At 68.1% G+C, this 55430-nt stretch carries 54 protein-coding genes, 1 tRNA gene and 2 pseudogenes (1 of these 57 running past the window's edge); 32 read left to right on the plus strand and 25 right to left on the minus strand.

Annotated features, from left to right (window positions below):
- Window positions 1-24: 24 nt before the first annotated feature.
- The 4 genes and pseudogenes from DI526_RS06490 to DI526_RS06505 form a co-directional block, all read right to left on the minus strand.
- Window positions 25-91: pseudogene (locus tag DI526_RS06490) on the minus strand (hypothetical protein); the annotation flags it as partial.
- Window positions 91-159 (minus strand): annotated as a pseudogene (locus DI526_RS06495) (hypothetical protein); the annotation flags it as partial. The pseudogenes DI526_RS06495 and DI526_RS06490, both read right to left, overlap by 1 nt.
- Before the next feature lie 95 nt (window positions 160-254).
- A complete protein-coding gene (locus tag DI526_RS06500; protein WP_304275616.1) occupies window positions 255-680 on the minus strand; it encodes an HIT domain-containing protein in 426 nt (141 codons plus the stop codon).
- Complete coding sequence (locus tag DI526_RS06505; RefSeq protein ID WP_304275619.1) at window positions 673-1731, minus strand: MaoC family dehydratase; 1059 nt, start codon at window positions 1729-1731, stop codon at window positions 673-675. The genes DI526_RS06500 and DI526_RS06505 overlap by 8 nt, the downstream gene beginning before the upstream one ends.
- Window positions 1732-1866: 135 nt before the next feature.
- On the opposite strand from DI526_RS06505, the gene mdh reads away from it, so the two are divergent.
- Window positions 1867-2829, plus strand: a complete 963-nt coding sequence (gene mdh / locus DI526_RS06510; protein WP_304275621.1) for a malate dehydrogenase — start codon at window positions 1867-1869, stop codon at window positions 2827-2829.
- 61 nt (window positions 2830-2890) lie between these two features.
- On the opposite strand, the gene DI526_RS06515 is transcribed toward mdh, so the two are convergent.
- Window positions 2891-3322: a CBS domain-containing protein gene (locus DI526_RS06515; protein WP_304275624.1), complete on the minus strand. Its 432-nt coding sequence runs from the start codon at window positions 3320-3322 to the stop codon at window positions 2891-2893.
- A 105-nt stretch (window positions 3323-3427) separates the two neighbouring features.
- Between DI526_RS06515 and DI526_RS06520 the strand changes: the two genes are divergently transcribed.
- From DI526_RS06520 to DI526_RS06540, 5 genes are all read left to right on the plus strand, one after another.
- Window positions 3428-3934 (plus strand): DUF1993 family protein, encoded by a 507-nt coding sequence (locus DI526_RS06520; protein WP_304275627.1) that lies wholly within the window; start codon window positions 3428-3430, stop codon window positions 3932-3934.
- Window positions 3935-4274: 340 nt separating this feature from the next.
- A complete protein-coding gene (ffh, locus tag DI526_RS06525; protein ID WP_304275628.1) occupies window positions 4275-5801 on the plus strand; it encodes a signal recognition particle protein in 1527 nt (508 codons plus the stop codon).
- A 25-nt stretch (window positions 5802-5826) separates the two neighbouring features.
- On the plus strand, window positions 5827-6285 hold the full coding sequence (rpsP, locus tag DI526_RS06530) for a 30S ribosomal protein S16 (RefSeq protein WP_304275631.1): 459 nt from the start codon (window positions 5827-5829) through the stop codon (window positions 6283-6285).
- Between the two features lie 65 nt (window positions 6286-6350).
- On the plus strand, window positions 6351-6899 hold the full coding sequence (rimM, locus tag DI526_RS06535; protein ID WP_304275634.1) for a ribosome maturation factor RimM: 549 nt from the start codon (window positions 6351-6353) through the stop codon (window positions 6897-6899).
- Between the two features lie 12 nt (window positions 6900-6911).
- Entirely contained in the window at window positions 6912-7478 is a 567-nt protein-coding gene (locus tag DI526_RS06540) for an NUDIX hydrolase (protein WP_304275636.1), read from the plus strand.
- A gap of 3 nt (window positions 7479-7481) precedes the next feature.
- Here DI526_RS06540 and DI526_RS06545 read toward each other — a convergent pair whose 3' ends face one another.
- On the minus strand, window positions 7482-8336 hold the full coding sequence (locus tag DI526_RS06545; protein ID WP_304275638.1) for an acyl-CoA thioesterase II: 855 nt from the start codon (window positions 8334-8336) through the stop codon (window positions 7482-7484).
- Between the two features lie 81 nt (window positions 8337-8417).
- Here DI526_RS06545 and DI526_RS06550 point away from each other — a divergent pair, with 81 nt between their 5' ends.
- Window positions 8418-9332, plus strand: coding sequence for a histone deacetylase (locus DI526_RS06550; RefSeq protein ID WP_304275640.1), 915 nt, complete (start codon window positions 8418-8420; stop codon window positions 9330-9332).
- 80 nt (window positions 9333-9412) lie between these two features.
- Here the strand turns inward: DI526_RS06550 and DI526_RS06555 are convergent, their stop codons facing one another.
- From DI526_RS06555 to DI526_RS06570, 4 genes are all read right to left on the minus strand, one after another.
- Window positions 9413-9511, minus strand: a complete 99-nt coding sequence (locus DI526_RS06555) for a hypothetical protein (protein WP_304275642.1) — start codon at window positions 9509-9511, stop codon at window positions 9413-9415.
- 135 nt (window positions 9512-9646) lie between these two features.
- Entirely contained in the window at window positions 9647-9817 is a 171-nt protein-coding gene (locus DI526_RS06560) for a DUF2256 domain-containing protein (protein ID WP_304275644.1), read from the minus strand.
- Window positions 9814-10239 (minus strand): PaaI family thioesterase, encoded by a 426-nt coding sequence (locus tag DI526_RS06565; RefSeq protein ID WP_299014977.1) that lies wholly within the window; start codon window positions 10237-10239, stop codon window positions 9814-9816. The genes DI526_RS06560 and DI526_RS06565 overlap by 4 nt, the downstream gene beginning before the upstream one ends.
- Complete coding sequence (locus DI526_RS06570; RefSeq protein ID WP_304275653.1) at window positions 10239-10736, minus strand: PaaI family thioesterase; 498 nt, start codon at window positions 10734-10736, stop codon at window positions 10239-10241. Before DI526_RS06570 ends, DI526_RS06565 begins: the two co-directional genes overlap by 1 nt.
- A 39-nt stretch (window positions 10737-10775) precedes the next feature.
- Here DI526_RS06570 and DI526_RS06575 point away from each other — a divergent pair, with 39 nt between their 5' ends.
- Window positions 10776-11804, plus strand: coding sequence for a ligase-associated DNA damage response exonuclease (locus tag DI526_RS06575; RefSeq protein WP_304275656.1), 1029 nt, complete (start codon window positions 10776-10778; stop codon window positions 11802-11804).
- Here DI526_RS06575 and DI526_RS06580 read toward each other — a convergent pair.
- On the minus strand, window positions 11780-12952 hold the full coding sequence (locus tag DI526_RS06580; RefSeq protein ID WP_304275658.1) for a citrate/2-methylcitrate synthase: 1173 nt from the start codon (window positions 12950-12952) through the stop codon (window positions 11780-11782). The genes DI526_RS06575 and DI526_RS06580 overlap by 25 nt on opposite strands.
- Before the next feature lie 75 nt (window positions 12953-13027).
- Here DI526_RS06580 and DI526_RS06585 point away from each other — a divergent pair, with 75 nt between their 5' ends.
- The 5 genes from DI526_RS06585 to queG all read left to right on the plus strand — a co-directional run bounded on the left by DI526_RS06585 (window position 13028) and on the right by queG (window position 18485).
- Complete coding sequence (locus DI526_RS06585; RefSeq protein ID WP_304275661.1) at window positions 13028-14113, plus strand: citrate synthase/methylcitrate synthase; 1086 nt, start codon at window positions 13028-13030, stop codon at window positions 14111-14113.
- A 56-nt stretch (window positions 14114-14169) separates the two neighbouring features.
- A complete protein-coding gene (locus tag DI526_RS06590) occupies window positions 14170-15099 on the plus strand; it encodes a cation diffusion facilitator family transporter (protein WP_304275663.1) in 930 nt (309 codons plus the stop codon).
- A gap of 31 nt (window positions 15100-15130) precedes the next feature.
- Window positions 15131-16588: a D-glycero-beta-D-manno-heptose-7-phosphate kinase gene (gene rfaE1, locus DI526_RS06595; protein WP_304275666.1), complete on the plus strand. Its 1458-nt coding sequence runs from the start codon at window positions 15131-15133 to the stop codon at window positions 16586-16588.
- A 111-nt stretch (window positions 16589-16699) separates the two neighbouring features.
- The gene (gene fzlA / locus DI526_RS06600; protein WP_304275668.1) at window positions 16700-17386 is read left to right on the plus strand and encodes an FtsZ-binding protein FzlA; all 687 of its coding nucleotides are present in this window, start codon (window positions 16700-16702) and stop codon (window positions 17384-17386) included.
- Window positions 17367-18485: a tRNA epoxyqueuosine(34) reductase QueG gene (gene queG, locus DI526_RS06605; RefSeq protein ID WP_304275671.1), complete on the plus strand. Its 1119-nt coding sequence runs from the start codon at window positions 17367-17369 to the stop codon at window positions 18483-18485. The genes fzlA and queG overlap by 20 nt, the downstream gene beginning before the upstream one ends.
- Here the strand turns inward: queG and DI526_RS06610 are convergent.
- The gene (locus DI526_RS06610; protein ID WP_304275673.1) at window positions 18482-19357 is read right to left on the minus strand and encodes a UTP--glucose-1-phosphate uridylyltransferase; all 876 of its coding nucleotides are present in this window, start codon (window positions 19355-19357) and stop codon (window positions 18482-18484) included. The genes queG and DI526_RS06610 overlap by 4 nt on opposite strands.
- Window positions 19358-19491: 134 nt before the next feature.
- On the opposite strand from DI526_RS06610, the gene DI526_RS06615 reads away from it, so the two are divergent.
- Entirely contained in the window at window positions 19492-20004 is a 513-nt protein-coding gene (locus DI526_RS06615; protein WP_304275676.1) for an FKBP-type peptidyl-prolyl cis-trans isomerase, read from the plus strand.
- 3 nt (window positions 20005-20007) lie between these two features.
- Here DI526_RS06615 and DI526_RS06620 read toward each other — a convergent pair whose 3' ends face one another.
- The 3 genes from DI526_RS06620 to rfbC all read right to left on the minus strand — a co-directional run bounded on the left by DI526_RS06620 (window position 20008) and on the right by rfbC (window position 22756).
- Entirely contained in the window at window positions 20008-21210 is a 1203-nt protein-coding gene (locus tag DI526_RS06620) for a threonine ammonia-lyase (protein WP_304275679.1), read from the minus strand.
- 77 nt (window positions 21211-21287) lie between these two features.
- Window positions 21288-22190: an alpha/beta fold hydrolase gene (locus DI526_RS06625; RefSeq protein WP_304275682.1), complete on the minus strand. Its 903-nt coding sequence runs from the start codon at window positions 22188-22190 to the stop codon at window positions 21288-21290.
- 2 nt (window positions 22191-22192) lie between these two features.
- Window positions 22193-22756 (minus strand): dTDP-4-dehydrorhamnose 3,5-epimerase, encoded by a 564-nt coding sequence (gene rfbC / locus DI526_RS06630; RefSeq protein ID WP_304275684.1) that lies wholly within the window; start codon window positions 22754-22756, stop codon window positions 22193-22195.
- 36 nt (window positions 22757-22792) lie between these two features.
- Here rfbC and DI526_RS06635 point away from each other — a divergent pair, with 36 nt between their 5' ends.
- Complete coding sequence (locus DI526_RS06635) at window positions 22793-23818, plus strand: glycosyltransferase family 2 protein (RefSeq protein WP_304275687.1); 1026 nt, start codon at window positions 22793-22795, stop codon at window positions 23816-23818.
- Here DI526_RS06635 and argE read toward each other — a convergent pair.
- Window positions 23815-24990 carry an acetylornithine deacetylase gene (gene argE / locus DI526_RS06640; protein ID WP_304275688.1) on the minus strand — a complete coding sequence of 392 codons (1176 nt, stop codon included), beginning with the start codon at window positions 24988-24990 and terminating at the stop codon, window positions 23815-23817. The genes DI526_RS06635 and argE overlap by 4 nt on opposite strands.
- 189 nt (window positions 24991-25179) lie before the next feature.
- On the opposite strand from argE, the gene purU reads away from it, so the two are divergent.
- The 8 genes from purU (at window position 25180) to DI526_RS06680 (ending at window position 33063) form a co-directional block, all read left to right on the plus strand.
- Entirely contained in the window at window positions 25180-26022 is an 843-nt protein-coding gene (gene purU / locus DI526_RS06645) for a formyltetrahydrofolate deformylase (protein WP_304275692.1), read from the plus strand.
- A gap of 84 nt (window positions 26023-26106) precedes the next feature.
- On the plus strand, window positions 26107-27174 hold the full coding sequence (gene rfbB, locus DI526_RS06650; RefSeq protein WP_304275694.1) for a dTDP-glucose 4,6-dehydratase: 1068 nt from the start codon (window positions 26107-26109) through the stop codon (window positions 27172-27174).
- On the plus strand, window positions 27174-28043 hold the full coding sequence (gene rfbD / locus DI526_RS06655) for a dTDP-4-dehydrorhamnose reductase (protein WP_304275697.1): 870 nt from the start codon (window positions 27174-27176) through the stop codon (window positions 28041-28043). Before rfbB ends, rfbD (DI526_RS06655) begins: the two co-directional genes overlap by 1 nt.
- A gap of 118 nt (window positions 28044-28161) precedes the next feature.
- Window positions 28162-29034, plus strand: a complete 873-nt coding sequence (rfbA, locus tag DI526_RS06660; protein ID WP_304275700.1) for a glucose-1-phosphate thymidylyltransferase RfbA — start codon at window positions 28162-28164, stop codon at window positions 29032-29034.
- 79 nt (window positions 29035-29113) lie between these two features.
- A complete protein-coding gene (locus DI526_RS06665) occupies window positions 29114-30391 on the plus strand; it encodes a serine hydrolase (RefSeq protein ID WP_304275704.1) in 1278 nt (425 codons plus the stop codon).
- Between the two features lie 56 nt (window positions 30392-30447).
- The gene (locus DI526_RS06670; protein WP_304275705.1) at window positions 30448-31569 is read left to right on the plus strand and encodes a DNA cytosine methyltransferase; all 1122 of its coding nucleotides are present in this window, start codon (window positions 30448-30450) and stop codon (window positions 31567-31569) included.
- 65 nt (window positions 31570-31634) lie between these two features.
- Window positions 31635-32621, plus strand: coding sequence for a cysteine synthase A (cysK, locus tag DI526_RS06675; RefSeq protein WP_304275708.1), 987 nt, complete (start codon window positions 31635-31637; stop codon window positions 32619-32621).
- Between the two features lie 13 nt (window positions 32622-32634).
- Window positions 32635-33063, plus strand: a complete 429-nt coding sequence (locus DI526_RS06680) for a very short patch repair endonuclease (RefSeq protein WP_304275711.1) — start codon at window positions 32635-32637, stop codon at window positions 33061-33063.
- Here the strand turns inward: DI526_RS06680 and DI526_RS06685 are convergent.
- From DI526_RS06685 to DI526_RS06695, 3 genes are all read right to left on the minus strand, one after another.
- Entirely contained in the window at window positions 33060-34763 is a 1704-nt protein-coding gene (locus tag DI526_RS06685; RefSeq protein ID WP_304275713.1) for an ATP-binding protein, read from the minus strand. The two genes, DI526_RS06680 and DI526_RS06685, sit on opposite strands and share 4 nt — an antisense overlap.
- A gap of 198 nt (window positions 34764-34961) precedes the next feature.
- Complete coding sequence (locus DI526_RS06690; RefSeq protein ID WP_304275716.1) at window positions 34962-35261, minus strand: DUF167 domain-containing protein; 300 nt, start codon at window positions 35259-35261, stop codon at window positions 34962-34964.
- Window positions 35254-35568, minus strand: coding sequence for a YggT family protein (locus DI526_RS06695; RefSeq protein WP_304275721.1), 315 nt, complete (start codon window positions 35566-35568; stop codon window positions 35254-35256). The genes DI526_RS06690 and DI526_RS06695 overlap by 8 nt, the downstream gene beginning before the upstream one ends.
- Before the next feature lie 112 nt (window positions 35569-35680).
- On the opposite strand from DI526_RS06695, the gene DI526_RS06700 reads away from it, so the two are divergent.
- Together DI526_RS06700 and DI526_RS06705 are read left to right on the plus strand one after the other, a co-directional pair.
- Window positions 35681-35756, plus strand: a tRNA-Ala gene (locus tag DI526_RS06700).
- A 178-nt stretch (window positions 35757-35934) separates the two neighbouring features.
- Window positions 35935-37125, plus strand: coding sequence for a carbohydrate porin (locus DI526_RS06705; protein ID WP_304275723.1), 1191 nt, complete (start codon window positions 35935-35937; stop codon window positions 37123-37125).
- An 18-nt stretch (window positions 37126-37143) separates the two neighbouring features.
- Here the strand turns inward: DI526_RS06705 and tkt are convergent, their stop codons facing one another.
- Window positions 37144-39105 (minus strand): transketolase, encoded by a 1962-nt coding sequence (tkt, locus tag DI526_RS06710; RefSeq protein WP_304275725.1) that lies wholly within the window; start codon window positions 39103-39105, stop codon window positions 37144-37146.
- Window positions 39106-39316: 211 nt separating this feature from the next.
- On the opposite strand from tkt, the gene DI526_RS06715 reads away from it, so the two are divergent.
- Both DI526_RS06715 and DI526_RS06720 read left to right on the plus strand, forming a co-directional pair.
- A complete protein-coding gene (locus DI526_RS06715; RefSeq protein WP_304275726.1) occupies window positions 39317-41353 on the plus strand; it encodes an NAD(+) synthase in 2037 nt (678 codons plus the stop codon).
- A 92-nt stretch (window positions 41354-41445) separates the two neighbouring features.
- Window positions 41446-42756 carry a mannose-1-phosphate guanylyltransferase/mannose-6-phosphate isomerase gene (locus DI526_RS06720; RefSeq protein ID WP_304275728.1) on the plus strand — a complete coding sequence of 437 codons (1311 nt, stop codon included), beginning with the start codon at window positions 41446-41448 and terminating at the stop codon, window positions 42754-42756.
- 48 nt (window positions 42757-42804) lie between these two features.
- On the opposite strand, the gene DI526_RS06725 is transcribed toward DI526_RS06720, so the two are convergent.
- Window positions 42805-43968, minus strand: coding sequence for an AGE family epimerase/isomerase (locus DI526_RS06725; RefSeq protein ID WP_304275730.1), 1164 nt, complete (start codon window positions 43966-43968; stop codon window positions 42805-42807).
- A 103-nt stretch (window positions 43969-44071) separates the two neighbouring features.
- Between DI526_RS06725 and DI526_RS06730 the strand changes: the two genes are divergently transcribed.
- From DI526_RS06730 to DI526_RS06745, 4 genes are all read left to right on the plus strand, one after another.
- Window positions 44072-44617 (plus strand): HAD family hydrolase, encoded by a 546-nt coding sequence (locus tag DI526_RS06730; RefSeq protein ID WP_304275733.1) that lies wholly within the window; start codon window positions 44072-44074, stop codon window positions 44615-44617.
- A complete protein-coding gene (gene rfbD, locus DI526_RS06735; protein ID WP_304275736.1) occupies window positions 44614-45495 on the plus strand; it encodes a dTDP-4-dehydrorhamnose reductase in 882 nt (293 codons plus the stop codon). The genes DI526_RS06730 and rfbD (DI526_RS06735) overlap by 4 nt, the downstream gene beginning before the upstream one ends.
- Before the next feature lie 168 nt (window positions 45496-45663).
- Window positions 45664-46317: a fructose-6-phosphate aldolase gene (fsa, locus tag DI526_RS06740; RefSeq protein WP_304275740.1), complete on the plus strand. Its 654-nt coding sequence runs from the start codon at window positions 45664-45666 to the stop codon at window positions 46315-46317.
- A gap of 139 nt (window positions 46318-46456) precedes the next feature.
- Window positions 46457-46681, plus strand: a complete 225-nt coding sequence (locus tag DI526_RS06745; RefSeq protein ID WP_304275741.1) for a hypothetical protein — start codon at window positions 46457-46459, stop codon at window positions 46679-46681.
- Between the two features lie 2 nt (window positions 46682-46683).
- Here DI526_RS06745 and DI526_RS06750 read toward each other — a convergent pair whose 3' ends face one another.
- A complete protein-coding gene (locus DI526_RS06750) occupies window positions 46684-47658 on the minus strand; it encodes a mechanosensitive ion channel family protein (RefSeq protein ID WP_304275743.1) in 975 nt (324 codons plus the stop codon).
- 148 nt (window positions 47659-47806) lie between these two features.
- Between DI526_RS06750 and DI526_RS06755 the strand changes: the two genes are divergently transcribed.
- Window positions 47807-48967 (plus strand): DegT/DnrJ/EryC1/StrS aminotransferase family protein, encoded by a 1161-nt coding sequence (locus DI526_RS06755; protein WP_304275746.1) that lies wholly within the window; start codon window positions 47807-47809, stop codon window positions 48965-48967.
- Here the strand turns inward: DI526_RS06755 and DI526_RS06760 are convergent.
- The 3 genes from DI526_RS06760 to gltB all read right to left on the minus strand — a co-directional run.
- The gene (locus DI526_RS06760; protein WP_304275749.1) at window positions 48964-50139 is read right to left on the minus strand and encodes an MFS transporter; all 1176 of its coding nucleotides are present in this window, start codon (window positions 50137-50139) and stop codon (window positions 48964-48966) included. The two genes, DI526_RS06755 and DI526_RS06760, sit on opposite strands and share 4 nt — an antisense overlap.
- Before the next feature lie 89 nt (window positions 50140-50228).
- A complete protein-coding gene (locus tag DI526_RS06765; protein ID WP_304275751.1) occupies window positions 50229-51839 on the minus strand; it encodes a cisplatin damage response ATP-dependent DNA ligase in 1611 nt (536 codons plus the stop codon).
- Window positions 51840-51993: 154 nt separating this feature from the next.
- Window positions 51994-55430: the 3' portion of a glutamate synthase large subunit gene (gene gltB, locus DI526_RS06770; protein WP_304275754.1), read on the minus strand. 1087 nt of this gene lie beyond the right edge of the window; the window shows 3437 of its 4524 coding nt (coding positions 1088-4524); the start codon falls outside the window, past its right edge; its stop codon occupies window positions 51994-51996.

Genomic DNA, 55430 nt, shown 5'->3' on the forward strand with positions numbered 1-55430 from the left:
GGAAGCGGGTTAAAACCCCGCGCGTCGAGGGCTCACCGGATAACGATCACGCGGAGCGTCTGGCTTCGTCGAAACGGTATTCACTACTCACACTCCGGACGGATGTCCGGCGCTCCGCGTCCCTTTCCATCCCTTCAGCGGCCCGCCGCGTGAAGCCGGCGGAGCGCGCCTTTATACGGGAGGGCGGGCGGCCCATGACCTCGTCTTCGCGTCGTCTCCGCCGAGGGCCAACTTTCGGCCCGCCGCGCGCGGTCCTAGTTTTCCAGCACTTCCTCGGCGGCGGTGATCGCCGCGTCCAGGGCGTCCTGGCCATAGGGGACGGCCGGGCTGTGGCCCCAGACGGGGCCCGGCCAGGCCGGGTCGTCGCGCCGGCGGCCAACGACATGGACGTGCAGCTGGGCGGTGACATTGCCCAGAGCCCCGACATTGAGCTTATCGACGGCCAGGCCCAGGGCCGCGCCGATCGCCCGGACCGCGGCGCCGGCCAGGACGATCTCCTCCATCAGCTGCAAGCGGTGGCCGACATCCAGCTGCTCGATCTCGGTCAGGCCGGGCTGGCGCGGAATCAGCACCAGCCACGGATAGCGGACGTCGTCCTGCAGGCGGACCTCGCACAGGGGCAGATCGGCGACCAGGTGCGAGGTCGCCACGAAGGCCGGGTCGAGAATGAAGTCAGCCACGCTTGGGAACCGCCGCCCAGTAGTCGAAGTCGAGGATCACGCCGGAGTGGTAGACGCCTTCGCCGTTCTTGTCCGGGAATTCCGCGCACGGCGCGTCCATGGTCGCCACCAGCCGCAGGCGCAGGGCGCCGACCGCGCCGAGGTCGGCCTTGTCCAGCACTTGGCTCCAGGCGAACACCGTGCCGCCGGCGAAGAAGGGCGCGACATGCCGGCCGCCGTTGATCGCCAGGATCAGGCCGGCGTTCTGCAGCCCGTTGAACGACAGCGCCTTGGCGGTCGAGATCACCACCCCGCCATAGACCAGGCGGCGGCCGGAGGGGTCCTTGGCGCGCTCGAACTGGTTGAAATGGACCTTGGCGGTGTTCTGCCACAGGCGCGTGGCCATCTGGTGCTCGGCTTCCTCGACCGCCATACCGTCGACATGGTCGATCTTCTCGCCGATCTCGTAGTCCTCGAAGGCGTGCGGCGCGCCGGCCAGGGCCCAGTCGTAGCGCGAAAAGTCGAGGCCGGGCGGAACGATCAGCCGCTCGGCGGGCACGACGGCGGCCAGCTCCGGCACATGCTGCTCGCCGACCTCGGCGTCGGGATCGCGCTTTCGCACCATGACCCAGCGGACGTAGCTCAGGACCGTCTCGCCGAACTCGTCCATCCCGGTGGTGCGCACATAGACCACGCCGGTCTTGCGATTGGAGTTCTCCTTCAGGCCGATCACCTCGGACTCGGCGCTGAGGGTCATGCCGTCGGTGATCAGCTTGTGGAACCGACCCTCCGCGTAGCCAAGATTGGCGACGGCGTTCAGGCTGATGTCGGGCACGGTCTTGCCGAACACGATGTGGAAGGCGATCAGCGGGTCGACCGCGGCGTGTCGAAAGCCGCAGGCCTTGGCGAAGGCCTCGGACGAAAACAACGCAAAACGGGTTCCGTAGAGCGCCGTATAGAGCGCCACGTCCCCGGCCGTGACCGTGCGAGGCGTGGCGTGGACCAGCTTCTGGCCCAGCTTGAAGTCCTCGAAGAAATTGCCCGGATCGGTCTTGCTGGCCACGGCTTTCATCCCCTGCGCTGCTTATCGTTGTTTCCTCATCTTTGCCGCAGTGCAGCGAAACGGGAAAGGGGGCTTGAGGCCGGGCTCCGACAGGTCTAGACCGCGCCCCGAGATTTCACTGTCCACAGCCTTGATGGAGACCCCATGGCTCGCGCGAAGATCGCCCTTATCGGCGCCGGCATGATCGGCGGCACCCTGGCCCACATCGCCGCTCGCGAAGAGCTGGGCGACGTGATCCTGTTCGACATCGCCGAAGGCACCCCGCAGGGTAAGGCGCTGGACATCGCCGAAGCCTCGGCCGTGTTCGGCAAGGACGTCGCCCTGAAGGGCGCCAACGACTACGCCGACATCGCCGGCGCCGACGTCTGCATCGTGACCGCCGGCGTGCCGCGCAAGCCGGGCATGAGCCGCGACGACCTGCTGGGCATCAACCTGAAGGTCATGAAGGCCGTCGGCGAAGGCATCAAGGCCCACGCCCCGAACGCCTTCGTCATCTGCATCACCAACCCGCTCGACGCGATGGTCTGGGCGCTGCAGCAGTTCTCGGGCCTGCCGAAGGAAAAGGTCATCGGCATGGCCGGCGTCCTCGACTCGGCGCGCTTCGCCTACTTCCTGGCCGAAGCCACCGGCGTCTCGGTCGAAGACATCCACGCCTGGACCCTGGGCGGCCACGGCGACGACATGGTCCCGATGGTCCGTCACTCGACCGTCGGCGGCCTGCCGCTGCCCGAACTGGTCAAGCAAGGCTGGCTGACCCAGGAAAAGCTGGACGCCATCGTCGAGCGCACCCGCAAGGGCGGCGGCGAGATCGTCGCTCTGCTGAAGACCGGCTCGGCCTTCTACGCCCCCGCCGAGAGCGCCATCGCCATGGCCACCTCGTACCTGAAGGACAAGAAGCGCGTCCTGCCCTGCGCCACCTACCTGACCGGCCAGTACGGCCTGAACGACCTCTATGTGGGCGTTCCGGTGGTGATCGGCGCCGGCGGCGCCGAGAAGATCGTCGAGTTCGAAACCAACGACGACGAGAAGGCGATGTTCGCCAAGTCCGTCGAGTCGGTGAAGGGCCTGATGGAAGCCTGCAAGGTCATCGACGGCTCGCTGAAGTAAGCGACTTTCGATCCAAGACTGACGAAGGGCGGCTCCTTGAGGGGCCGCCCTTTTTCTTTCCCTAGTGCGCCGCGTCGCCCGGCTCCTGGGAGATCTCCTCCAGCGTCTTGCCGACCTGCTTGGCGCCGTAGTCCTTGGCCACGTCGCCCAGCGAGAGGATGCCGCTCAGATCGCCGGCGTCGTTCAGGACGACCAGACGGCGGACCTGATGGTTGGCCATCTTGGCCGTGGCGTCGGCCAGGATGTCGTCCTCCTTCACGCTCAGCACCTCGCCGTCGGACATCACGTCCGAGACGGCGCTGTCGAAGCTGCGGCCCTCGGCGACCACGCGCAGGACGATGTCGCGGTCGGTGACCAGGCCGACGACCTTGCCGTCCTCGACCACCGGCACGACGCCGCTGTCGACCTTGGCCATGGTCTCGGCGACCTGGCGGATCGTGTCGGTGGGGCGGGCGATCGAGACCTGGCTGGTCATGGCGTCGCTGACTTTCATGGGAGACCTCGTCGGTTGAAATTCGAGGGCTAAAACCCGCCTGCACTGTCTCCCGTTCCCCTGAGAAGCGCCCTATCTAGGCGCATCGTCCAAGCGGAGCTTTCGATGTCGATCTCGATCCACCAGGCCAGCGTTCCCGTGTTCACCCAGGGGCTGAAGGGCCTGAAAGGCGTGCTGACCAAAGCCGCCGCCCACGTCGAGGCCAAGGGCTGGGATCCGGACGCGCTGCTTAAGGCGCGGCTCTATCCCGACATGTTCCCGCTGATCCGCCAGGTGCAGATCGCCACCGACTTCGCCAAGGGCTGCTGCGCGCGCCTGGCCGGCGAAGAGGTTCCAGCCTGGGACGACGTCGAAACCAGCTTCGCCGAACTGATCGCCCGCATCGACCGCGCCATCGCCTATGTCGACGGGCTGGATCCTGCGGCGTTCGAGGGCGCCGAGGATCGCGACATCACCCTAACCCGCCGCGGCGAGACCAGCGTGGTCAAGGGCCTGGCCTATGTCCAGGGGCAGGCCCAGCCGAACTTCTTCTTCCACCTCACGACCGCCTACGCGATCCTGCGCCACAACGGCGTCGAGGTCGGCAAGCGCGACTTCCTGGGGATGGCCTGATCCTTCCTCCAGCCCGACCTCCCCGGCGAATGCCGGGGTCCAGATGGAGGAGTGCTGGGGCGGGTTCCTAGGACTCAGCATTCTTCCAATCAGCCCAAGCGCCTTGGGATCTGGGTCCCGGCATTCGCCGGGAAAGTCGGATGGAGGGACGCTTTGACTCCGTGACCTTTTTCAGCCATAAGCCCCGGCTTCCGGCGCTTTATCAGCAGCGCCTCCACCGTCACGACCCCGGCCTGGTAGCCCAGGATCCATCCGGACGAGGACGGCGAGGACCCCCGTCGACGTGATCGTCCACGGGGGCTGATGGCGTTTGGAGCTTTGAGTTTCAACAGGGTTCGACATGTTCGACGGCCTTACAGAGCGACTTTCCGGCGTCTTCGAACGCCTCGGCGGTCGCGGCGTGCTGTCCGAAAAGGACATCGACGAGGCGCTGCGCGAGGTGCGCGTCGCCCTGCTCGAGGCCGACGTCGCCCTGCCGGTCGTCAAGGACTTCATCAGCAAGGCCAAGGAACTGGCGTCGGGCGAGGCGGTCATCCGCTCGGTCAAGCCGGCCGACCAGGTGGTCAAGATCGTCTATGACGGCCTCGTGGACATGCTGGGCGGCGACGTTCCGACCGGCCTGAACCTGGCGCTGAACCCGCCCAGCATCATCCTGATGGCCGGCCTGCAGGGCTCGGGCAAGACGACGACGACCGGCAAGCTGGCCCTGCGCCTGTCCAAGACCGAGCGCAAGAAGGTGCTGGTCGCCTCGCTCGACACCCGCCGCCCGGCCGCCATGGAGCAGCTCGCTTTGCTGGCTCAGCAGGTCGGGGTCGAGAGCCTGCCGATCGTCGCCGGCCAGAGCGCCGTCGACATCGCCAAGCGCGCCGTCTCGGCGGCCAAGCTGGGCGGCTACGACGTCCTGATCCTCGACACCGCCGGCCGCACCACGCTGGACGAGGCGATGATGAACGAGGCGGCGGAAGTCGCCCGCATCGCCAATCCGTCGGAAACGATCCTTGTCGCCGACAGCTTGACCGGTCAGGACGCCGTGCGCACGGCCAAGGCGTTCCACGAGCGCCTGCCGCTGACCGGCCTGATCCTCACGCGCGCCGACGGCGACGGCCGGGGCGGCGCTGCGCTATCGATGCGCCATGTCACCGGCCTGCCGATCAAGTTCCTCGGCGCCGGCGAGAAGATCGACCAGCTGGACGTGTTCGACGCCCGCCGCGTCGCCGGCCGGATCCTGGGCCAGGGCGACGTCGTGGCCCTGGTCGAGAAGGCCGCGGCCGACCTCGACCACGCCGAGGCCGAGCGCATGGCCAAGAAGCTGGCCAAGGGCAAGTTCGACCTCGACGACCTGTCGGCGCAGCTGAAGCAGATGCAGAAGCTGGGCGGCATGGAGGGCATCATGGGCCTGCTGCCCGGCGTCCAGAAGGTCAAGAAGCAGATCTCGGAGAGCGGGATCGACGACAGCATCTTCCGTCGCCAGCAGGCGATCATCAGCTCGATGACCAAGGAAGAGCGCAAGAAGCCCGACATCCTGGCCGCCTCACGCAAGCGCCGCATCGCGGCCGGCGCCGGGGTCGACGTGGCCGAGGTCAATCGCCTGCTCAAGCAGCACCGCCAGATGGCCGACATGTTCAAGGCCATGTCCAAGGACGGCGGCAAGGGCCTGGCCCGCATGGCCCAGATGATGGGCGGCGGCGACATGGCGCGCCTCAAGAACCTGGGCGGCGGCAAGATGCCGGCGTCCGATCCCAATGCAGCGGGGGGCCAAGGCCTCTCGGGGCTGCCCGGCCTGCCGGGTCTCGGGGGCGGCGGCGACGCCAAGCCCAATCCTCTCTCCGGCCTGGGCCTGCCCGGCTTCAACCCGTTCAAGAAATAGAACTTTAGACCAAGGACTACCTCAAATGCTGAAGATCCGTCTCGCCCGTGGCGGCGCCAAGAAGCGTCCGTACTACTCGATCGTCGTCGCTGACAGCCACTCGCCGCGCGATGGCCGCTTCATCGAGAAGGTCGGCACCTACAACCCGCTCCTCAAGAAGGACGACGCCAACCGCGTCACCCTGAAGGTCGAGTCGATCCAGGAATGGCTCAAGAAGGGCGCCCAACCGACTGACCGCGTCGCGCGCTTCCTGGCCGCCCAAGGTCTGACCACCTGGACCGCCGGTAACAACCCGCAAAAGGGCGCCCCGGGCAAGAAGGCGCAAGAGCGTCTGGCCGAACGCGCTCAGCGTGAAGAAGAGCGCAAGCAAGCCGAAGCCGACGCCAAGGCCGCCGCTGAAGCCGCCGCCGCCGAAGCCGCCGCGGCTCCGGCCGAGGAAGCCCCGGCCGCCGAAGCTCCGGCTGAAGAAGCCGCCGAAGGCTAAGGGTTCCAGCGCCGCCGATCCTTGCGGGTCGGCGGCGCGACTCTGTCCGGACCATGGCCGCCCAAATGGCTGAGAAGCCCGACGATCCGCTGATCCTGGTCGGCCGCGTGGCCGGCGGCTTTGGCGTGCGCGGCGAGGTGCGGATCTCGACCTACACCGAAGACCCGATGAGCATCGCGGCCTTCAAGAGCCTGAAGCGCCAGGACGGCTCGCCCGCCCTGACCATCGCTTCGGCCCGCAAGACCAAGGACGGCGTGGTTTGCCGCTGTCCGGGTGTCGAGACCAAGGAAGCCGCCGACGCCCTGCGCGGTCTCCGCCTCTACGTCCCGCGGTCGGCCTTGCCCGAGCCGGACGAGGACGAGTTCTACCTGACCGATCTCGTGGGCCTGGCCGTCCGCCATATCCAGACCGACGTCCTCTTGGGCCGCGTGAAGAGCGTCCAGAACTTTGGCGCCGGTGATATTCTCGAGATCGCGCCGGACCTGGGCGGTCCGACCTGGTATCTGCCGTTCACGCGGGCGGCGGTCCCCGAGGTCAAGATCGGCGAAGGTCTGATCCTGGCCGATCCCCCCGCCTTGGTGGGCGAGCAGGAAGGTCCTTCCGAAGAGGACTAGAAGGAGCGCGTGGTGACCTCTGACGGAAAGTGGCGGGTCACCGCCTCGCGACACATCCACAAGGATCGCTGGATCAGCGTCCGCGCCGATGACTGCGTCACCGACGAAGGCGCGGTGGTCGCGCCCTACTACGTGCTGGAATATCGCGACTGGGTTGAGGTCGTGGCGCTCGACGCCGAGAACAACGTGCTGCTGGTCAGGCAGTACCGCCACGGCATGGGCGACTTCTCCGTCGAACTGCCGGCCGGCAACATGGACCCTGGCGAGACCGATCCCGTCGAGGCCGCACGCCGCGAGCTGCTGGAAGAAGCCGGCTGCGCGGGCGTCCTGACCTTGGTGGGCGAGAGCCGGGCCAACGCCGCCAGTCACGCCAACCGCACCCACATCATCCTGGCGCGCGATGTCGTCCGGGTCGCCGACCCCCAGGATGATCCTGGGGAGCGTATCGAGAGCTTCTGGGTCTCGCTCGCCGAGGCCGTTCGCATGATGCTGGCCGGCGACCTCACCAACGGCATGCAGGCCGCGGCGCTGATCCGCGGCCTCGCCGCCGCCGGCGTGGCGCGTGTCGAGGCGCTCTGAGACTTACTTCCGCACCCGCATCAGGCACTCTTGCGCCACCGAGGCCAGCAGCTTGCCGTCCTTGCTGAACATCTGGCCGCGCACCAAGCCGCGGCCTTGCGAGGCGCTGGGGCTGTCCTGGGCGAACAGGGTCCAGTCGTTGAAGTCGAACGGGTGGTGGAACCACATCGCGTGATCGAGGCTGGCGCCTTGCAGGCCCGGCGTGGTCCAGATCAGACCGTGCGGACGCAGGGCGCTTTCCATGAACGCCATGTCCGAGGCATAGGCGAGGGCGGCCTGCTGCATCTTGATGTCGTCGCCCAGCGGGGCCTTGGCGCGCATCCAGACGTTCTTGGTCCCGGACTTTTGAACGGGGGTGACCGGGTTCTGGGGATCTTCCCAGCGCACGTCGACGGGACGAGGCTTCCTGGCGTGAGCCAGCATCTTGGGATGGATCTGGTCGCCCAGGCTTTCAAGGAACTCGACCTCGGTCATAAGGGTCTCAGGATCGGGCGCGTTCGGCATTTCCGACTGATGCTCGAAGCCCTCTTCCGGCGTCTGGAACGAGGCGGCCAGGTTGAAGATCTGCTCGCCGTGCTGGATGGCGGCGACGCGGCGGGTCGTGAAGGTGCCCCCGTCACGAGCCCGCTCGACGTCGTAGAGCACGGGCGCGTTCACATCGCCTGGGCGGATGAAATAGGCGTGCAGCGAGTGGCACACGCGCTCCGGCACGGTGCGGTAGGCGGCCAGCAGCGCCTGGGCGATGACCAGGCCGCCGAAGATGCGCGGGAACCCGTCGTTGGGGCTGGTCCCTCGGAACAGGTTCACCTCGATCGGTTCGAGGTCGAGGATGTCGGCGAGGGTCTCGGTCGTCTGCATGGCGCAGTGCGATAGGCGCAGGCGGGCGCCGCCGCAAGTCGTCTCCTTGCGTCAGGCCGTCGCGGCGCCCATCGTGAGGCGATGTCCCGTTCCCCGCCCGTCGTCCATCACCCCGCCTTCCGCGCCGAAATGCCAGCGGGGCACCGGTTTCCGATGGACAAATTCTCACGGCTGGCCAGCGTGCTGGACGCGGAGGGCGTTCCGGGTCCCGAAGGCTTCGCGCGGCCAGAGCCGATCGACGCCGAGACCCTCCGGCTGGCGCATACCGAGGCCTATGTCCGGGGCGTGATCGAACTTTCCTTGCCGGCCGACGTCGCGCGCCGGATCGGCCTGCCGAACACCGAGAGCGTCGCCACCCGGGCGCGGGCCGCGACCGGCGGCACCTTGCTGGCCGCGCGCCTGGCGCTGGAGCATGGCATCGCCTGCAACACCGCCGGCGGCAGCCATCACGCCTCGGCCGAAAGCGGCGCGGGCTTCTGCGTGTTCAACGACGTGGCGGTGGCGGCGCGGCGGTTGCAGGCGGAAGGCGCGGTCAGCCAGGTGCTGGTTGTCGATCTGGACGTCCACCAGGGCGATGGCACGGCGCGGATCTTCGAGGGCGACGCCAGCGTCTTCACCTTCTCGATGCACGCCGAGAAAAACTTCCCGCATCGCAAGGCCGCGAGCGATCTCGACATCGAGCTCGCCGACGGGACGGGCGACGAAGCCTATCTGGGAAAGCTGGGAGAGATCCTGCCGGCGCTGCTGTCCAGCGTCCGGCCGGATATCGTCTTCTTCAACGCCGGGGTTGATCCCCACGCGGACGACAAGCTGGGCCGACTGTCGCTGACCGACGAGGGCCTGGCGCGACGGGAGGCCCTTGTCCTGGGCGCTTGTCTTGGTCTTGAGATCCCCGTGGTCGGGGTCATCGGCGGCGGCTACGACGCGGATATCGGTCGTCTGGCGGCCCGCCACGCCATCCTGCATCGGACGGCCAAGTCTCTGTATTCTCGGTAGTCTCTAGTCTTGTCTCCGCTCGCCATCTCCGTCGGGGCGGCTCGGATTGCGCGGCCCGACGGAGGTTAAGCGGCGATCACTTACAGGCTCGAAGCGAGCGAGCCGGCGATGATGACGAGCGGCAGAGCCGCCAGGATGAGCGAAGCGAGGCCGGACACGGCAGTGGTCTTCATGGTCATGGTCTTGATCCCTTTTTTGATCCGGCCGCCCCTTCGGCGTCCGGTGATCAGGGATATAGGCGCGGACCTTGGTTACTGCACGTTACCTTTGCTTCATTACGTCGATTTTAAGGACGTTATCGCGATCAAATCGCATTAACTGGGTGTAATTTTACGTGATCGGCAGGCATCAGAACAAAATCTCACCGATTCCCAGTCCTTCGCCCACTTCTTCCGCCACGCGAAGGGCCGGCCGCACGCCGCGCAGATCTTGGAGGGCAGGTCGCCTTTGGCGACGGCCTTCCCGCCCCTGCGCGAAGGCTTCACGCGCCGTCCTCGCTGGGGGCGACCAGGAAGAGGCCACGCAAGGTGGCGATCGGTGCGGAGCGGGTTTCCTGCCAGGCCTCGACATGGACGTTGGCGATCCGGCGGCCCAGCTTCTTGATGCTGGCGCGGGCGTAGGTCGTGAGCGGGCGCCCCGAGCGCAGGTACTCGATCGACACATCGATCGTGCGCGGCTGGCGCTTCATCGGCGCGGCGGCCGACAGCTGCGCCAGGGCGGTCATCTCCATGAAGGCCCCCAGAACGCCGCCATGGATGGCCGGCAGCATCGGATTGCCGACGATGTGCTGGGCGAAGGGCAGGATCGCCGTCATCTCGTCCCCGGCCAGTTCGGCGCGTACGCCCAGGAAGCGGGCGTAGGGGATCGACTCCAGCATGGAGACCAGGCGGCTGTCGGCGTCGCTCATCAGTCCACCGCTCCGGTCTTGGCGCGCGGTTCGCGCGACGGCTTGAGGTTGGCGCCCGGCTTCTTGCCCGCGCTGGAGTCGAGCATGAAAGTGGCCTGGGCGGTGGCCACGGGGTCCTCCGGATCGCGGTCGTAGGCGACGGCGCGCACGAAGGCGACCGAACGGGTCAGCTTGTAGCAATGGGCGCGGGCCAGGATGTCCAGGCCGGGCTCGGCCGGCCGCATGTAGTCGATGCGCAGGTCCAGGGTCGCGATCGAGGTCCAGGCCTCCAGCGCGGCATGCACCGCCTGGCCGCTGGCGTGGTCCAGCAGGGTGGTGACCACCCCGCCCGCGATCACCCCGGTCTCCGGGTCGCCGACGATCTCCGGGCGATAGGGGACCTTGAGGATCGCCGTGGCGTCGCCAATCTCCAAGGTGGAGAAGCCTAGGGCCCGCGCCTGTGGGCTGCCCTCGTTCATCGCCGTGGCGATCAAGCGGCTCTGTTCATTATCGCTCATGCCGTCTCCCTCGATGGGATAGGCTTAGCCCCTTAGGCGTTGTCATATCCAGCCGTGATCAAGCCCGAAGATCTTCTCTGTCCCCGGCCTGGAGGCCTCTACTGCCCGCCGGGGGACTTCTATATCGATCCGGTCCGTCCCGTGGACCGGGCGGTGATCACCCATGGCCACTCCGACCACGCCCGCGCAGGCCATGGCGTCGCCGTCGCCACGCCAGAGACCCTGGCGATCATGGCCGCCCGCTATGGCGAGGACTTCGCCGGGCAGCGCGAAGCGCTGGCCTACGGCCAGACCTATGCCCGAGATGGCGTCGAGGTGACCCTGGTTCCGGCCGGCCATGTCCTCGGTTCGGCCCAGGCGGTTGTGCGCTGGAGGGGCCTGACCATGGTGGTCTCAGGCGACTACAAACGCCGCCGCGACCCGACGTGCGCCCGCTTCGAGCCGGTTCCGTGCGACGTCTTCATCACAGAGGCGACGTTCGGCCTGCCGGTCTTCCGCCATCCTGACGACGCCGGCGAGATCCGCAGTCTCCTGGCTTCAGTCGAGCAGTTTCCCCAGCGCTGTCACATCGTCGGCGCCTATGCGCTGGGCAAGGCGCAGCGGGTGATCCGACTGCTGCGCGAGGGCGGGTGGGACAGGACGATCTACGTGCATGGCGCCCTGGAGCGGCTGAACGCGCTCTACGAGGCGCATGGCGTCGCGCTGGGACCGCTCGCGCCCGCCACGGCGTCGGGACCCAAGGAGGCGTTCGCGGGCCAGATCGTCATCGCCCCGCCCAGCGCGGTCGCCGACCGCTGGTCGCGCCGCTTCCCCGACCCGGTCGACTGCTTCGCCTCGGGCTGGATGCGGGTGCGGGCCCGCGCCCGCCAGCGTGGCGTCGAGCTGCCGCTGATCCTGTCCGACCACGCCGACTGGGACGAACTGACCGGCACGCTGTCGGAGCTGCGACCCGGCGAGGTCTGGATCACCCACGGCCGCGAGGAGGCGCTAGAGCGCTGGTGCGAGCTGGAAGGCCTGCCGGCCCGCGCCCTGCGGCTGGTCGGCTACGACGAGGAAGAGGGCGAATAGCCCTCGGGCGGCGCGCCGATGTAACGCGCCCTTGGCCGGATCAGGCGGCCGCTCTGAAGTTGCTCGATGGCGTGGGCGGTCCAGCCGGCGCTTCGCGCGGTGGCGAACAGGATGAAGGACGCGTCGGCCGGCAGCTTCAGCTTGCGCGCCAGGCTGACCAGGGCGAAGTCGATATTGGGCGAGAGACCCGTGGCCGCCTCGGTCGCCGCGCGCAGCTCGGCCAGCAGCGGGGGCGGATCGAACGCCGCCAGCAGCGCCGCCGCGCGCGGATCGCCGTCGGGATAGAGCGGGTGATCGAAGCCGGGCATGGAGGCGCCCCGCGAAAGGCGCGCGGCGACGGCGTGGGCGGGATCGCGGCGCTCGGCCTCCTCGACGAAGGCCTCGACCCGCGCGGCCATGCCCCCGTGCAAGGGCCCGGACAGCGCCGACAATCCGGCTAGGCACGCCGCCGACAACGAAGCGCCCGTCGAAGCCGCCACGCGCGCGGCGAAGGTCGAGGCGTTCAGTTCGTGATCGGCCAGCAGCACCAGGGCGCGCCGGACGAGGTCGGCGCCGCTGGCGTCCAGATTCCAGGCGGTGGCGAACCGGACATGGGCCGCGCCTTCGCCGGTCTGGCCGGCCGCTGCGTCCACGACCGCCTCCAGGAGGTCGGCGGCCTCCATCGCCAGCGCCAGCGGCGCGCGGCCTCGCGCCGGCGGCTCCTGCCCCGCCCGAGCGGCCAGGGTCAGGAACAGGCGCTGGCGCGCGGTCTCCGCCTCGGGCGGCGGCGCCCGGCGCGAGGCTTTGAGGGCCGCGCCATGACCGCCGCGCAGGAGCCGGCCGACATTCTCCAACGTCAGGCCCTGATCGGCGAGCTGGACGGCGTCGCGGCCGCGATACCAGAGCTTTCCGCCGGCGACGGTGGTGATCGCGGACGGCAGGACAGGCTCGCCCCAGGCGATGGCCTCGGCGGCGACGTCGGCCGCCCGTCGACCGCGCGCCTTCTTCTGGGCCAGGGCGGCGACGTCCGAGGCGCGATAGAGGCTGCGGCGAGGATCGCTCGGATGGGCGGTCGCTTCGATCCGGCCCCGGCTGACATAGGCGTAGAGAGTCTGCGGGCGGATCCCCAGTCGCTCGAGTACCGTCTCCGCATCCATCCAATCGGCCATATAGATTGATTATATTGATCAAGATTGACGATCAAGTCTTGAGGGCGCTCCTTTCGCCGCGAAAGGAGACCGCACATGTCCGATGGTCTTGAGGGCGTTGTCGCCGCCCACACTGTCCTGTCCGATGTCGACGGCGCTCGTGGGCGCCTGGTGATCCGTGGCTACGCGGTCGAGGATCTGTCGGGCCGCACGCGCTACGAAGACGCCGCCCACCTGCTGTTCGACGGCTTCTTCGAGGACGCGCCCAGCGATCTGGCGCCATCCCTGGGCCAAGCCCGGGTTTGCGCCTTCGCGGAGGTCGCCGCGCTGGACGAGGGCCTGGCGCGCCGCGATCCGGTCGAGGCCATGCGCGGCCTGCTGGCGCGGCTGCCCGACGGTGACGACCTCGCCACCGCCCTGCTGCTGATCGCCGCCCCCGCCGTGTTCACCCCCGCCGTGCTGCGCGTCGCCGCCGGCCAGAGCGCCGTCGCGCCGGACCCTTCCCTGTCCCACGCCGCCGACATCCTGCGGATGACGCGCGGCGCGCCGGCGTCGGACGCCGAGGCCGCGGCGCTGGACGCCTACCTCGTCACCGTCTGCGATCACGGCCTGAACGCCTCGACCTTCGCCGCCCGTGTCGTGGCCTCCACCCGCGCCGGCCTGACCTCGGCGGTGCTCGCTGGCCTCTCGGCTTTGAAGGGGCCGCTCCACGGCGGCGCGCCGGGTCCGGTGATCGAGATGCTGGACGCGATCGGAACGCCGGCCAATGCTCGTCCTTGGTTGGAGCAGGCCCTGGCGCGTGGCGACCGGCTGATGGGCTTCGGACACCGCATCTACCGCGTCCGCGACCCCCGCGCCGACGCGCTGAAGACGGCCGTGCGCAAGCTGGCCTCGGCGTCCAGCGCCCTGCCCGGACGGCTGGCCTTCGCCGAGGCGGTCGAGCGAGCGGCGCTGGAGATCCTGCGCGAGCACAAACCCGACCGGCCGCTGGACACCAATGTCGAGTTCTACACCGCGCTGCTGCTGGAGGCCCTGGGCCTGCCGCCGGCCAGCTTCACCTGCGTCTTCGCCATGGGCCGCGTCGCCGGGTGGATCGCCCATGCGCGCGAGCAGTTGGCGGGCGGACGCCTGATCCGGCCGCAGTCGGTCTATGTCGGCCCAGAGCCGCGCATCGCCGCCTGAAGCGTCGCGAGTCGTTCGCGCTGGGGCTTGGCGGGCCGCCTTGCTAAAAGGCGGCCATGTCGCCCTCCGCCGCCTCTCCCGAAGTCCGCGCCGCCACCCGTCGGGTCGCCTTGTTGTCGGTGGCGACGGCGTCGATCCTGATCGTGGTCAAGGCGATCGCCTGGGTCGCCAGCGGCTCGGTGGCGATCCTGGCCTCGCTGTCGGACTCCGCGCTCGACCTCGTGGCCTCGCTGATCACGGTCTACGCCGTGCGCTACGCGGCCGAGCCGCCGGACGCCGAGCATCGTTTCGGGCATGGCAAGGCCGAGGCTTTCTCCAGCCTGATGCAAGGCGGCCTGGTCTTCGCCTCGGGTGCGCTGATCGGACGCGAGGCGATCAACGTCCTGCTGCATCCGCGCCCGGTCGAGCACGGCCTGGCCGGCGTCGTGGTGATGCTGATCTCGATCGGCCTGACCCTGGCCCTGATCACCGCCCAGACCCGCGTCGTGAAGGCCAGCGGCTCGATCGCCATTTCCGGGGACCGCGCGCACTACGCGGCCGATCTCGCGTCGAACGCGGTCGCCCTGATCGGGGTCGGCGCGGCCGCGTGGCTGGGCCTGCCCTGGCTGGACGCCGCCGCCGGCCTGCTGGTGGCGCTGTGGCTCATCTGGGGCGCGGTCGGCGTGTTCCGCGAGGCCTCGGCCCAGCTAATGGACCAGGAGCTGCCCGAGGTGGAGCGCACCCGCATCGTCCAGCTGGCCACGGTCGACCCCCGTGTCCTGGGCGTCCACCAGTTGCGCACCCGCGCCTCGGGGCCCTATGTCCACATGCAGATGCACGCCGACCTGGCCGCCGATATCTCGCTGGCCGAGGCCCACACGATCATGGTCGCCGCCGAGAACCGCCTGCTGGAAGCCTTCCCGTCGGCCGACATCATCATCCACCCCGACCCTCGCGGCCTCGCTGAAAAGCACGGCGGCGTCTTCGCCGAGAGCGTCGAGGGTTGAGTTTTCGGGGCGGGGCGGTACGGAACTCCGCATGAACGACGCCCTCGCCCATCTGCCCCGCGCCTTCGCCGGCAAGACCGTGCTGGTCCTCGGCGACGTGATGTTGGACCGCTTTGTCTACGGCGCGGTCGACCGCATCTCGCCCGAGGCGCCGGTGCCGGTGATCGCGGTCGAGAAGGAAACCGCCATGCTGGGCGGGGCGGGCAATGTCGCGCGCAACGTCGCGGCGCTGGGCGCCAAGGCGGTTCTGGTCGGCCTGGTGGGGCAGGACGAGGCCGGCGCGGCCTTGCGCGGCATGATCGACGCCGAGGCGGGCCTGGAGGCCGAACTGATCCTCGACGCCGGCCGTCGCACGATCGAGAAGGTCCGCTATATCTCCGGCTCGCACCAGATGCTGCGCGTCGATCGCGAGGACCGCGCGCCGGGCGACGCCGGGGCGCTGCTGGCGGCCTTCACGGCCCGGTTGGCCGCCGCCGACGTCGTGGTGCTGTCGGACTACGCCAAGGGTGTGCTGACCGACGCGGTGGTTCGCGAGGCGATCGCCGCCGCCCGAGCCGCCGGCAAGCCCGTCGTGGTCGACCCCAAGAGCCGCGACTTCGCCCGCTATGACGGGGCGACCCTGATCAAGCCCAATCGCAAGGAAGCCGCCGAGGCGACGGGGATCCTCGACAACAGCGATGAGGCTTCCGAAGAGGCCGGCGCGGCCATCCTGGCCATGGCCCCGGCGCTGCAAGCCGCCCTGATCACGCGCGGTGGCGCGGGCATGACGCTCTCCGTGCGCGGCGAAGCGCCCGTCCACTTGCCAGCGACGGCGGTGGAGGTGTTCGACGTCTCGGGCGCCGGCGACACCGTGGCCGCCACCCTGGCCCTGGCCGTCGCGGCCGGCGCCAGCCTCGTCGAGGCCGCGCACCTGGCCAACCTCGCCGGCGGTCTGGTCGTCGCTAAGCTGGGCACCGACGTCGTCACCGCCGCCGAACTGACGGCGCGGGCGGGTTCCCAGCAGGGCGAGCCGGGCGAGATCAAGATCGCGGACATCGCCCAGGCCCGCGACATCGTCGAGGGCTGGCGGGCGCGGGGCCTGAAGGTCGGCTTCACAAACGGCTGCTTCGACCTGCTGCATCCCGGTCACGTCTCATTGCTGTCCCAGGCCAAGGCCGCCTGCGATCGGCTGATCGTGGGTCTCAACACCGACGCCTCGGTCTCCAAGCTCAAGGGGCCGACCCGGCCGGTGCAGAAGGAGCAGGGCCGCGCCACCGTGCTGGCTTCGCTGTCGTCGGTGGACCTCGTCGTGCTGTTCGACGAGGATACGCCGCTGGCGCTGATCAAGGCGTTCAAGCCCGACGTGCTGGTCAAGGGCGCGGACTATACGGTCGAAACCGTGGTTGGCTCGGATGTCGTGCTGGGCTATGGCGGCAAGGTCTTGCTCGCCGAACTCAAGCAAGGCCAGAGCACCACGGCCTTGATCGGACGCATGAACGCGCAGGCCTGAGCGAAATCGCTGTGCAAAAGCCTGGATTTCCTGAGTAATCGCGGTTCGGCAATCTCTTGTTAAGCAAAACGGCGCATCGCTCTTTCGATGCAGCCTGAGCGCACCTAAGGCATGAGCGTCGAACGCACCCTTCACCATTTCCCTCTCGATCCCGCCTCGCGACAGGTGCGTCTGGCGCTGGGCGAGAAGCGCCTGCCGTTTGTCGAGGTGCAGGTCCGCTACTGGGAGATGCCGCCAGAGTTCTCGGCGCTCAATCCGTCGGGCCTGCCGCCGGTGCTGGTCGAGACGCGCAACCAGCGCACCGTGACCGCCTGCGAGACCCGGGCCATCCTCGAGCACATCGAGGAGACGGAGGCCGAGCCGCCGCTGCTGGGCCGCGATCCGGCCGAGCGGGCCGAAGCCCGTCGGCTGCTCCAGTGGTTCGACCGCAAGTTCGACAACGAGGTCAACGGCTTCCTGTTGCACGAGAAGATGGAAAAGCGGTTGCTGCGGATGGGCGCGCCTGACCTCGCCGCGCTGCGCCAGGGGCGCGAAGCCCTGCGCATGCACCTGGGCTACATCGAGAGCCTGTTGCAGACCCGCGACTGGCTGGCGGGTCGCCGCATGAGCCTGGCCGATTTCGCGGCCGCCGCGCACCTGTCTGTCATCGACTATTTCGGCGACGTGCCTTGGAAGGACTTCCAGGCGGCCAAGACCTGGTACATGAAGCTCAAGTCGAGGCCGGCCTTCCGGCCCATCCTGGCCGACCGCTGGCCCGGCCTCGCGCCGGCCGCGCATTATGACGACCTCGACTTCTGAGCTGACCCCTCAAGCGATCAAGGATGAGATCCGCGCCGAAGCGCTCGCGCTTGGGTTCTCGACCTGTGGCTTCGCCGACGCGTCGGCGGCTTGGCCGAATGGCCAATGGCTGCGCGAATTCGTCGAGGCCGACCGTCACGGCGCCATGGGCTGGATGGAGGAGACGTTGGACCGGCGCTCCCATCCGACAGCCATGTGGACGGAGGCGAAGTCTGCCGTGGTGCTCGGCGTCAACTACGGTCCCGACATTGATCCTCTGGAACAATTGGCGCGGACTGACCGCGCGGCGATCTCGGTCTACGCCCAGGGCGACGACTATCACGACGTGATCAAGAAGCGGCTGAAAGTGCTGGCGGGCTGGATGCATCGCCGGTTCGGCCAGGACGTAAAGGTCTTCGTCGACACCGCGCCGCTGATGGAAAAGCCGCTGGCCCAGCGGGCGGGTCTCGGCTGGCAGGGGAAGCACACCAACCTGGTGTCGCGGGACTTCGGGTCGTGGCTGTTCCTGGGCAGCGTGCTGACCACCCTGGACCTGCCGCCGGACACGCCGGAGACCGACCACTGCGGCCGATGCAGCGCCTGCCTCGACATCTGCCCAACCAAGGCCTTTCCGGCGCCGCGCCAGCTGGATGCGCGGCGCTGTATCTCCTACCTGACGATCGAGCTCGCCGGGCCCATTCCCGTCGAGTTCCGGCCGGCGCTGGGCAACCGGATCTACGGCTGCGACGACTGCCTGGCGGTCTGTCCCTGGAACAAGTTCGCGTCGCTCTCCAGCGAGGCCAAGCTGCTGGCGCGAGAGGCGCTAAGGCAGCCGTCGCTGGCCGAGCTCGCTTTGCTGGATGACGCCCAGTTCCGGGCGCTCTTCTCGAAGAATCCGATCAAGCGGATCGGTCGCGACCGCTTTATCCGCAACGTGCTCTACGCGATCGGCAACAGCGGCGATGCCGAGCTGATGGCGATTGTCGAACCGCTTCTGAGCGATCCCGCGCCGATCGTGCGCGGCGCCGCCGTCTGGGCCGCGCGCCGGCTCTTGGGAGACGCGGCGGCGACCTTCAGGCGGCGCGAGGACGACGAGGCCGTCCTCGCGGAGTGGCTTTAGGCCTTCAGCGCCGCTTCCACCGCCGCGCGAGCGGCGGCGCCGAGGTCGGCGCGCTTCAGGGCCAGGGCGACATTGGCGCGCAGCAGGCCGATCTTGTCGCCGCAGTCGTGGGTGACGCCCTCGTAGACATAGGCGTGGAACGGCTGCTGCTGCATCAGCTTGGCCATCGAGTCGGTCAGCTGGATTTCGTTGCCGGCGCCCTTTTCCTGGCTGGCCAGCAGGTCGAAGATTTCCGGCTGCAGGATGTAGCGGCCGGCGATCGACCAGTTCGAGGGCGACGTGCCCTTGGCGGGTTTTTCGACCATGCCCGTCATGGTGGCCAGGCGACCGTCGACCTTGCCCGGCGCGACGATGCCGTACTTGTGGGTCTCGCTCTCGGGCACTTCCTCGACGCCGATGACGTTGCCGCCGCCGACCTTGTCATAGACCTCGATCAGCTGACCGAGGGCCGAGGGATCGGCGTCGACGATCACATCGGGCAGCATGACGGCGAACGGCTCGTCGCCGATGATGTCGCGCGCGCACCAGACCGCGTGACCCAGCCCCAGCGGGGCCATCTGACGGACGAAGCTCATCTCGCCCGGCTTGGGCAGTTCGGCCCGGAGCTGGTTGAGGATGTCGGTCTTGCCCTTGGCTTCGAGCTGGGCTTCCAGCTCGATCTGATGATCGAAATAGTCCTCGATCGCGCCCTTCGAACGGCCGGTGACGAAGACGAAGTGCTCGATGCCCGCCTTGCGGCCTTCTTCGACGATGTACGACAGGATCGGCCGATCGACGACGTTCAGAAGCTCCTTCGGCGTGGTCTTGGTGCCGGGCAGCACGCGGGTGCCAAGGCCGGCGACGGGAAGGACGGCTTTACGAACGGGTTTCATGGGCGGCTCGTCTGCTGTTGAGAGGCCGTTTCTAGAAAAGCTGACGGCCGAACACCACCACTGTTCCGTGAAATCGTTGGCATATCGTATCGAAGATGGAATACCGCACGCGCCGTGCTAGCTGAACGGCCAGTTTGGTCGAGGTCCCCATGCTCTGTCGTCGCCTGCTTCTGACACTCGCCGCCGCTGGTCTGGCGCTCGCCGCCTGCGGCCCCAGCAAGAAGGCCCAGGAGAATCTAGCCGCGGCGGACGCGTTCATGGCCAAGAACGCCAAGGAGCCCGGCGTCGTCACCTTGCCCCAGGGGCTGCAGTACAAGGTCGTGCGCGAAGGGCCACCGGGCGGCCTGCATCCCACGACCGCCGACGAGGTGAAGGTTCACTACGAAGGCAAGCTGCTGGACGGAACGGTGTTCGATTCGAGCTACGAGCGGGGCGTGCCGGCGGTGTTTCCGTTGGACGGCCTCGTGCCGGCTTGGGTCATCGCCCTTCAGCGCATGAAGGCCGGCGACGAGTGGATTCTCTATGTGCCGCCGGCCCTGGGCTATGGTGCGCAGGACAAGGGCCCGATCCCCGGAAACAGCGTGATGATCTTCCGGATCGAGCTCTTGGATGTGAATCGAATCGGTCCGGGCAGGCCGAAGGAATAGGGCCTAGACGGCGCGAGGCGGGTAGCCGCTCTCGCGCAGGGCGTCCATGACCTCCTGGGTGTGCTGGGCGTCGCGGGTCTCGATCGTGATGTCGAACTCCGCGCCCTTGGCCGGGACGTCCAGGGCGAGGCGGTTGTGGTTCACCTCGATGATGTTGGCCCCCATGGTCCCGATGACGGAGGCCACGGTCGACAGCAGGCCCGGGCGGTCGTCGCCGATGATCCGCAGGGAGACCAGCCGCTGGGCCCGCACCAGCTCACGGGTCAGGACCGAGGCGAGAAGGCGCGTGTCGATGTTACCGCCGCACAGGATGAGGCCGCATTTCTTGCCCCGGAAGCGCTCCGGATAGGCCAGGAGGGCCGCCAGCGAGGCCGCGCCGGCGCCTTCCGCGATCGTCTTCTCGACGTTGCAGTACAGCGAGACGGCCTGCTCCAGGTGCGGTTCTTCCAGCAGCAGGACGTCGTCGATCAGAGGCCGCACGACGCTGTAGGTCAGGTCGCCGACCTGCTTGACGGCGACGCCCTCGGCGATGGTCTGGCCGCCGCAGTGGGCGGCGACGCCGCGCATGCGGGCGGTGAACGACGGGTACATGGCCGGCTCGCAGCCGATCACGCGGATATCGGGCTTGAGCGCCTTGGCCGCGGTCGCCACGCCGCTGATCAGGCCGCCGCCGCCGATCGGCACCGGCAGGACCTCCAGGTCCGGCGCGTCTTCCAACATCTCCAGGGCGATCGTGCCCTGGCCGGCCATGATGTCGTAGTCGTCGAACGGGTGGACGAAAGTCAGGCCCTGCTCGGCGCAAAGCTTGCGCGCGTGGGCGTTGGCGTCGTCGTACGTCTCGCCTTCTATGACCACGGTCGCGCCGAAGTCACGGGTGTGCTGCACCTTCACGAAAGGCGTGGTCTTGGGCATGACGATGGTGACCGGCACGCCGAGTCGCGCGCCATGATAGGCCAGGCCCTGGGCGTGGTTGCCGGCGCTGGCGGCGATGACGCCCTTGGCCTTCTCGGCTTCCGAGAGGAGCATCAGCTTGTTCAGCGCGCCGCGCTCCTTGTAGGCGGCGGTGAACTGCAGGTTCTCGAACTTCACCCACACCTCGGCGCCGGTGATCTTCGACAAGGTCTTGGAGTGGCGGCACGGCGTGCGCTCGATCTGACCCTTCAGGCGGCCGGCGGCGGCTTGGATGGCGGCGAGGTCGAGGGTCATCTGATCAGCACTCAGTCGCGGCGAGGAAAGGGCCGTGGCCGCGCTCTAACACGGTCAAGCCATCCGGGCACACCCCTTTAGGGCGCCGTTTCGAGGAGCTTTTCGATCGCCATCCAGGCCTCAGGCTCGTCCAGCATCGGCGCGTGGCCGACGTTGGGGACCTCGGCATAGGCCATGTGGGGCGCGGCGGCGCGCATCCGCTCGGCGATCGCGGGGTCGATCAGGTCGGAGATGGCGCCGCGGATCAGGAGGAGGGGGCGGTCCTTCGCCAGGGCGCGGAACAGGGGGTACATGTCTGGGGGCGCGAGCGCCTGGCCGCCCTCGGCTTGGGTCTTGGCCGCAGCCTCGGCGGCCGCCTTGATCGGTGCGGAGATGTCGGGGTCGTAGGCGAGGACGAAGGCGCCGTCCTTCTCGTCGAACAGCCGGCGGGCGAAGACGTCCCAGTCCTCGGCGTCATAGGCCGGGAACGCCGCGACGTTGATCGCCCTGGCGTAGGCGACGGCGTCGTCCCAGGTCTCGAACCGGCTGGCTAGGCCCGTATAGCCGGCGATACGGGCCAGACCGATCGGCGACAGCTCCGGGCCGACGTCGTTCAACACCGCCGCCGCGATCGCCTGGGGCGTGATCGAAGTCAGCACCATGGAGATCAGGCCGCCCATGCTGGTGCCGACGAACACCGCCTTCTCGATCTCCGCCGCTTGCAGCAGCGCTACGATGTCGGCGGCATAGGTTCCCGGATGGTAGTTCATCGGGTTCGGGTCGCGGGCCGACAGGCCTCGCCCGCGCACGTCGACCGCCAGGACGCGGCGACCCTTGGCGGCGATCTTCGGCGCAAGGTCCTCGAAGTCGCGGGCGTTGCGGGTCAGGCCGTGGATACAGATCACCGGCAGCTTCTGGTCCTGGCCCTGGGGAGCGTAGTCCCTGGCATGCAGCGGCAGGCCTTCGGGCGAGGTCCAGAAGAAGTCGGTGAAGCCTTGCATGATCAGTCCTCGTAGACGAACGGCGAGTCGATTTCGGCCAGTCGCGGCGCGGCGTTGTCGCGGTCGTTGGCGGAGATCTCCGAAGCGGGGATGGGCCAATCGATCCCGATCGCCGGGTCGCTCCACCGCACGCCGCCCTCGGCCTGAGGCGCGTAGTAGTCGGTGACCTTGTAGAGCACCTCGCAGGCGTCGGTCAGGGTGACGTAGCCGTGGGCGAAGCCCTTGGGGACCAGCAGCTGCTGGCGGTTCTCGGCCGAAAGCTCGGCCCCCACCCACTGGCCGTAGGTCGGCGAGCCCTTGCGGATGTCGACCGCCACGTCGAAGATCGCGCCGACCACGCAGCGCAGCAGCTTGTCCTGGGCGTGCGGCGGCTTCTGGTAGTGCAGGCCGCGCTGGATGCCTCGCGTCGTCGAGCGGACGTGGTTGTCTTGCACGAAGGCCGCTTTGAAGCCGGCTTCCTCCAGCGCCGAGTGGCGGAAAGTCTCGGAAAACCAGCCGCGCTCATCGCCATGGCGCGCGGGCGTGATAAGCAGCACTTCGGGGATCGCCAGCGGCGTGATCTTCATGACGCGTACTTTGATTTGAGAAACAACTGGCCACCGATGCCGCCTGAGACGATGGAAGACAAGAGCGGCCCGGCGGTCAGCGTGGTGATCGTCTCGTACCAGAGCGGCCCGACCCTGGCCGAATGCCTGGCGCGCCTGGCGGTCCAGACGTTCCGCGATTTCGAGACGATCCTGATCGACAACGCCTCGACCGACGGCGCGCCCCAGGCGGCGGCCAAGGCCCATCCGTGGGTCGATTTCGTCGAGGCCGGCGCCAATCTCGGCTTCGCCGCCGGCAACAACCTGGCCGCCCGGCGGGCGAAGGGGCGATGGCTGGTCCTGCTGAACCCCGACGCCTATCCGGAGCCTGACTGGCTGGAAGAGCTGATGGCCGGCGTGGCGCGCCATCCGACGGTGAACAGCTTCGCCTCGCTGCAGCTGTCCGCCGACCGGCCGGGCCTGCTGGATGGCGCCGGCGACAACCTGACCAGCGCCGGCATCCCGTTCCGGGGCGGCTATGGCCGGAAGACGCCGGCCGCGCTGCCCGAGGGCGAGGTCTTCTCGGCCTGTGGCGCGGCGATGCTGATAGACCGACAGCTCTTCCTGGAGGTCGGCGGCTTCGACGAGCGCTATTTCTGCTACTGTGAAGACGTGGACCTTGGTTATCGGCTCAGGCTGCTCGGCCAGCCGACCCTGCTGCTGCCCAAGGCCAAGGTCGCCCATGTCGGCTCGGCCAGCACCGGCGTGCGCTCGGATTTTGCGATCTTCCATGGCTCGCGCAACCGCGTCTGGACCTTCCTGAAGAACACGCCGGGATGGCTCTTCCCGGTCTCCCTGCCCCTGCATGTGGCGGTGACCGCCGGCTTGTTACTGCTGCACTGGCGGCGCGGCGACGTGGCGCCAGCGATCCGGGGGATCAAGGCGGCGCTCAAGCGCGAGGACCTTGACGCGGTGATGGCTGACCGCCGCGCGACCCAGGTCAAGCGCAAGGCGTCACCCGGCGCGATTCTGCGGGTCATGTCGATCGATCCGGCGGCCTTCATCGGCCGGCGGTTTGTGATCCGTAAAGCCCGTAACCTCTAGACCGCCAGGTCCTCGATCAGCCGGCGCATGAAGGCCGCGCCGCGCTGCATCTGGCTGATCTCGACGTATTCGTCGGGATGGTGGGCCTGGTCGATCGAGCCGGGCCCGCAGATCACGGTCGAGAAGCCCGCGCCCTGGAACTGCCCGGCCTCCGCGGCGTACGGCACGACCCGCGCCGGGCCGTTGTCGCCGGCCAGCCTGCGGGCGAAGGCCTCGGCGACGCCGTCCTCCTCGGGCGCGAAGGCCGGGGTCAAGGAGCGACGCTCGACCTTCACGCCGCCTTCTGGCGCCTTGGTCTTGATCTCGGCGTCCATCCGCTGGGCGGCCGCGAAGAAGTCCGCCAGCAGCGCCTCGGGGTCCATGCCGGCCGGCGTACGCAGGTCGAAGACGAAGACACACTCGCGCGCCAGAATGTTCACGGCCGTGCCGCCATTGACCTGGCCGATGGTCAGGGTCGCGCCCTTGGGCGTGAACGGCGAGTTCGGATCGGCCTCGCGTTCCAGGCGCTCTGAAAGCTCGACCAGCATGGACATCAGCTTGATGGCGGCCATGTTGGCCGAGACGCCCAGGTGGGTGAGGCTGGAATGCGCCTCTCGGCCTGTGACGGTGACGATGAAGCTGGCGATGCCCTTGTGCGCGCGGACGGCGACCATGTCGGTCGGTTCGCCGACCACCACCAGGGCTGGGCGCGGCGCCTCGCGGGCGATGACCTCGATCATGTCCGGCGCGCCCAGGCACCCGACCTCCTCATCGTAGGAGAAGGCCAGATGCACCGGCTTGCGCAGCGTGGCCTTGGCCAGATCCGGCGCGGCGGCCAGCGCCAGGGCCAGGAACCCCTTCATGTCGCAGGTCCCGCGCCCGTAGAGCCGGCCCTCCCGCTCGGTCAGGGCCCATGGATCGCTGGACCAGGGCTGGCCATCGACCGGAACGACGTCTGTGTGGCCTGACAGAACGACCCCACCTTCGACCGCCGGGCCGATCAGGGCCATCAGGTTCGACTTCGTCCCGTCCGCGCTGGGCACGCGCCGCGAGGGCACGCCGAGGTCGGCGAGATAGGCTTCGATCCACTGAATCAGATCCAGGTTCGAGCGCCGCGAGGTGGTGTCGAAGGCGACCAGCTTGGCCAGGATGTCGATCGCGCGGTCCGACAGGGCTTCGGAGGAGGAAATCATCACTCGAACGTAGACCCGTTCTCCCTCCTACGCCTACCCGCCAGCGCCGACTCGTCTGGCGTTGGTCTGCGATAGGGCATGGTTGTGCCGCATCGGCGGCTTCCGGGCGATTGCCTGGGCGATTTCATGCGCATGGGCCACCAGTGCAGGCTTTTCTTGGCGGTCATCGTTCTCTAGAGGGAGCGGACCATGATCCTGACCCTCTCCTGCCCCGACCAGCGCGGCATCGTCGCCAAGGTGTCCGCCTTCCTTTTCGAGCGCGGCTGCAACATTCTGGACGCCCAGCAGTTCGACGACCAGGAGACCGGTCAGTTCTTCATGCGCGTGGTGTTCGACGCCGACGGCGCCGATCGGGCGGCCCTGCGCGAGGACTTCGGCGCACTGGCCGAACCGCTGAAGATGAAGTGGACCCTGCGCAATCGCGCCGACCGCTATCGGGTGCTGCTGCTGGCCAGCAAGTTCGATCACTGCCTGGCCGACCTCGTCTACCGCTGGCGCATCGGCGAGCTGCCGATGGACATCGCCGGCGTCGTCTCGAACCATCCGGCCGAGACCTATGCTCACATCGACCTTTCCGACCTGTCCTTCCACCACCTGCCGGTGACCAAGGAGACCAAGTTCGAGCAGGAAGCCGAGCTCTGGAAGCTGATCCAGGAGACGAGGACCGACATCGTGGTGCTCGCCCGCTACATGCAGGTGCTGTCGGACGGCCTGGCGGCCAAGCTGCAGGGCCGCTGCATCAATATCCACCACTCGTTCCTGCCGGGCTTCAAGGGCGCTAAGCCCTACCATCAGGCCCACGCGCGGGGTGTGAAACTGATCGGCGCCAGCGCCCACTACGTGACCGGCGACCTCGACGAAGGCCCGATCATCGAGCAGGACGTCGAGCGCATCAGCCACCGCGACACGCCGGAAGACCTGGTCCGCAAGGGGCGTGACATCGAGCGTCGCGTGCTGGCGCGGGCCCTGCGTTATCGCCTGGAAGACCGCGTTCTGCTGAACGGCCGCAAGACCGTGGTGTTCACGGACTAAGGGCCGCTCACTGCTCGACGGTTGCAAGTACACTAAAAACTGGAGTACGGGCTGGCGCTTCCAATCCCGAGGGCTCTCCGGCGCATGTCGCAACAGAATCTCCGCGTGATGGTGACCGGCGGGTCCGGTTTCATCGGCTCGGCCGTGTGCCGCCACCTAGCGGGCCAGAACGACGTCGCGATCCTCAACTTCGACAAGCTGACCTACGCCGCCTCGCCAGCCAGCTTGGCGTTGCTGGAGGGCAAGGCCGACTACCAGTTCGTCCAGGGCGACGTCGCCGACGCGGCGGCGGTGTCGGCGACGATCAAGGCCTTCCGGCCGAACGTGATCATGCATTTGGCCGCCGAAAGCCACGTCGACCGCTCGATCACCGGCCCCGGCGAGTTCATCCAGACCAATATCGTCGGCACGTACGTCATGCTGCAGGCGGCCCTGGATCACTGGCAGGGCCTGAGCGGCGAGGACAAGGATCTCTTTCGCTTCCACCACATCTCGACCGACGAGGTGTTCGGCAGCCTGGGCGCGGAAGGCCTGTTCAGCGAGACCACGCCCTACGACCCGCGCTCGCCCTATTCGGCGTCGAAGGCCTCGTCGGATCACCTAGCCCGCGCCTGGCAGCACACCTACGGCCTGCCGGTGGTGGTCTCGAACTGCTCGAACAACTACGGGCCCTATCACTTCCCCGAAAAGCTGATCCCGCTGGTCACGCTGAACGCCCTCGAAGGCAAGCCGCTGCCGGTCTACGGCAAGGGCGACAACGTCCGCGACTGGCTGTACGTGGAGGACCACGCCCGCGCCCTGCACCTCATCGCCACCCAGGGTGTTCCGGGCGAGAGCTACAATGTCGGGGGCCGCAACGAGCGCACCAACCTGCAGGTGGTCGAGGCGATCTGCGATGTGCTGGATGAGCTGCGTCCCCTGCCGGACCAGACGCGGCGCGACCTGATCACCTTCGTCGCCGACCGCCCAGGCCATGACGCGCGCTACGCCATCGACGCCACCAAGCTGGAGACGGAGCTCGGCTGGAAGGCCCAGGAAACCTTCGAGACCGGCCTGCGCAAGACGATCCAGTGGTACCTGGACAACGAGGCCTGGTGGGCGCCGCTGCGCGAGCGCTACGCCGGCCAGCGCCTGGGCCTGAAGACCGCCTGATGGCCGGTCCGCGCATCGCCCTGTTCGGGGCCAACGGCCAGCTAGGCTCGGATATCGGGACGCTCGCGGCCCAGCGGGGGCTCCACCTTGTCCCTGTGACCCGCGACCAGCTCGACGCGTCCGATCCCGCCGCGGCGTTTGACGGTCTGTCCTTCGACGTCGCTATCAACTGCGTCGCCGTCACGCGCGTCGACGACTGCGAGAAGGACCCCGGGCCGGCCGTGGCGGTCAACGCGCATTTCGCCGGCCGGCTCGCCCAGGCCTGCGCCGCCAAGAGGGCGCGACTGGTTCAGGTCTCGACCGACTATGTCTATGGCGGCCAGCCTGAGCGTGAGCCGCTGTCGGAGACCGTTGCTCGCGCGCCGGTCAATGTCTACGGCGCGACCAAGGCGCTGGGCGAGGATCTGGCGCGCCTGGCGCATGACGATGTCATCGTCGTCCGCGTGGCGTCGTTGTTTGGCGTCGCCGGCGCCAGCGGCAAGGGCGGCAATTTCGTCGAGACCATGCTGCGCCTTGGCCAGGAGCGAGGTCGCCTGACCGTCGTCGCCGACCAGATCATGTCGCCCACCGCGTCGTGGGACGCGGGTGAGGCGATCCTCGACTTGATCACGGCGGAAGGGCCCGCCGGCGACTACCACGTCGTCAATTCGGGCGTCGCTAGCTGGTGGGATTTCGCCGCGCGCATCATCGAGCGGGCGGACGTCGCCGCCGAGGTTGCGCCCATTCCGACCAGCGCTTTCCCCACCCCCGCGCGGCGTCCGCCTTACAGCGCGCTGTCGAACGCCAAGCTTTGCGCCGCTATCGGGCGGCCGATGCCGCACTGGACCGAGGCGCTCGATCGCTATCTCCGCGCCAAGGGCCGCCTCTGAAACGCGCCGCAAATCCTCCACGATCATCGCGTTGAACCGCCAACCCCGGTGCGAAAGGCTTCACGTTTCGCGAAATTCCGCTCTAGGGTCGGCCGTCAGGACTGAAGAAGAAGACGTAATGAAGGGTATTATCCTCGCCGGCGGCTCCGGTACGCGCCTGCATCCGGTGACCATGGCGATCAGCAAGCAACTGCTGCCGGTCTTCGACAAGCCGATGATCTACTATCCGCTGTCGGTGCTGATGATGGCCGGCGTGCGGGATGTCTTGATCATCTCCACGCCCCGAGACCTGCCCCTGTTCGAAGGCCTGCTGGACGACGGCGGGCGCTGGGGCATCAACATCAGCTACGCCGAGCAGGCCCACCCGAATGGCCTGGCCGAGGCCTACCGCATCGGCGCGGACTTCGTCGGAAACGAGCCGAGCATCCTCGTCCTCGGCGACAACCTGTTCTACGGCGCGGGCCTGGGGCGGATCCTGCAGGGCGCCAAGGAACGGTCCAAGACCGGCGCCAGCGTCTTCGCCTACTTCGTCAACGACCCGCAGCGTTATGGCGTCGTCGAGTTCGACGCGCAGGGCAAGGCGATCTCGATCGAGGAAAAGCCGCAGAAGCCGCGCTCGAACTGGGCGGTCACGGGCCTCTACATGTACGACAGCCGCGTCGTGGACTTCGCGCGGGACCTGAAGCCCTCCGCCCGCGGCGAGCTTGAGATCACTGACATCAACCGGCTCTATCTGGAGGCCGGCGCCCTGTCGGTCGAGCGCATGGGTCGCGGCTTTGCCTGGCTCGACACCGGCACGCACGACAGCCTGCTGGAGGCGTCCGAATTCGTCCGCACACTGGAGCACCGCCAGGGCCTGAAGATCGGCTGCGTCGAGGAGGTCGCCCACCAGAATGGCTGGATCTCCAGTGAGCAGCTGCTGGGGCTGGCGCATGACCTGAAGAACTCGCCGTATGGGGCCTATCTGAAGATGATCGCCTCGCAGGGCTGATCTACGACCTTGAGCCCCTGGAAAACGTCGCCCGCGTCGGCGACAGTCCCGAGGGCAAGATGTTCGTCGGGAGATCGTTGTGTCCAGGAAGTTGATCTCCGTCGCTATCGCGTCGGCGCTGTTCGCCCTTTCGGCGGCTCCGGTCCTTGCGCGACAGACCTCCACGCTTCCCGCGCAGACCGAGATCCGGATCGACAAGGCGCGGATCGACGCCGCGCTCCAGGCCATGGTCGCCAGCGGACGCGCCGTCGGCGTCTCGGCCCTGGTCTGGCAGGACGGCCGCGAGCGGTACTTCGGCAGCGTCGGCATGGCCGACCGCGAGGCCGGCAAGCCGATGCGACGCGACACGCTGGTTCAGATCTACTCGATGACAAAGCCGGTCACGGGCGTAGCCCTTATGCAACTCTGGGAGCAGGGCAAGTTCGGCCTCGATGATCCGCTGTCGCGCTACCTGCCCGAGTTCGCGGATATCAAGGTGATCGACGGCCAAGGCGGCGTGCGTCCGCCCGCCCGACCGATCATCATCCGGGACATCCTGCGCCATACAGCCGGCTTCTCGTACGGGATGCGCGACACCGCCGCCGACGCGGCGTTCAAGGCGGCCGACCCCCTCGGTCTCCAGAACGATCTGTCCGAGTTCGGCCGCCGCCTCGCTAAGGTCCCGCTGATGTACGACCCAGGCGAGCGCTGGAGCTACAGCGCCGCGGTGGATGTCCAGGCGCTGCTGGTCGAGAAGCTGTCGGGCCAGCCGTTCGAGGCTTACGTCAAGGCTCACATCCTCGACCCGCTGGGCATGAAGGGCACCGGCTGGACCCAGCCTGAGTCCGCCTTCCCGCGCCTCGCCGCCGTCTACAACAAGGGCGCGGACGGAAAGCTCGCCAAGGAAGATCCCGCCGAGACGCGGCGGATGAACTTCGATCCGTCGCGCCGCATGACCATGGGCGGGGCCGGCCTCGTGGCATCGATCGACGACTATGGGCGATTCACGCGGATGCTCCTGGGCGGCGGATCGCTGGACGGGATGAAGATCCTCAACCCCTCCACCGTGCGGCTGATGGCCACCGACCATCTGGATCCGCGCGTCACCGACCGCTGGTGGCTGCCGAACAAGGGCTCGGTCGGGTTCGGCTTCGACTTCGCCGTCCGTGTGAAGCAGCCCCAGACAGCGACGGAAAATCGCGGCGCGGTCGGGGAGTTTTTCTGGGACGGGCGTGACAGCACCTTGTTCTGGGTCGACCCAGTGAACAGGCTTACCGCCGTGTTCTTCGTCCAGACCTTTCCGTTCGACGGCACGCTGCACCATGATCTTCGCAAGGCGGTGTACGGAGCCGGCTATCTGGGGCCGAAGGGCGACTGAAGCGTCTTGGCGGCGCGCCGCTGGCGTGGGCGTGGGAACAGGCTAGTCTCCCGGCCATGACTCGCGCCCATCCTCGCTTTCTGGAATTCTTCGCCGGCGGCGGCATGGCCCGCATTGGTTTGGGCGACGGCTGGACGTGCGCCTTCGCCAACGATTTCGATCCGGTGAAGGCTGCGACCTATCGGGCCAATTTCCAGGACGCCGAGGCCCATTTCCATCACGGGGACGTCTTCGCGCTGAATGCTGACGATTTGCCGACGGCGGACGTCGCCTGGGCGTCGAGCCCCTGCCAGGATTTCAGCCTCGCCGGCGCCCGGGCGGGCCTGGCGGGCGGCAAGTCTTCCGCCTTTTTCGGCTTCTGGACGCTGATGAAGGCGCTGTCGGCCGAAGGGCGCGCCCCGCCGGTGATCGTCATCGAAAACGTCGTGGGTCTCCTGACCTCGCACCACGGCGAGGACTTCACCGCCCTGTGCGGCGTGCTGAGCGAGGAAGGCTACCGCTTCGGCGCCCTGGAGATCGACGCGGCGGTCTTCTTGCCGCAGTCTCGCCCGCGTGTGTTCGTCGTCGCCACCCGCCTGCCGACCGACGGCCTGGAGGGCGCCAGCGCCTTCCACAGCCGCGCCATTCGCGAGGCGGCCGCTCGTCTGCCCGAAGACCTGCAAGCACACTGGATCTGGTGGGGCGCGCCCGCGCCGCCCGCCCGTAACACCGACCTCTCTGCCATGCTCGAACCGGACGAGACGGTGAGCTGGAACCCGCAGGAACGCACCGAAGCGCTGCTCGCCCTGATGGCTCCGGCCCATCGCGAGGCTGTGGAGGCAAGGCGAAACGCCAGCGGCCGATCGGTTGGCGCAGTCTTCCGCCGTATGCGCGGCGCCCAGCAACGGGCCGAGGTGCGGTTCGACGGCCTGGCCGGCTGCCTTCGCACCCCGCGCGGCGGTTCGTCCCGGCAGACGCTGCTGGTGATCGATGAAGGCCAGATACGGTCGCGCCTGCTTACCCCGCGCGAAGGCGCACGCCTAATGGGCCTTCCCGACAGCTACCAGCTGCCCAAGTCGCAGACCGGCGGCCTGCAGGTGGTTGGCGACGGGGTCGCCGTTCCGGCTGTGCGGTGGCTTGCGGAAACGCTCCTGGAGCCGCTCGTCTATAGCAAAACTGCAAGCCTTGCCGCCGAATGACCCCCTGACAGCGTGGGGCTGGAGGTCTAGGGTGCGCCGCTTCCCGCAACCTCCGAGGTGTTCCGATGGACGACGCTTCTTCCCTCTATGACGCCGCCCGCTTCAAGCGCGCTGGTCGCGGTAAGGTCTACGACTCGATTATCGACACGATCGGCGACACGCCTCTGGTCCGTCTGCCGCGGCTGTCGGCCGAGCTGAAGCCCAAGGGCGAGGTGCTGGCCAAGCTGGAATTCTTCAACCCGATCGCGTCGGTCAAGGACCGCATCGGCGTCTCGATGATCGAGTCGCTGGAGGCCCAGGGCATCCTGAAGCCCGGCGCGACCATCGTCGAACCCACAAGCGGCAACACCGGTATCGCGCTCGCCTTCGTGGCCGCGGCCAAGGGTTACAAGCTGACGCTCGTCATGCCGGAGAGCATGTCGATCGAACGCCGCAAGATGCTGCTGCTGCTCGGCGCGAAGCTGGAGCTGACCCCCGCCGAAAAGGGCATGCGCGGCGCCGTCGCCCGCGCCCAGGAGCTGATTGAGGCCACCCCCGGCGCGGTCATGCCCCAGCAGTTCGAGAACAGCGCCAACCCGCTGGTTCACCGGGTCTCGACGGCCGAGGAGATTTGGAACGACACCGCCGGCGCGGTGGACGCCGTGGTGTCGGGCGTCGGCACCGGGGGCACGATCACCGGCGTCGGCCAAGTGCTGAAGGCTCGCAAGCCTTCGTTGAAGATGGTGGCCGTCGAGCCCGAGGCTTCGCCGGTGCTGTCTGGCGGCGCGCCGGGTCCGCACAAAATCCAGGGCATCGGCGCGGGCTTCGTGCCGGGCGTTCTAGATCGCGGCGTGATCGACGACATTGTCCAGGTCAGCAACGACGACGCCTTCGCCATGGCGCGCCGCGCGGCCGCCGTCGAGGGCCTCCCGGTCGGCATCAGCTCGGGCGCGGCCCTGACCGCCGCCTTCGATCTGGCCCTACGCGACGAGTACAAGGGTAAGACGATCGTGGCGATCATCCCGAGCTTCGCCGAGCGCTACCTGTCGACCGCTCTGTTCGACGGGCTCTAAGGCTGGCGGGCGCTTGACCGACGTCTACGACAAGGCCAAGCGCTCCGCCGTCATGGCGCGGGTCAAGAGCAAGGACACTTCGCCCGAAAGGACGGTCCGCCGCATCCTGACCGGACTTGGCGCGCGCTATCGGCTGCATCGCAAGGACCTGCCTGGCAGCCCGGACATCGTGATGCCTGGGCGAAAGCTGGCGGTCTTCGTCCATGGCTGCTTCTGGCACGGGCACGACTGCGCGCGCGGGGCGCGTGTCCCAAAGGCCAATCGCGACTACTGGCTAGCCAAGGTGGCGCGCAACAGGGCGCGCGACGACCAGGCCCAGAGCGCTCTGCGCGACGGCGGCTGGCGCGTCGAGATCGTCTGGGAATGCGAGCTCAAGGACAAGGAGCGCCTGGCCCAGCGCCTGGTCGAACGGCTGGCCCCGCCGCGTGCGTCCGCAAACTAGGCTGAAGATCGAGAATCCTGGTCCGCCGCGGTCGATCGTCCGTTGGCGGACGGTGCGCGAGCTAGGGCGGCGTATAGTTCGAACGGGTCGATGGGCTTGGACACGCGGTCGTTCATGCCGGCGGCGAAGCATGCCTCCCAGTCTTCCACGGACTCGGAGGCCGTGACCGCGATCACCGGCGCCTGCTGGTTGGGCCCGCTGGACGCGCGGAGCGTCCTAGTCGCGGCCCGGCCATCCATGCCTGGCATGTAGACGTCCATCAGCACCACGTCGAAGACTTCGGATTGCAGCAGCTCCAGGGCGCGCTCGGCGGATTCGGCCAGGGTGGCGCGCACCCCCAGGGGCTCGAGCACCAACTCGAGTGCGCGGCGATTGACGAGATGGTCGTCGACCACCAGCACTCTCAGATCGGCCACGGGCGCCGTCGGCGCGGTCTCTACCGGGGGCTCGGCGATCTCGAGCGTGGCGCTGAGCGTAAAGCGGGCGCCCCCGCCCGGCGGACTTGTCGCGGAGATGTCGCCGCCCATCAGCCGCGCCAGCTCCCGGCTGATGGCCAGCCCCAGGCCCGAACCGCCGTGGTGCCGCGCGATCGCCTCGCCAAGCTGCTCGAAAGGCGTGAACAGGCGCGACAGCGAGGTCTCGGGAATGCCAGGCCCCGTATCGGCGACCTCGACCGTCAGCAGCACGCGAGAGCCGTCGATCTTCACATGCGGGGAGACCGTGATCTCGCCGCGGGTCGTGAATTTCAGCGCGTTGGACAACAGGTTGTTCAGCACCTGGCGCAGCCGCATGCCGTCGCCCGCGACCCAGCGTGGAAGCGCCGCCGCGCCCTTGACCCGCAGACGCAGGCCCTTGCGGGTCGCTTCCGGGCGCCACAGTCGGACCGTGTCGGCGATCGTCTGGCGCAGGTTGAAGGGCGCCTTCTCGACGGACATGCGTCCGGCCTCCAGGCGGGAGAAGTCCAGAAGATCGTTGAGCAGGCCGCGCATCAACCCACCGGCGTCGGCGATCAACTGCGCCTGGATCCGCGAACTGGCGTCCGGAGCCTCGCCCTGTAGTCTCGCCGCCCCGGCTAGGATGGCGCTGATCGGCGTGCGCAGCTCGTGACTGATCATCGCTACGAAGGCCGATTTGGCGGCGACGGCCTCCTCGGCCTCGTGACGCCGCCGTTCGGCTTCGTCCTTGGCCCTGGCCGCCGCTCTCAGCGCGGTATGCAGGGTGTGCGCGGCGATCGCTACGGTCGCGATCAACAGCAGCGCGCCGAACCAGATGGCGTTCGCCAGGGGCGATTCCGGATTGGCCGTCCGCGCCACCAGCGGAACGATCAGCAGGTAGGCCACATAGGGTGTCGCCGCCGACACGATCGCCGAACGCTGGCTGCCGTTGATCACGACCACGTTCAGCAGAGCGCCGGCCAGCAGCATGCCGCCTAGCGTCGGGGCGAACCGCGACTGCGAGGCGAACAGCGGCACCGAAAGGAAGCCGAACACCGTGGAGGTCATGAAAGGCAGCACGGTCGCGGCCAGGCCGCGCCACAGGGCCTGGGCGCGCTCGGACCTGCCTCGCATCCAGCTCCAGCCGCCGAGTTCGACCATCTGGAGAGTCGCGTAGGTGGCCGCCCAGAGCCATACCCAGCGAAGACCGACGTATACATCGAGGATCACGGCGATGGAGAAGGCCGCGATCAGGCGCAGCACCATGTTCGCGCGCCGTGAGGCGAGCGCGTTGGCGGCCTGCCGTTTCTCTCCCACCGAGCGCATCCGCGCTGTTCCCTCCAAGGCCTGACTGACGGCCTTGGCCCGCAATCTAGCCGCGAAGGGATAAGATGGTGTGAAAAGACATATGTATGATCAATGGGTTGGCCCAAAATGAGCCATGCAGGGCATTTCGCGTAACGATCAGGCGCCGTCCACCGCCGGGTTTGGGCCGAAGGCCGCCGCAAGTTGCGCCTGATCGACGCCCTGCAGTTCCAGCCGCTTTAGCCTGGCGGTCTCGCCTGACGCCACCCGCACGGCTGAGCGGGGAACCCTCAGGGTCTTGGCGATAAGGGCCACCAGGGCGGCGTTGGCGGCGCCGTCGACGGGCGGGCTGGCGACGCGGACCTTGAGGTAAGCCCGGCCATCCGCGTCCACCGCCCAGCCGTCCACCGCGTCGCGACCCCCGCGCGGCGTCAGCCGCACCGCCAGGATCTCAGCCAAAGGGGCCGATCAGCGCCGCTTCGAGCGCGGGCAGGATGAAGATCTGAACGCCGCGCAGCAGCAGCAGGACGATGATCGGGCTGATGTCGACGCCGCCGATGGCGGGAATGAGCCGGCGGAACGGGCTCAGGATCGGATCGGTGATCCGATCGAGCACGGTGGCGATGTTGTAGACCACCTGATTGCGGCGGTTGATTACGTCGAACGCGAACAGCCAGCTCAGGATCGCCGAGATCACGATGGCCCACCAGAGGAGGTCCACCAGCGCGTTGATGATAAAGAAGACGAGATGGATGATCGGGGCCATGGGTTTTCCGTCGAGACGCCTGAGCTTCTTGCCCCGCCGCGACGATGCTGACAAGGCGGCGTGAAAACCCGGTTGACGAGACGGCTCAGGGGCCGTATCTCCGCCGCTCCTTGGGGCCGTAGCTCAGATGGTAGAGCGCCTCGTTCGCAATGAGGAGGTCAGGGGTTCGATTCCCCTCGGCTCCACCAAGGACCTCTCAAAAGCGTGACGATGGACGGGGCCTTGAAGGGCCTGACCTGTGCGATCATGCGCTTTAGGATCGGCGCCTATCTTCCTGCGACCACGCGCCACAGCCCAGCTTAACCAGATAGACGAGATCGAAACCTAACGTTCCGACGCGCCCAAGAGATTGGCGTCGAGGGTCGAATGCGTCAGCGCCACCATATCGCGCTCCGGCTTGGAGCGATCATTTCCACCGTCTTCGCAGCGATTGCTGGCGGGCCGGCCTTCGCGGGCGATACGTCCAGCAAGGCGATCACCTTCAGCGGCGGCTACACGGTCGACGTGGCGGGCGTCGTGAGCGGCGGCTTGGCCAAGCGCGGGCGGGTGTTGGACGATCTCCAGGTCGGCGCCGACGTTGACCTGGACAAGGCTGTCGGCTGGAAGGGCGCTAAGGCCCACATCCTCCTGCTGAACAACAGCGGCGCCATGCCCAATGACGACGCCGGCACGCTGCAGGGCGTCGACAACATTGAGGTGTCACGCCAGCGCGCCCGCCTTTTCGAGGCCTGGGTGGAGCAGAATGTCGGCGCCAACGCCTCCGTGCTCGTCGGTCTCTATGATCTCAACAGCGAATTCTACGCCAATGAAAGCGCCGGCCTGCTGCTGGCGCCGGCCTTCGGCATCGGCTCGGAGCTGGCGGCGACCGGGCCGAACGGGCCTTCCATCTTTCCGTCGACGGCGCTTTCGGCGCGTGTGCGCTGGACGCCGAACGCGCATGTCTATGTCCAAGCCGCCGCGATCAACGCCCATGCCGGCGTCGTCGGCGACCCTGGCGGGATCTGCACCCATTTCGAGCACGGTCTGCTGACCATCGCCGAGGCTGGCTGGCAGGGGCGTGGCAAGGTCGCCGTAGGGGCCTGGCGCTACACCAAGAAGCAGCCGGACATTCGGGATGTGACCGCCGCCGGCTACCCCGCCGCCAAGACGGCGCAGGGGGCCTATCTGCTGCTAGAACGCCAGCTGACCGGCGAAGGCGAAGACGCGGTGCGCAAGACGACCGCGTTCGCGCGGCTGGGCCTGTCCGACGGCGACACCACGGCGTTCAAGGGAGGCTGGCAGGCGGGATTGCTTGTCGAGCACGTCTTCGAGGGGCGTCCGGACAGCGCCTTCTCGATCGGCTTGAACCAGGCGCTTCTCACGGGGAAGTTCCGGGCCAACGCTTTCGATGAAGGTCAGCGCCTGACCCGCGCGGAAAGCGCGATCGAAGTGACCTATTCGGACAAGATCGGTCCGGTCACGATCCAGCCGGACCTGCAGTATGTCCGCAATCCCGGCGCCGACGGCGGCGTCGGTCACGCCCTGGTCGCTACGGTGCGGTTCGGGGTGGCGTTCTGACGCCACCCCGTCCGTAATCTAGGCCAAAGCCGCTTCGGCGACGGCCTCGGCGGTGATGCCGAACTTCTGGTACAGAACCTCGAACGGAGCCGAGGCGCCGAAGCTCTTCATGCCGACGAACTTGCCGGTCTCGCCGATGAAGCGCTCCCAGCCCATGCGCACGCCCGCCTCCACTGCGATGCGGACCGGCGCCGTGCCGATGACGGCGGCCTGGTAGGCGGCGTCCTGCTTTTCGAATAGCTCCCAGCAGGGGGTCGAGACGACGCGGGTCGGCTTGCCGTTGGCCTGCAGGATGTCGCGCGCGGCGACGGCGACGCCGACCTCCGTGCCCGAGGCGAAGATCGTCACTTCCGCCTCGCCGCCGTCGGCCGACAGCAGCTCGTAGGCGCCCTTGGCCGACAGGTCGCCGCCTTGCGCGCGCACGTGCGGGGTTTTCTGGCGCGACAGGGTCATCACGGACGGCGTACGGGCCTGCTGCAGGGCGACCTTCCAGCATTCGGCGGCTTCCACCGCGTCGGCCGGGCGGAAGACGAGCAGGTTCGGGATGGCGCGCAAGCTGGCGACATGCTCGACCGGCTGGTGGGTCGGGCCATCTTCGCCGAGACCGATGGAGTCGTGGGTCATCACGTGGATGACGCGGGCCTCCATCAGGGCGCCCAGGCGGATCGCGGCGCGGCTGTAGTCGGCGAAGGCCAGGAAGGTGCCGGAGTAGGGGATCACGCCGCCGTGCAGCGACATGCCGTTCATGGCCGCGGCCATGCCGAACTCGCGCACGCCGTAGTGAACGTAGCGGCCCTTGTAGTCAGGCGTGTCGAACGCGCCCATGCCCTTGACAAGGGTGTTATTCGAGCCGGTCAGGTCGGCCGAGCCGCCGATCATCTCGGGGATCGCCGGGATCAGGTGATCCAGGGCCGACCCCGAGTGAACGCGGGTGGCGTTGACAGGCTTGGTCTCCAGGGCCTTGTCGATGTGGGCGTCCAGCGCTTCGAAAGCGTTGGCCGGAAGTTCGCCCGCCATGGCCCGCTTGAACTCGCTGGCCTGGATCGAGGCGGCCAGCTTGCCTTCCCAGGCCTTGCGGACCTTCGCGCCGCGGCGGCCGACGCTCTTCCAGGCCTTGGCGATGTCGTCGGGCACGGTGAACGGCGCGGCGTCCCAGCCCATCGCCTCGCGGGCGGCTTTGATCTGGTCGTCGAACAGGGTGTAGCCGTGGCTGTGGGGGTCGCCTTCCTTGGGACCCGCGCCCTTCGAGATCAGCGTCTTGCACGCGATCATGGTCGGGCGGTCCTGCTTGGTCGCCCAGCGCAGGGCGGCGGCGATCTTGCCGTGGTCGTGGCCGTCGACGACCTTCACCGCCCAGCCGGCGGCCTTGAAGCGGGCGACCTGGTCGCCGGTCTCCGAGATCGTGGCCTCGCCGTCGATCGTGGTGTTGTTGTCGTCGAACAGCACCGTCAGCTTCTTCAGGCGCAGGCGCCCGGCGATGCTGATCGCCTCGTGGCTGACGCCCTCCATCAGGCAGCCGTCGCCGGCGATCACCCAGGTGCGGTGGTCGACGAGGTCATGGCCGAAACGGGCGGCGAGGTGGGCTTCGGCCATCGCCATGCCGACGGCGGTAGCCAGGCCTTGGCCAAGCGGGCCGGTGGTGGTCTCGACGCCGGGCGTGTGGTGGACTTCCGGGTGGCCGGGGGTCAGCGAACCCCACTGACGGAAGTTCTCGATCTCCTTCATCGTCACGGCCTTGAAGCCGGTCAGGTGGAGCAGCGAATAGAGCAGCATAGAGCCGTGGCCGGCCGAGAGCACGAAGCGGTCGCGGTCGTGCCAGTGGGGCTGGCTCGCGTCGAACTTCAGGAACTTGCTCCACAGCACCGTCGCGACGTCGGCCATGCCCATCGGCATGCCTTGGTGTCCGGACTTGGCCTTGTGCACGGCGTCCATGGAAAGGACGCGGATCGCGTCGGCCATCTTGATGGGCGAAACGGGCATGGAAGTACCGTCTTATCGTTGTTTTGCAGGTCTGCGCGACGGGCGCAGTCGCATGGGAACCCGGAGGGGTCAACCCGCGACAAAGTCATTGTCCGGGAGCCGAACGTCCGCCGTGGGCGCTATGCAACAGCCTTCGCAGGCATTATAGCTGGAGCGCGCCTTATGCTCACTTTCAGCATAAGGCGGCCGTCATATGGGAAAGGCCGGTCGCTTGGGTAGTCCGTCGTTCTTCTCGCCCTACCGTCACGGCTTTGTCCGGGTGGCGACCGCCGTGCCGAAGGTGAAGCTGGCCGATCCCGCCATGAACGCCCAGAGCGTCCTGGCCCTGGCGCGCGAGGCGCACGAGGCGGGCGTCGCCGTCATCGTATTTCCCGAGCTGGGCCTGACCGGCTACACGATCGACGACCTGCTGCAGCAGGAGGTCCTGCTGGACGCCGTCGAGGCGGCGATCGCCACATTGGCCGAGGAGAGCCGCAAGCTCTCGCCGATGATCGTCGTCGGCGCGCCCCTGCGCGACGCGGGCCGCCTCTACAACACGGGCGTCGCCATCCAGGGCGGGAAGGTGCTGGGCGTCGTGCCCAAGAGCTTCCTGCCCAATTATCGCGAGTTCTACGAGCGGCGCTGGTTCACGCCGGGCGCGGGCGTCGCGGGCAAGACCCTGACTCTCGCGGGCCAAGCCGTTCCGTTCGGGACCGACGTCCTGTTCCGCTCTGGCGGTTCGACGCCGTTCACCGTCGGCGTCGAGATCTGCGAGGATGTCTGGACGCCCAACCCGCCCAGCACGGCCCAGGCCCTAGCCGGCGCCGAGATCCTGCTGAACCTGTCCGCGAGCAACATCACGATCGGCAAGTCCGAAACACGCCGCCTGCTGTGCGCCAGCCAGTCGGAGCGGGCGATCGCGGCCTATGTCTATTCGGCCGCCGGGGCGGGCGAGAGCTCTACGGACCTAGCCTGGGACGGCCATGTCGACATCCACGAGATGGGCCACCTGCTGGCCGAGACCACCCGGTTCTCGACGGGACCCGCCTGGACCTTCGCCGACGTCGACATCGAGCGGATCCGCCAGGAGCGGATGCGGGTCGGCAGCTTCGGCGACTCCATGGCCCTGGCGCCGCCGAAGGTTCCGTTCCGCGTGGCCACGGTCGACTTCCAGCCGCCGGCCGGGGACCTGGCCCTGACGCGGGGCATCGAGCGGTTCCCGTTCACGCCGTCGGATCCCGCCAAGCTTCGCGAGAACTGCTACGAGGCGTACAATATCCAGGTCCAGGGCCTGGCGCGCCGCGTCGAGGCCACGGGCTCGAAGAGCCTGGTGATCGGCATCTCGGGCGGGCTCGATTCCACCCATGCCCTAATCGTCACCGCCAAGGCCATGGACCAGCTGGGCCGCCCACGCTCGGATATCCGCGCCTACACCCTGCCGGGTTTCGCGACCTCGGATCGCACCAAGTCGAACGCCTGGGCGCTGATGAAGGCGATGGGCGTCACGGCCGAGGAGATCGACATCCGTCCGGCGGCCCGGCAGATGCTCGCGGATCTAGGCCACCCCTTCGCCAAGGGCGAGCCGGTCTATGACGTGACCTTCGAGAACGTCCAGGCGGGGCTGCGCACGGACTACCTGTTCCGTCTCGCCAACCACTTCAAGGGCATGGTGGTCGGGACTGGCGACCTGTCGGAACTGGCGCTGGGCTGGTGCACCTATGGCGTCGGCGATCAGATGAGCCACTACAATCCCAACTGCGGGGTTCCCAAGACGCTGATCCAGCACCTGATCCGCTTCGTCGCCCATTCCGGGGATGTTGACGCCGGCACGACAGCCCTGCTTGAAGACATCCTGGCGACCGAGATTTCACCGGAGCTGATCCCGGGCGAAGAGGTTCAGGCCACGGAGAGCTTCGTCGGCCCGTACGCCCTGCAGGACTTCAACCTCTACTACATGACCCGCTACGGCATGGCGCCGTCCAAGATCGCCTTCCTGGCCTGGAGCGCCTGGCACGACGCGGAGCAGGGCGGCTGGCCGGTCGGGCTGCCGGAAAACGCCCGCCGCGCCTTTGACCTGCCCGAGATCAAGCGCTGGCTGGAGCTGTTCCTCAAGCGGTTCTTCGCCAACCAGTTCAAGCGGTCCGCCGTGCCGAACGGACCGAAGATCTCGTCGGGCGGAGCGCTGTCGCCTAGAGGCGACTGGCGCATGCCTTCTGACGCCACGGCCGAGGCCTGGCTCTCTGAACTGCGCGCCGGCGTTCCAGACTGACGAAAAATCTTCGTGACTCGCTGGTTTGCCTTTATGCACCCTTCGCAATAGAGCCCTATTGGGACAATGACTTCTACGTGTGGGGATGACTTTTGGCTGCGATCTATCCGGTAATCTTGTGTGGCGGTTCGGGCACGCGCTTGTGGCCCGCCTCGCGGAGCGACCAACCCAAGCAGTTTCTGAAGCTGCTGAGCGAGCGCTCCTCGTTCCAGGACACTGTGTTGCGGGTGAAGGACATCCCCGGCGTCGCGGAAGTGGTGGTCGTCACGGGCGAGGCCATGGTCGGCTTCGTCGCCGACCAGACCGCCGAGATCGAGGCCTGGACGACGATCCTGGTGGAGCCGGAGGCGCGCGATTCCGCGCCGGCCGTCGCCGCCGCCGCGGCCTATGTCGAGCGCCAGGACCCGGACGGCGTCCTGCTGATGCTGGCGGCTGACCACTACATTTCGCAGCCTGAGATTTTCCAGCAAGCGGCGCTCGCCGCAGCGCGCGCCGCCGAGCAGGGGCTGATCGTGACGTTCGGCGTCCAGCCTACCGTCCCGGCCACCGGCTTTGGCTATATCCGCCCGGGTGAGCCTCTGCTGGACGGCTCGGTTCGCAAGGTCGCCGCGTTCGTCGAAAAGCCGGATCAGGCCACCGCCGAGCGCTACCTCCAGGAGGGCTATCTTTGGAACAGCGGCAACTTCGCTTTCAAGGCCGCGACACTGATCGGCGAGTTCGAGGCGTTCGAGCCCACGGTGGCTGAGGCCGCCAAGGCTTGCGTCGACGGGCTCGAGCTCGAAGCTGGCGTCGCGCGGCTGAACCGTGAAGCCTTCGCCCAGGCCAAGAAGATCTCGCTCGACTACGCGGTCATGGAGCGGACCCAGAAGGCGGCCGTCGTGCCCGCCGCCTTCGCCTGGTCGGATCTTGGCGCCTGGGATGCGATCTGGGAGGCCTCGGCCCAGGACGAGAACGGCAATGCGCAAGCGGGCGATGTGGACCTGCTGAAGACCTCGGGCGTCCTCGCTCGCTCGACGGGCCCTTATGTCGGCGTGATTGGCGTCAGCGACCTGATCGTCGTGGTCGAACCTGACGCTGTGCTGGTCTGCCATCGCAACGACAGCCAGGCGGTCAAGACGCTGGTCGACGGCCTGAAGGCGAAGGGGCGTTCGATCGCCGTGCGTCGCAGCGCCTCGACGCAGGGCGCCCAGCCGCTGGTGTCCACCCAAGGCTTCGATGTCGCTTTGCATCGTGTGACGGCGGGCGAGACGATCACCTTGCCCAGGTCGACTGTTCAGCTGCTCGAAGGCGTGTTCGAGCTGGACGGGGAAGTCTATGCGGCCGGCGCCGTACTGTCGCTGGAGGGTGAGGTCAACCTCCGGGCGATCGGGGCGGCGACGCTGCTGGTGACCAGCCCCAGATAACATATGTCGATCGGAGGCGAGCGGTCAGCCCGCTCGCCTCCTGAACGCCTAGGCTGTCCGCGAATTGACCATCTGGTCCAGCTCCCAGATGGCCAGGACGATGTGGTAGAAGGAGCTGGCCGGCGCCGGTTCCTCGACGAAGGTTCCGTCGGCCTGGTACTTGTCGCGCCAAAGGCCCGGGACCGGCGTCCGTAGATAGGCCAGCAAGCCCTCGGCGCCTGCGGCGGCCATTTCCCAGTACTTCTCGTCGCCCGTGGCGTCGGCGGCCTTGGCGGCCGCCTTGATCCGCTCGGTTTGCGGCCACAGCCGCGCACCATTGTCGTGGATCGAGAAATCGTCGAGCAACGCATTGATCGCCACGCCGCGCGCCGGATCGACCCCACGCGCCTCTGCGTCGTCGATCATGCGAAGCGCCGCCTTGATGGCGTCGGGACGACCGGCCAGCTTGGCCCAGCGGAGCAGCAGCCAGCCCCACTCGAACTGGTGACCCGGCTCGCAGATGCGGCCTTCGACACCCGGCGCGGCGTTCCAATCGACGTCGAAGAACTCGCGAAGTTGCCCGCTTTCCGCCTGGATGAACTTGGAGAGCGCGAGCTCGGCGATCTCGTCGGCCAAGGCTCGCCAGGTCGGATCGGCGTCGATCGCGTTCCAGGCCAGCATCGCTTCGAACAGGTGCATATGCGGGTTCGACTGCAGCGGCGTGGTCGGTGGGTTGGACAGATGGAAGCCCGCCACCGGGTGCCGACGCTCGGCGGTCAGTTTTCCAAGCACTTCGAGGGCGATGGCCTTGGCCTCCTGGGCCCGCGCCGGCAGGGCGGTGGCCACCGCGGCGAGCGCGAAGATCGCGAAGGCCTGATCGTACAGCTCCGCCGTCTCGTCCAGGCTCTCGCCGTTCGGGCCGATCAGGGTGCGGAACAGGCCGTCCGGGCGGCGGTAGGCTGAGAGATAGAACGAAAGGCCATGCTCGACGGCTTCGCGCCAGGGGCCCTGCCAGCCCAGGTCGCCGGCGATGGCGAAGGAAAAGATCTGGCGCGGCAGAACGCGACCGCGGCGAGGCCCCGACACCGGCGCGCCGTCCAGATCCAGCTTCTCGAAGAAGCCTCCCTGGTCGCGATCCGCGCCAGCCTTCCACCATAGGGGATAGGCCGCCTCCGTCACCCAGGTCTTGAGGCGGTCGCGAAGGCGGGCGGCGTCGGCATAGGCGTTCGTCATCGTTCGTTTCCCCAGGGAGATGTGGCTCTTCTAGAGCGCAACCGGGCTCCAGGCCAAGACGCTGGTCTGGCGAAATCGAGCGGCCCGCGTTACTGCTCAAGGCATGACCGGCGCTCCTGACCTTCCGCCTCTGAAGGCTGTCTTCCTTGATCGGGACGGCGTGCTGAACATCGATCATGGCTATGTCCATGATCCGGCGAAGCTCGACTGGATCGACGGCGCGCGCGAGGCGGTGGCGGCGATGACGGCGGCGGGCCTGAAGATCCTGGTCGTCACCAACCAGTCGGGTATCGGCCGCGGTTATTTCGACGAGCTGGCGCTGGACCGCTTTCACGCCGCCATGCAGGCCCAGCTGGCCGAGCTGGGCGGCCGGATCGACAGCTTTTACCATTGCCCGTTTCACGAGCTGGCGGTGATCGACGCGTTCCGCGTGCCGGATCATCCCGATCGCAAGCCCAATCCGGGTATGGTCTTGCGAGGCCTCGCCGACTGGGATCTTAGGCCCGAAGAGGCGGTGATCATTGGCGATCGGCACATCGACGTTGAGGCCGGGGCGCGGGCGGGAATGGCCGGCCACCTGTTCAAGGGCGGAAACCTGCGCGCCTTTGTCGGACAGGCCCTGGGCGAACGCGTTCCGGCGCTGAAATGAGGGTCCTGCAGTTTGGCCGGACCGGCCAGGTCGCCACCGCGGTTCAGGTTGCGGCCCAGGAACGGGTCACGCTGACGGCGTTGTCGCGCTCCGACTGCGATCTGGAAGACGCCAGCGCCATCCGAAGAGCGATTCTGGACGCGAACTGCGATCTGGTGCTGAACACCGCCGCGTTTACCCAGGTGGACGCCGCAGAGAGCGCCGCCGACCAGGCTTTCGCCGTCAACGCCGTCGCGCCTGGGGTGATGGCCGAGACCTGCGCCGCGCGCGGCTTGCCCTTCGTCCATCTTTCGACCGATGCGGTGTTCGACGGCCTGACGGATCGCGCCTATGTCGAGACGGACGACGCGCGGCCGATCAACGTCTACGGCCGCTCCAAGCTGGCGGGCGAGCGGGCGGTGCTGGACCATCCCCGTACGGTGGTCCTTCGGGTCTCGTGGGTGTTCTCGCGCTATGGCCGCAATTATGTGAGCTTCATGCTGCGCCTGGCCCGGGAGCGGGAAGCGCTGAAGATCGTCGCCGACCAGTTTGGCACGCCGACGGACGGCGAGGCTCTGGCTGACTTCCTGATCGAAACGGCGTCCCACTGGCGAGCCGCTCCGGCGGACGACGCGGCGTTCGGCCTGTTCCATTTCGCCAATGCGGGCGAGACCAGCCGCTACGAATTCGCCTGGGCTGCGATCAGCCGCGATCCGCACGCCCGCGCCCGGATCGAGCCGACGACCCAGGCGGCGTTCGCCGAGCCGGCGCCGAGGCCGCCACGATCGCCTCTCGACACCACGAAGCTGCGAGCGGTGTTCGGCTTTCATCCAGAGCCCTGGCGGGACGCCGTCGAGCGGACCGCCGACCGGCTTGTCGCTTCTGGACCGCTCCCCTAGCGCCCGCGTCTCACCCTGATCGTTTCGGGCGCGTCGTCCGACCCGCTTGAGCGAAGCAGCAGGCGATCTGGACGCATGCGCGCCCGGCCGGCTCTAGCGGCTGGCGTGTCGCGCGCGCCCGCGATAAACCCGAGGCCGCTTCTTCCCAGAAAATCAGCGCGAGCGACCATGCAGATCTTCCTCGACAGCACCGACACCAAGGTCATCGCCGACCTGGCCTCCACCGGCCTGATCGACGGCGTGACCACCAATCCGACCCTGATCGCCAAGTCGGGCCGGCCCATGCTCGAGGTGATCGCTGAGATCTGCGACATCGTTCCGGGCCCGATCAGCGCGGAGGTGGCCGCCACCACCGCGGACGCCATGATCGCCGAAGGCAAGAAGCTGGCGGCGATCGCGCCCAACGTCGTGGTGAAGATCCCGCTCACCCGCGACGGCCTGATCGCCTGCGCGGCCTTCGCCGACGAAGAGATCAAGACTAACGTCACCCTGTGCTTCTCGCCGACCCAGGCTCTGCTGGCCGCCAAGGCCGGGGCAACCTTCGTTTCGCCGTTCATCGGCCGCCTGGATGACTATGGCTTCGACGGTATGGACCTGATCCGCGACATCCGCACGATCTACGACAACTACGGCTACGAGACCGAAATCCTCGCCGCTTCGGTGCGCAACGCCGCGCACGTCAAGGAAGCGGCTATCGTCGGCGCCGACGTGGTGACGATTCCGCCGGCGGTGTTCACCGATCTCTACAAACATCCCCTGACCGACAAGGGATTGGAGCAGTTCCTGAAGGACTGGGCCTCCACGGGCCAATCGATCCTGTAACCGCGCGGCGCCTCGCGAACGGGCGTTGCGCGCTCGCGAGGCGGTCGTCTGGGATCAAAGTTTATTTTGCAATAGCGAAGCTGCTTCGCAGGCGCGAACTCATGCGTTAAGGGTGATCCGCTTACGAAGGGCCACGCTCATGGTTCCCCAGATCGCTGAGACCGAAGTCCGCCTGACCGGTCCCGAAGAAGCCGACCGGTTCTCGCGCTTCCTGCACGACTTCCTGTCCGACAATGGCTTCCCGTTCGTGATCATCCACGATGCGCCCGAACGCCTTGGCCAGCTTCGCCGCGTAGTGTTCGAAGAGGTGGGCCTCAGCCTCAAGTTCGCGCGCGAATGGGCCCACGGCCAAGGAACGGCCTGACCTCAAGCCTCCGGCGGCGTAGAGCGACGCGAGCGACGACGCCCTGGCTTTATAAGGTTCAGAAGATGATGCTCGCCTTCCCCCGGCATCGCGGGCGAGGGATCGGCGGCCTTGGCGGGGCGTGGCGGCGGAAGGTCTTCGCGCAGCGGGTTCTCGGCCAGCAGGTGCGCCGAGAGCATCAAATCTGTCTTCACGGGGCCGAAGTCCGCCGCGGCGGTCCACACGCGGATGGCGGCCTGGGCGAACAGCTCCGACAGGTCGGTCACCTCGATCATCGGCGCGGGGTCCTTGCGGATGCGCGGATCGTTCTCGGCCCGCTCGCGCAGGCGCTTGAGCACCAGGACAAGGTCGGTCTTCAACGGCACCTTGAACAAAACGTCGGCCCTGCGGTGGCGGTGGGTCGAATAGTTCAGGATCACGTCCCCGAACACCTTGCTGTTGGGGATCATCACCTTGACGTTGTCAGGGGTGGCGATCTCGGTAAACAGCAGGTCCAGCGACTTGACCGTGCCCTGGCGGGTCGCGGTCTCGATCACGTCGCCGACGCGGTAGGGGCGGAACAGCAGGATCATCACGCCCGCCGCGACATTCGACAGGGCGCCTTGCAGCGCCAGGCCGATGGCCAGCGAGGCCGCGCCAAGGACCGCGAGGATCGACGTGGTCTGGACGCCCAGCTGCTGAAGGACCGCGACAAGACCCACCGCGATGATGGCGTAGCGGGCCAATGAGGCGCTGAAGCTTTCCAGCGTCGGGTCGGGCGAGTTGCGGTGAACGCGGCTCAAGGTGCGTCGCATGAACCGCGCGGCCCAGCCCGCCGCCCAGAACGTCACCGCCAGAGTCAGGCCCGCGACCACCAGATTGACGGCGAGGCCGCCCAGCCAGTCGAGGAAGTGGCCGAACATGGTCTCGTCGGCCCTCACGTTCATGAGCGACGGCAACGGCGTATTGGCCGGGATCGGGCTGGGCTTTGTCTGCATGAAGGTCTCGATAGGCGCCCCCGCGCCTTCGGGTCAACGACAGGCGCCGTCAATGGTTCCGCTTGCGCGCGTCGGCCAAGCGTGTGGAAACAGTCGGTTACATCAATTGGCTCGAATTCGTCATGAACGAAGACTAAGAGCGCCGCCCATGAGCATGCCCTTCATCGACCTCGGCGCGCAGCAGCGCCGGATTCGCGACAAGATCGACGCCGCCATCGCTCAGGTGCTGGACAGCGGCGCCTATGTCATGGGCCCGCAGGTGCGGGCGTTCGAGGCCAAGCTCGCCGAATTCGGCCAGGCCAAGCTCGCTCTGTCCTGCGCCAACGGCACCGACGCCATCGCCCTGCCGCTGATGGCTTGGGACATCGGTCCCGGCGACGCGGTGTTCTGCCCGTCCTTCACCTTCGCCGCGACCCCGGAAGTCGTGCCGTGGGTGGGCGCGACCCCGGTGTTCGTCGATATCCTGCCTGACACCTACAATCTCGATCCGGCCAGGCTGGACGCGGCCATCGCCGCCGTGAAGGCCGAGGGCAAGCTGACGCCCAAGGTCGTGATCGCCGTCGACCTGTTCGGCCAGCCCGCCGACTATCCGGCGATCAAGGCCATCTGTGACCGCGAAGGCCTGAAGCTGATCGCCGACAGCGCCCAGGGCTTTGGTTGCACGCTGGACGGCAAGCACCCGCTGCACTGGGCGGATGTCGCCACCACCAGCTTCTTCCCGGCCAAGCCGCTGGGCTGTTACGGCGACGGCGGGGCGGTGCTGACCAATGACGCCACGCTCTGGGACCTGATGGACAGCTACCGCGTCCACGGCAAGGCCGTCGGCCCCGACCTGGCCGGCAAGACCTTCGACCATGACCCCAAGTACCTGAACACCCGCATCGGCATGAACTCGCGCCTCGATACGATCCAGGCCGCGATCCTGATCGAGAAGCTGGCGATCTTCGCCGAGGAGATCGCGCTGCGGCAGGTCGTCGCCGACCGCTACGCCGAAGGCCTGAAGGGCGCGGTGATCTCGACGCCGGCGGTGATCGAGGGCGGCGTTTCGGTGTGGGCGCAGTACGTTATCGAGCACCGCGACCGCGACGGGCTGGCCGCGCACCTGAAGGCGCAAGGCGTTCCGACAGCCGTCTACTACCCCGTCCCCATGCACGTGCAGGCGCCTTACGCGGCCTTCCCGCGCGGCGCCGGCGGCCTGCCCGTGACCGAGGCCAGGGCCGAGACCGTGCTGGCGTTGCCGATGCACCCCTACCTGGGCGAGGCGGACCAGCAGAAGATCATCGACGCCATCCGGTCGTTCGAGGCCTAAGCGACTTTCAAGCCGCGCCGACGGACGAGGTTGACCAGCTGGAGAACGGTCGCCGCCGCCGTCAGGCCGACGCCGAGGGCGCAGACACCGGTCCAGCCGGCGCTCTTCCACGCGAAGGCGGCAGCGGCCGAGCCCGCGGCGCCGCCCAGAAACATGCCGCCCATGAAGACGGTGTTGATCCGGGAGCGGGCTTCGGGCCGCAGCGCGTAGACGACGTGCTGGTTCGAGACGAGGGCGCTCTGCACCGCGAAATCCAGCAGGATGACGCCGGCGACCAGACCCGGGATCGCATTCCACAGGCCGAACACCAGCCACGACACCAGGGCCAGGCCCGCGCCGAAGGCGATGATCGGGCGGGGACCACGCTTGTCCGCGATGCGACCCGCCATCGGCGCGGCCAGAATGCCGACCGCGCCGATGACGCCGAACAGGCCCGCGACGTCGGCGCCCAGATGGAAGCGCGGCTCCTGCAGGTGCAGGGCCAGGGTCGTCCAGAAGGCCGTGAAGGTCGCGAACAGCAGCGCTTGGGTGGCGACGGCGAGGCGTAGCGCGCCGAACTCGCCCCACAGGCGACGCAGGGAGCCAATCAGGGCGCCGTAGGACAGGCCTGCCTGCGGATGGCTGCGCGGCAGCTTCAGCGCCATCCAGCCGCCCGCAGCCAGCGCCATGGGCGCGCCCAGCCAGAACATCGCCCGCCAGCCGGCGTGCTCGGCGACGAAGCCGGCGAGCGTCCGGCTCAGCAGGATGCCGCACAGGAGGCCAGCCATGACCGTGCCGACGGTCGCGCCGCGTCGCTCCGGCGAAGACAGGTGCGCGGCGAAGGGCACGATCTGCTGCGCCACGGTGGAGGCCGCGCCGACCAGCAGCGAGGTCAGGATCATAAGTCCGGCCGTCGGCGCGATCGCCGCCGCGACGAGGGCGACCGCCAAGGCCAGGAATTGCAGGACGATCAGTCGCCGCCGCTCGACCAGGTCGCCCAGCGGCACCAGCAGAAACAGACCTGCCGCGTAGCCCAGTTGCGTTGCGGTCGGGACCATCGCCGTCAGACCGCTGGGCACGTCGCGCAGCATCAAGCCGAGCATCGGCTGGTTGTAGTAGATGTTGGCGACGCCAATCCCCGTGGCCGCGGCCATGGCGAGGGTCAGTCCGACGGTTTCCGAGGCTTGGGTCATGCGAGACTCCGGGCGAGCGCCTGGCGGCCGATCCAGCCGCGACGCGAGGCGACGCCTGGCGGCCTATATAGGCGCCCGCGCCCTGTCGCCTAGTCGAGCATCGCCTCCAGGGTGGCGAGTTCATCGGCTTCGCGGGCGGGTTTGTCCCAGCGAATGCGATTGATGCGTGGAAAGCGCATGGCGACACCAGACTTGTGGCGGGTCGAGCGCTGCAGGCCTTCAAAGGCGACTTCGAAAACCAGTCCGAAGTCGAGGTCGGCGCGCACCGAGCGCACGGGGCCGAAGCGCTCGATCGTGTGGTCGCGGACGAACTTGTCGATCTGCTTCAGCTCCTCGTCGGTGAAGCCGAAATAGGCCTTGCCGACCGGGGTCAGGCTGCGCCGGCCCTCCTCGTCCTCGCGCCAGACGCCGAAGGTGTAGTCGGAATAAAAGCTCGAGCGTTTGCCGTGGCCGCGCTGGGCGTACATCAGCACCGCGTCGATCAGATGGGGATCGCGCTTCCATTTGAACCAGGGACCTTTAGGGCGTCCCGGCTCGTAGACGCTGTCTCGCCGCTTGAGCATCAGGCCCTCGGAGAGGCGGGCGTCGCCTTCCGGCGGCTTGAGGCGCAGGGCGGCGAGTTCCTCCCAGGTCGCGAACGGCTGGAGGGGCGACAGGTCGATCCGCCGGGTCTTCAGGCCGCCGACGAAGGCCTCCAGCCGCGCGCGACGCTCGACGAAGGGCAGGCCGCGTAGGTCTTCCTCGCCGTCGAGCAGCAGGTCGTAGGCGCGGATGCCCGCCGGGAAGTTCGCCAGCTGCTTGCCGTCCACGGTCTTGCGGTTCAGGCGCTGCTGCAGGTCGCCGAACGGGGCCAGGGCGCCGTCGCGCAGGACCAGCAGCTCCCCGTCGATCGCGCCTTCGAAGTCCAGGGCGTCGATCACGTCGGGAAAGCTGGCCGAGATGTCGTCGCCGGTGCGGGTATAGAGCTTGCGCTGGCCGCGCTCGCTGACCGCCTGGACGCGGATGCCGTCCCACTTCCACTCGGCGATGTAGTCGGCCGGGGCGAGCTTGGCGAAGTCGACGGCCTCGTCGATCGGCTGAGCCAGCATCACCGGCCGGAAGCGGCCCGGCGCGTCGGGCGAGGGGCGCTCGGAGCGGCCTTCCAGCCAGGCGAACAGGTCGCCATACGGCGGACTCATCGCATGCCAGACCTCCTCGATCTCGCCGATCTCGACGCCGCCGAAGTTAGCGCAGGCCTGTTTGGCCAGGCGCGAGGACACCCCAACCCGCAAGCCGCCGGTCATCAGTTTCAACAGCGCCCAGCGCCCGTCGGGATCCAGGGCGTCGAGCCACCCTTCGATCAGCCGCTGAACCTCGGCGCGGGAGGCCGAGTGCAGGGCGTCGATCACCTCGGAGAGCTCGGGTGGTCGGTTCGCCCCGGGCTTGGCGGGCCAGACCAGGGCGACGGTCTCGGCGAGGTCCCCGACGTAGTCGTAGGACCAGCCGAACAGCTGGGCGTCCATCCTCGCCTCGACCGCCTTGCGGATGAAGGCGGGCTTGGCGGCGTTGAACGACAAGGCGCCCGTGAGCGCCGCCAGGGCGTAGCCGCGATCGGGATCCGGCGTCTGGCGCAGGTGGTCCTCGATCAGGGTCAGCTTGGCGTTGCGCGAGCTGGTCAGGGACAGCCGGTCGAGCAGGTGGGCGAAGGCGCGCATGGACATGGAATGTCGGACGGCTCCGTTCGTTCAGCCAGAGCCAGTACGCACAGTTCCTTCGCGCGCGGGCAAGGGTCAGCCCCCCCCCCCGCGCTGAAACGAAAACCGCCGCGAAAGCGGTGAGGCTCTCGCGGCGGCTTCGGTCTCCAAGTCTTACGGATCAAGCGCGTTCGTGAACGGCCTCTTCCGCCGCCAGGGGCTGGGGCAGGCGGCTCACCATCTCCTTCGGGCAGACCTGCCAGAACTGGTCGCGGACGCGGTCCCAGTCGCGCAGCAGCGTGGCCGCGAACACCGAGTCGGTCTCGCGGGCGTGCTCGGCGATCAGCGAGCGCAGCACGCCTTCCCAATAGGGCGAGGCCAGGCGCTGAACGAGGATGCTGTCGGGGTTGATGTTGGCCTGGAAGCGATCGTGCTGGTCGAGCACGAAGGCCATGCCGCCGGTCATGCCGGCCCCGAAGTTGTTCCCCGTCGGGCCCAGGATCACCACCTGGCCGCCGGTCATGTACTCGCAGCCGTTGGCGCCGCAGCCTTCGACCACCGTGACGGCGCCCGAGTTGCGGACGGCGAAGCGCTCACCGGCCTGGCCCGCCGCGAACAGCCGGCCCGAGGTGGCGCCGAACAACACGGTGTTGCCGATCAGGGCGTTGGTCTCTGGCGCCGCGAGGCCGCGCGCCGGCTTGATCACGATCGTCGCGCCCGACAGGCCCTTGCCGACATAGTCGTTGGCCTCGCCGGTCAGTTCGATGCGCAGGCCCTGGACCGCGAAGGCGCCCAGGCTCTGGCCGGCCGAGCCCTTCAGCTGGACCGTCAGGTGGCCCGAGGGCAGGCCCTTCATGCCGAACTTGCGCACGATGTGGCTGGAGGTGCGCGTGCCGATGGTGCGGGCGGTGCTGCGGACCGTGTAGGTCAGCTGCATCTTCTCGCCGCGCTCCAGCAGCGGCGCGGCGTCGCGGACGATCTGGGCGTCCAGCGTGTCCGGCACCGCGTTGCGGCCCTCGACCGTGCAGTAGGGCTTGTTCGCGCCAGGATCGGCGCGGACCAGCAGCGGGTTCAGGTCGAGGTCGTCGAGGTGCTCGCCGCCGCGGCTGACCTGGGCCAGCAGGTCGGTGCGGCCGACGATTTCCTGCAAGGATCGGAAGCCCAGGCCCGCCAGGATCTCGCGCACCTCTTCGGCGATGAACGTGAAGAGGTTGATGACCTTGTCCGGCGTGCCGGTGAACTTGGCGCGTAGGGCCTCGTCCTGGGTGCAAACACCGACGGGGCAGGTGTTGGAGTGGCACTGGCGCACCATGATGCAGCCCATCGCCACCAGCGAGGCGGTGCCGATGCCGAATTCCTCGGCGCCCATCATGGCGGCGATGACGATGTCGCGACCGGTGCGCATGCCGCCGTCGGCCCGCAGGACGACGGAGTGGCGCAGGTTGTTCAGCGTCAGAACCTGGTTGGCTTCCGACAGGCCCATCTCCCACGGACCGCCGGCGTACTTCACCGAGGTCTGGGGCGAGGCGCCGGTGCCGCCGACGCCGCCGGCGACCAGGATGACGTCGGCCTTGGCCTTAGCGACGCCGGCCGCGATTGCGCCGATGCCCGTGGCCGCGACCAGCTTCACCGTCACCCGGGCGATCGGGTTGATCTGCTTCAGGTCGTAGATGAGCTGAGCCAGGTCCTCGATCGAGTAGATGTCGTGGTGCGGCGGCGGGCTGATCAGCATCACGCCGGGCGTCGAGTGACGCAGGCGGGCGATCATCTCGGTGACCTTGAAGCCGGGCAGCTGCCCGCCTTCGCCGGGCTTTGCGCCCTGGGCGACCTTGATCTCCAGCTCGACGCACTGGTTCAGGTACTCGGCCGTGACGCCAAAGCGCCCCGAGGCCACCTGCTTGATGGCGCTGTTGGGGTTGTCGCCGTTGGGCAGCGGCTTGTACCGCGCGCTGTCCTCGCCGCCCTCGCCCGAGACCGAGCGCGCGCCGATGCGGTTCATGGCGATGTTCAGGGCGCCGTGGGCCTCGGGGGACAGGGCCCCCAGGCTCATGCCGGGCGTGACGAAGCGCTTGCGGATCTCGTTGACGCTCTCGACGTCGTCGGTCGAGATCGGGTTGCGGTCCGAACGCCAGTCCAGCAGGTCGCGCAGCTGGATCGGCTTCTGCGTGCGCAGGCCGTTGGACCAGCGGCGATAGAGCTCGTAGTCGCCGGTGTCGCAGGCCGTCTGCAGGGTGTGCATCAGGCGCGCTTCGAAGGCGTGGGCCTCGCCCGAGCGGCGGGCCTTGTAGAGGCCGCCGACCGGCAGGGTGACGGCGGGCGTCCCCCAGGCCTTGCGGTGCAGCTCCACCGACTTGCTCTCGATGCCGGCCAGGCCGATGCCCGAGATGCGCGAGGGCATGCCGGGGAAGAACTCGGCCGCCAGGGCGCGCGACAGGCCGACGGCTTCGAAGTTGTAGCCGCCGCGGTACGACGAGATGACGCTGATGCCCATCTTGGAGATGATCTTCAGCAGGCCGCCCTCGATGGCCGTCTTGAAGTTGATGCAGACGTCGCGCAGCGACTTGTCGCCGACCAGGCCGCGCTCCAGGCGGTCCTGGAAGCTCTCCTGGGCCAGATAGGCGTTGACCGCCGTGGCGCCGACGCCGACCAGCACCGCGAAATAGTGCGTGTCCAGGCACTCGGCCGAGCGCACGATGATCGAGACGTACGACCGCAGGCCCTTGGCGACCAGGTGGGCGTGGACGCCGCCGGTGGCCAGAATCATCGGCAGGGCCACGCGCTCGGCGTCGCTGTTCTCGTCGGTCAGGACGATGGCGCCGCAGCCGCGCAGGACGGCGTCCTCGGCCTCGGCGCGGATGCGGTCGAGGTTGGCGCGCAGAGCGTCGCCGGCGCGGGCCTCCTCGGCCGGCAGCGGCATGGTGCAGTCGATGACCGCGACGTTCTTCTCGCCCAGCAGCGCGTGGACGCGCTCGTACATGCCGGTGGTCAGCACGGGGCTTTCCAGCACGTAGACGTCCGCCTGGGCCGCGTCCTGGGCCAGGATGTTGCCGAGGTTCTTGAAGCGGGTCTTCAGGCTCATGACGCCGGTCTCCCGCAGGGGGTCGATCGGCGGGTTGGTGACCTGGCTGAAGTTCTGGCGGAAATAGTGGCTGAGCGGACGGTACTTCTCCGACAGCACCGCCAGCGGCGTGTCGTCGCCCATCGAGCCGACGGCTTCCTTGCCCTCCTCGACCATGGGGGCGAGGATCATCTCCAGGTCCTCGAGGCTATAGCCCGCGGCCGCTTGGCGACGGGTCAGCTCCTCGCGGCCGTACTTGCGCGGTTCGGGACCGGGGCCGATCTCCTTTTCGAGGTCGACCATGTTGCCCAGCCACTCGGTGTAGGGGTGGCGGCCAGCCAGTTCGTCGATGATCTCGTCCTCGCCGTAGAGGCGGCCTTCGGCGAGGTCGATCGCGATCATGCGGCCCGGCGAGATGGCCAGCTTGCGGGTGATGCGGGCTTCCTCGACGCCGCACATGCCGGCTTCCGAGCCCATGATCACCAGCCCGTCGTCGGTATAGGCCACGCGCAGCGGGCGCAGGCCCGAGCGGTCCTTGCCGGCCACGACCCAGCGGCCGT

The organism is Caulobacter segnis, from assembly GCF_003243465.1.
In the GTDB taxonomy this organism is placed as follows: domain Bacteria; phylum Pseudomonadota; class Alphaproteobacteria; order Caulobacterales; family Caulobacteraceae; genus Caulobacter; species Caulobacter segnis_A.

Coding starts and splice junctions, on each gene's coding strand:
- DI526_RS06620 (WP_304275679.1), bottom strand. CDS start 21,210: ATGACCCTCGACCTCGCCGCCATCCAAGCCGCCGCCGGCCGCCTGAAG.
- mdh (WP_304275621.1), top strand. CDS start 1,867: ATGGCTCGCGCGAAGATCGCCCTTATCGGCGCCGGCATGATCGGCGGC.
- ffh (WP_304275628.1), top strand. CDS start 4,275: ATGTTCGACGGCCTTACAGAGCGACTTTCCGGCGTCTTCGAACGCCTC.
- DI526_RS06750 (WP_304275743.1), bottom strand. CDS start 47,658: ATGCAGACAAAGCCCAGCCCGATCCCGGCCAATACGCCGTTGCCGTCG.
- DI526_RS06550 (WP_304275640.1), top strand. CDS start 8,418: ATGTCCCGTTCCCCGCCCGTCGTCCATCACCCCGCCTTCCGCGCCGAA.
- DI526_RS06685 (WP_304275713.1), bottom strand. CDS start 34,763: ATGGTGCTGCGCCTGATCGCGGCCTTCTCCATCGCCGTGATCCTCGAT.
- DI526_RS06695 (WP_304275721.1), bottom strand. CDS start 35,568: ATGGCCCCGATCATCCATCTCGTCTTCTTTATCATCAACGCGCTGGTG.
- DI526_RS06625 (WP_304275682.1), bottom strand. CDS start 22,190: ATGCAAGGCTTCACCGACTTCTTCTGGACCTCGCCCGAAGGCCTGCCG.
- DI526_RS06515 (WP_304275624.1), bottom strand. CDS start 3,322: ATGAAAGTCAGCGACGCCATGACCAGCCAGGTCTCGATCGCCCGCCCC.
- rfbC (WP_304275684.1), bottom strand. CDS start 22,756: ATGAAGATCACGCCGCTGGCGATCCCCGAAGTGCTGCTTATCACGCCC.
- tkt (WP_304275725.1), bottom strand. CDS start 39,105: ATGCCCGTTTCGCCCATCAAGATGGCCGACGCGATCCGCGTCCTTTCC.
- DI526_RS06565 (WP_299014977.1), bottom strand. CDS start 10,239: ATGAGCGACGCCGACAGCCGCCTGGTCTCCATGCTGGAGTCGATCCCC.
- DI526_RS06585 (WP_304275661.1), top strand. CDS start 13,028: ATGTCCGATGGTCTTGAGGGCGTTGTCGCCGCCCACACTGTCCTGTCC.
- DI526_RS06745 (WP_304275741.1), top strand. CDS start 46,457: ATGGTTCCCCAGATCGCTGAGACCGAAGTCCGCCTGACCGGTCCCGAA.
- rfbA (WP_304275700.1), top strand. CDS start 28,162: ATGAAGGGTATTATCCTCGCCGGCGGCTCCGGTACGCGCCTGCATCCG.
- DI526_RS06765 (WP_304275751.1), bottom strand. CDS start 51,839: ATGTCCATGCGCGCCTTCGCCCACCTGCTCGACCGGCTGTCCCTGACC.
- DI526_RS06520 (WP_304275627.1), top strand. CDS start 3,428: ATGTCGATCTCGATCCACCAGGCCAGCGTTCCCGTGTTCACCCAGGGG.
- DI526_RS06580 (WP_304275658.1), bottom strand. CDS start 12,952: ATGGCCGATTGGATGGATGCGGAGACGGTACTCGAGCGACTGGGGATC.
- DI526_RS06705 (WP_304275723.1), top strand. CDS start 35,935: ATGCGTCAGCGCCACCATATCGCGCTCCGGCTTGGAGCGATCATTTCC.
- DI526_RS06505 (WP_304275619.1), bottom strand. CDS start 1,731: ATGAAAGCCGTGGCCAGCAAGACCGATCCGGGCAATTTCTTCGAGGAC.
- queG (WP_304275671.1), top strand. CDS start 17,367: ATGACGACCTCGACTTCTGAGCTGACCCCTCAAGCGATCAAGGATGAG.
- DI526_RS06760 (WP_304275749.1), bottom strand. CDS start 50,139: ATGACCCAAGCCTCGGAAACCGTCGGACTGACCCTCGCCATGGCCGCG.
- argE (WP_304275688.1), bottom strand. CDS start 24,990: ATGATTTCCTCCTCCGAAGCCCTGTCGGACCGCGCGATCGACATCCTG.
- cysK (WP_304275708.1), top strand. CDS start 31,635: ATGGACGACGCTTCTTCCCTCTATGACGCCGCCCGCTTCAAGCGCGCT.
- DI526_RS06545 (WP_304275638.1), bottom strand. CDS start 8,336: ATGCAGACGACCGAGACCCTCGCCGACATCCTCGACCTCGAACCGATC.
- DI526_RS06635 (WP_304275687.1), top strand. CDS start 22,793: ATGCCGCCTGAGACGATGGAAGACAAGAGCGGCCCGGCGGTCAGCGTG.
- DI526_RS06610 (WP_304275673.1), bottom strand. CDS start 19,357: ATGAAACCCGTTCGTAAAGCCGTCCTTCCCGTCGCCGGCCTTGGCACC.
- rfbD (WP_304275736.1), top strand. CDS start 44,614: ATGAGGGTCCTGCAGTTTGGCCGGACCGGCCAGGTCGCCACCGCGGTT.
- DI526_RS06755 (WP_304275746.1), top strand. CDS start 47,807: ATGAGCATGCCCTTCATCGACCTCGGCGCGCAGCAGCGCCGGATTCGC.
- DI526_RS06730 (WP_304275733.1), top strand. CDS start 44,072: ATGACCGGCGCTCCTGACCTTCCGCCTCTGAAGGCTGTCTTCCTTGAT.
- purU (WP_304275692.1), top strand. CDS start 25,180: ATGATCCTGACCCTCTCCTGCCCCGACCAGCGCGGCATCGTCGCCAAG.
- fsa (WP_304275740.1), top strand. CDS start 45,664: ATGCAGATCTTCCTCGACAGCACCGACACCAAGGTCATCGCCGACCTG.
- rfaE1 (WP_304275666.1), top strand. CDS start 15,131: ATGAACGACGCCCTCGCCCATCTGCCCCGCGCCTTCGCCGGCAAGACC.
- DI526_RS06725 (WP_304275730.1), bottom strand. CDS start 43,968: ATGACGAACGCCTATGCCGACGCCGCCCGCCTTCGCGACCGCCTCAAG.
- DI526_RS06555 (WP_304275642.1), bottom strand. CDS start 9,511: ATGACCATGAAGACCACTGCCGTGTCCGGCCTCGCTTCGCTCATCCTG.
- fzlA (WP_304275668.1), top strand. CDS start 16,700: ATGAGCGTCGAACGCACCCTTCACCATTTCCCTCTCGATCCCGCCTCG.
- rfbB (WP_304275694.1), top strand. CDS start 26,107: ATGTCGCAACAGAATCTCCGCGTGATGGTGACCGGCGGGTCCGGTTTC.
- rimM (WP_304275634.1), top strand. CDS start 6,351: ATGGCTGAGAAGCCCGACGATCCGCTGATCCTGGTCGGCCGCGTGGCC.
- DI526_RS06570 (WP_304275653.1), bottom strand. CDS start 10,736: ATGAGCGATAATGAACAGAGCCGCTTGATCGCCACGGCGATGAACGAG.
- DI526_RS06590 (WP_304275663.1), top strand. CDS start 14,170: ATGTCGCCCTCCGCCGCCTCTCCCGAAGTCCGCGCCGCCACCCGTCGG.
- rpsP (WP_304275631.1), top strand. CDS start 5,827: ATGCTGAAGATCCGTCTCGCCCGTGGCGGCGCCAAGAAGCGTCCGTAC.
- rfbD (WP_304275697.1), top strand. CDS start 27,174: ATGGCCGGTCCGCGCATCGCCCTGTTCGGGGCCAACGGCCAGCTAGGC.
- DI526_RS06670 (WP_304275705.1), top strand. CDS start 30,448: ATGACTCGCGCCCATCCTCGCTTTCTGGAATTCTTCGCCGGCGGCGGC.